Below are 57,671 nucleotides of genomic sequence, written 5' to 3'. Positions count from 1 at the left end.
CAACCGGAGTAACGGGAGTAACCGGGCTCACCGGCTCAACCGGAGCAACTGGGATAACGGGAGCCACTGGAGTAACCGGAGCAACAGGAGCAACCGGGGTAACGGGAGCCACCGGAGCAGGCGCGATCATTCCTTATGCTTCAGGTCTTCCCACTGCCGTGACGACCATTGCCGGCGGATTAATCGGAACGGTGAGCCTTGTCGGGTTCGGCAATTCTGTAACGGGCGTCAATGTCGGAGGGGGAGGTGCAATTGATCTCACCGGGGCCGGAGGAACTCTGCTGAACTTTGCTTTTTCTGCTCCGAGAAGCGGAACCATTACATCAATTGCCGCTTATTTCAGTACAACCGCAGCATTGTCGCTTGTCGGCTCGACTGTTACGATAACCGCACAATTATACAGTTCCACAGTGCCGAACAATACGTTCACGCCGATCCCCGGAGCATCCGTCACTTTAGCTCCTCCCCTCACCGGCATATTGTCAATCGGCAGCATCAGCAACGGAATCACGACAGGGCTGAACATTGCGGTAACTCCTCAAACCCGGCTGTTAATGGTATTCTCCGCCACTGCAACAGGCCTTTCGCTTATTAATACAGTGGCGGGATATGCAAGTGCGGGAGTTACGATTTCTTAAGTGAAAACGGCCAGACTGGTGCGGATCATCTAAGCTTGGAGAAGATATCACTTTTTCTTCAAGCTTTTTTGTTTTTACGTCTTTTTGGGTAAATAAAGGCTGACGGGAATTCCCCGACAGCCGGCAGAAGTATTTACAAGCCTTCTGAAGTTAATCAGTATCTTAATGAAGACGTCTTTAGTGAGTTCGAATCATCCGTTGTGCCGGGAGTGTGAATCATCATCGAAACAGCGGTGCCCTCATCCGGGGTGCTGGTGATCGTCAATTCACTTCCGCAAAAATGCTTCAGCCGCCGATTGATATTTTTCAGGCCGACACTGCGATTAACGTCAGAAGACAAAATATCTTTCTGTATGTCCGGCATGATGCCGGTTCCATTATCCTCCACTTTGATAAAATACGTGTTTTCGCCTTGTTTTTTCGCTGTCAGCTTTATCCGTCCGCCGCCTCTTTTCTTACTGATCCCGTGATGAACGGCGTTTTCCACCAATGGCTGTATCATTAAAGGCGGAAGGGGGAAGTCAATGCCCTGTTCAATATCAAAAAGGATATCAATCCGTTTGCCGAAGCGTGTTTTTTCTATAGAAAGATATGACGTAATGATAGAAAGTTCGTTTCTGAATGAGCTGATGTCCGAAGTGTTTTGAAAATCAAAACTCATCCTTAAATAGTTTGTAAATGCAGCAGTCGTTTCCCGTGCTTTTTCAATATCCAAATGGCTGAGCGCGATGATCGTATTTAATACATTGTAAAGAAAATGAGGCTTAATCTGCGACTGAAGAAATGCCATTTCCAAATTTGTGGCTTGGTGAGCCGTATGCTTCATCAAAATTAAATTTTTAATACGCGCGGTGAATTCAGAGTAATGATAAGGCTTTTGTAAGATGTCGTTTGCTCCGGCATGAAACGCCTTGTATTTGTCATGGCTGATAATGGCTGCCGTAACGATAAGAACCGGCAGATCGACCATGCTGAATCTTTCGCGGATGTTTGTGCAGACTTCAAAACCCGTCATGTCGGGCATCATCAAGTCTAATATGACCAGGTCAAGCCTCGAGGAAGAGACAGCTTGAAGCGCCTCTTTTCCGCTTTTTACTGCGATTACGTTATAAGGAACACCTTCCAGCATATCAGTTAAAATTTTCAAACTCTCGATGTTATCGTCGACGATCAGAATCGTCGGAGCATCGATTTTTTCTGAGTGATAAGGCGTGACCAGCGAAATATCCGACATTCTCTGTCCGGGCTGTGATTCAGGAGGTTCGGTCTTTGCTTCCGGTAAAGAATCAATTTGAGCGGCGGGTAATGTAAAATGAAAGGCTGATCCTTGCGCCGCCGCTGACTCCGCCCAGATGTCCCCGTTTTGGAGCTTGACGAGCTGTTTCACAATACTTAAACCTAAACCCGTTCCATCTTCTTCTGTCCCTCCCGCTTGCTGAAAAGAATCAAAAATGGTTTCAAGATCAGCCTCAGGAATGCCGCTGCCGGTATCGGCCACCGTGATTTGAATCATTTTGTCATTCAGGCTTTCAGCAGAAAGAATAATGTTCCCTTCGGATGTGTACTTGATTGCGTTTTCAACAAGATTGGTTAAGATTTGCCGGAATCGGTTTTCATCTGCAAGCACCAAAGGGAGGCCGTCCGGCACATGATTAAGAATGGCAAGTTTTTTATGTTTGGATAAGAGCCGGTAGAAGTTCATCTCACTGCATATGACGGCATGCACATCGACGGGAACCGGACGAATCTGCAGCATACCCTGCTTCATTTTTTCCAAATCAAGAATATCATTTACGAGATCGGAAAGTCTGTAGCCCATACGGATGATCAGCTGCATATTTTCTTTCTCTTCCTCTATCGTCTTCTTTTTTCTGCCGGCTACAAGGGTTTGGCATATATTAATAATGCTGTTCAGCGGCGTCTTGAATTCGTGTGAAGTTTTGGCGATAAATTCATCTTTCAGTTGGTCGATTTTGACTAATTTCCGTGAGAGGACTTCATTGTCCCGGAAAGCTCCGGCGAATTGCTGCGCCATCAGAAGAACCACCGCCAATAAAGCGATGACTGTCGGCAATGAATAGAGCGAATTAAAAGAAAAAGCCGTTTTGCCGCTGTAAGCTGAAATGGTCGTAAGAATCACAAAAGCGCTCATCGAGACGGATGCGAGTGTAAGGTACGTGCTTCCTTTTATTTTTCTTATGGCGGCAATCGTAAAAATATATGTAATATAAAACAGAGTCGTAACGGCAAGCACAGAATGTAAAATGTATGAGAGATGGTCAATGAAACTTCCGGACATAAAATCAGTGATCAAGATGGTCCCGGATAAAGCGGTTAAAATGGTGATCGTCGTTTTTGAAACAATTTCTCTGTATGCATAAAAGAGATAAAGAAAAACCGCCATGCTGACAAGCACGGTTGAGATGATACGCAAGGAATTCAGCAATGAAAATGAAATAGACGGAAAGAGGAGAAAGATAATTCTTTCTTTCCCGATCATAAGAATAATGGCTGAAAAAAGCAGACACATCACGGAAAAGAACAATAAATGTTTATCCTTTGTCCGTTGCAGAAAAAAGCCGAGAAAATATAAACCGGTAATGAAAAAAGCCGTAATCATAATGGAATCATTGAAAAAGGAAATTTGATTCTCACGTATAATTTGTTCTTGAGTCCCAAACGTTATTGGTTTTGCGATCCCCCAGCCGGGAACTTTTCCGAAATTCGAAAAATGCAGGACAAGTTCATTGTCACCCTTGTGAAGCCTGAAAAAGCTGCTGTACGGTTTGTTCTGCGCCTTAAAATCAGCTTTTTCTGAAGGATTGCCGCTCTGTCCGATTAACTTTCCATTAAGGTAAAGTCGGTTTGAACTGTAGATAAAAGATGTGCTGATCCCCAAAACCTGATTGTCTTCATTTGATCGGATTGTCAGTTTGTACGTCCCGTAATCCACATCGGCCGTTTTGCCGAACAGCTTCACATTGACAGGGACATCAACGAGTACGGGATTTTTTCCTTTTGCTGAATGAAGCGCCTGCGGTGACAGCATCTGATTTGGATATAGAATCCATTTCCCGTTCAGCTGGACATTTCCATCCTTTTGAAAATCCCACTTTTCCAGATTGATCACGCCCTGTTCCGCTTGAGGGAAGGGGGATCCTGAAAAATGATTCAGGACCATAAAAATCATAAAGAAAGCAGCGTAGCCGCAAATAATCGAAATGGAAATAAATTTTTCTTTCACATCATTACTCCTTTATCCCATTCAGGGGCATTCTATTATCTTATGTAATGTATAAATATTGTAATCACAAACGTTATAATACAACAAGAGAAAGAAAAAGAATCCAACTATATAGGGCATTGGACATGGTATAATTGAAATTATTTTCAGATATATCTATATTTACGGGTGGGATGCGGTTTGAAAGCGTTAATTGTGGATGATGAGGAACTGGCATTGCTTCATTTTAATCGTATGCTTGAGCGGACAAACGCCTTTCAATCTATTATAACGTTTCAAGATCCGGCAGAAGTTCTGGAGCATTCGGAGCTTTCAGCAGCTGATGCGGTGTTTCTTGACATTGAAATGCCCGGGATAAACGGTATTGAGCTTGCTGAATCGATTCAGGAGGTCAATGAAAATATCCAAGTTATTTTTATCACCGCTTATAATGAATTCGCGATCAAAGCGTTTGAATTAAATGCTGTCGATTATCTTTTAAAACCGGTTGACAATGCCCGGCTGCTGACAACTGTTGAGCGGATCCGAATGAATAAAAAACTCAGGACGGCAGAAGAGAATACCGGGACGGATTATGTTATACAATGTTTTGGGAACCTGGACTTTTATCAATCGGTAAATGGTGTCAAAACATACATAACAGTCAAGTGGAGAACATCCAAAGCCCGTGAACTGTATGCATTTTTACTTCTTAATCAAGGGCGCACGGTCAGTAAAGACATGCTGATGGAGATGTTTTGGCCTGCTTATGATGTATCAAAAGCAAGCACCCAGCTTTACTCGACAATATATCAGATACGGAAATTAATCGGTCAGCTGCCCTTCAGCCAATCAGTAGAAAATAACGATATAGGATACATTCTCCGGCTTTCCGGAGTAAAGGTTGATACAGTTGAATGGGAAAAAACATTAAAAGAGGCTCCTCCGCTCAGCGCAGCTGCACTAACCCGGCATATGGACATTGTCATGTCATATGAAAACCATTATCTCATGGAGAATGGCTATCTGTGGGCAGAGCCGGAAAAAGCGCGTCTGGCCCATTTGTGGCTCAGCAAAGCGTACGAACTGATTGGTTTTCTCATCCAAGAGAAGAACGATCATCAAGCGATGGACATTTGCCTGCAGGTTGAGAAAATAGAGCCCGGTGACGATAAAATTATACAATACAGACTGCAGTTATTTAATAAACTGGGAAAGGTAGAAGAGGCGATAAAGGAATACGAACGCTATAAACAATTAAAAGATAAAATCAATTGACGATTGAATGACCGGACCGGCTGATGCCGGTCTTTTTTTGTTCGCTATTTCTGAAATGATCCCATGTACAGAATTTGTATAGGCTGATTTCATACAATGTAGTTTGGTTCGGATAAGGAGAATCCCATACTTACCGGCTTGTTCGAACGTAAGTCTATATAAAAGGGGAGGAATAAGACATTGGGAGTGAGGAACTTTTCGTTCAGCCCGAAAAAAAGCAAAAGGCTGAGGGCGGCATTAATTTCATGCTTCACGCTGTTTTTCATCTTCAGCCAAGTTGTCAGCTTTACTCCGATCGCAGCCGCTTCCGGATCACAACAAAGCGTGAGCGGGTTTTTTGATTCAGTTGCAGTCAAAGACGGCAGACAGCAGACTGTTGACGGGTCAAAAGGGAGTGAGCCCGCTTTAGCACCGGGAGATAAAGTGACACTGACATACGAATGGTCACTAAAAAACAAGGAAGATGCAAGTGACCGGAATATCACCTTAAAGATTCCGGAAAGTTTTACATTAGATAACGAGGCCGAAGGTGAGCTGACATCAGCTGATCGGGTGATCGGTATATATAAAGCTGAAGCAGACAGCAGCACGCTGGAAGTGAAAGTGAACGATGCTGAAGCAGATGCCGGGGATGCCAAAGGCTCCATTACACTGTCGGCGAAGTTTACTCCCGACATAACAGATGAGACGAAAATGGCAAAAGCTCTTTTTCAACTGGATGCCGGCAAGACCCAGCAGGTGTTAATACCTGTGAAGAAAGACGGAACAACGGATTCCGAAACAGAAAAAAACACCTCTTCAACACCTGCTGAACCTCAGCAAAAGACAGAGAAAAAATCAGTATCTGCAGACGGCGGGGAGAAAGCAGAACAGACAACGAAACCAAAACCTTCTGCTAAACGCAGTCAATCAAAAATGGCGGTTTCAAGCAAATCTGCCGCTAAAAGCCTTCAATCAGGCGGAAGCCGGATTACGCAAAATATTTTAACTGATGTGAAATTGACGGATGAAAAAGGAAAACCATATGACAAAAACAACCCTGCGAATACGAACTCTCCGGCAAATATCACCATTCAATGGGCGATTCCGAATGAGCTTGGAAAAACAATAAACGACGGGGATCGATATGAATTTGATCTGCCTAAAGAATTTATCATGCATAATGACATTACGAACCAGCCATTGACCGACGGCGATAGTACGTACGGAACTTTTTCCATTAATACGAGCGGCCATGTCATCATGACGTTTAACGGCGAGGTAAAAGAAGATACTAACGTCAAGGGGTCATTGTATGTAAACACCCAATTCAATCAGAAAGAAATAAAAGGATCAACCACGCAAAAGATTAAGTTTCCGGTTAACTCTGATACGCCGGACGTAACGGTTTATTTTAAACCGAATGTCAATAAAACCATTGAGAAATCAGGGTCATTGGATAAAGGTATTAATCCCGGAAAGGTAACGTGGACGGTTGATCTTAATAAAAAGGAAGAAGAAGTTAAACATGCGAAATTGACTGAAAGCCTTCCGGACGAATTGATTTTCCGCTCTGTGAAAGTGTATGAACTTGATGTGAATATTGACGGCTCGGTGAGTCAGGGAAATGAGATAACTTCAGGTTATACCGTTGGCGAAAACGGTAATGTCACCTTCGCCGGGACGATCGATTCAGCCTACCGGCTCATATATGACACGGAAATTAAAGATGAGGCAAAGCCGGGTAAAGGCGGAAACATCACGCTGACAAACAAGGCGGCATTCAGCGGAGACAATGCGGAGCCAATTTCTGCGGAAGCTTCCGTAACAGCGGGTTACGGAAAAATGATAGAAAAATCTTCGACAGGTTATAAAGGAGAATCCCAAACGTTCAGCTGGGCTGTTATGTACAACTACGGTGAGAAAAAGATTGATCAATCCAAAGCCGGCATCAAGGATACGTTCGGATCAGACGATCTGCATCTTGTTCCCGGTTCATTGAAAGTCCTTCCGATTACATTCAGCCAGAACGGCAGCGAACAAGAGGGCGCCCCATTAAAAGAGGGTGAGGATTATACGCTGACTGATAACGGGAACGGTTTTGAAATAAAATTCAAGCAAAGTGTCACAGGAGCATATAAGATCATTTATCAATCTCAAGTCAACGATGGGGTCATTATTGACAGTCCTGTCAAATACACCAACACAGTAGTGACAGATACGGGGGACTCGAAGGAAACTCCGGGAACCGCCATTCAGCAGAATCTGATCAAAAATTATTCAAATGCAGACTATGAGAAGAAGACGGTTGATTGGACAATCACAGTTAACAAAAACGGTTACACAATGAAAGACTGGACGCTGGATGATCAATTCACCAGCGGAGGCCTGACGCTCATTGACGATTCATTTCACATGCAAGACACGACTGATAACAAAACGCTGAAAGAAGGAACAGACTATACATTAACAAAAAAACCCGGAAATCAAGGCTTTACAATAGCATTGATCGGGGACTACGCAGAAACAAACAGTCAGTTTAAGATCACGTATACGACAAAATTCAACGCTGACTTTTCAAACGAACCCATTAAGAATACGGCGGAGTCGACATGGACGGATAAAAACGGCGGCAAACGCACAAATAAGGAATCGAGCGGTTTCACACCGAACAATCAGACGTCCCATAACGGATTCAAAAACGGCTCATACAATGCCGTTTCAAAAGAAATCACATGGAAAGTCGGCATCAATTACAATGGCGAACCTTCAAAAAATCCTTATATAAAAGATACGATCACAGATGGTCAGCAATTTTTGCATGGGTCGGTTGCTGTTAAAACGTATACCATCAGCAAAAACGGTTCCATCACTGAAGGAGAGGCGCTGGATTCTTCAAAATATGAAATAGAAGAGCCGTCAGACGGCAACAAAAATACGTTAATCGTACGTCTCAAAACTGATGACGCCTTACCATACCTGATTGAATTTAAAACGTCATTAAAAGGCCAGGTCATCAAACAGAATCAATACACAAACAAAGCAGAGTACTTTAATAATGACCATGCAGACCGAACGCTGACGGGTTCAGTTTCCATCGCAAACGGAGGAAACCTGATTTCGAAAGGCGGCAAGCAGAACGGAAACAATATCGATTGGAACATTAATGTCAATGCCAGCCAATCGACACTGGATGACGTAAAAGTCAAAGACACCCCGGATGAGAATCAAATAATAGATGAAGATTCTTTTAAAGTATATCAAGCAAAATATAATGAGAACGGCGTTATGAAAGACAGCAGCGGAAATCTTATTCCGGGTGATGTGAAGCTTGAAAAAGATAAGGACTATAAACTAGATATAAAAACTGACAATGCCACCGGTGAACAATCATTTGTCCTCACCTTTACAGGCAGCTATAAACAAATCGACCGCGCGTATGTCATACAATATCGTTCTCTCATTAATATTTCCGGCAGCAGCGGTCAGGTCAGCAACAAAGTGTCGATATCAGGGACAAATGTTGAGGAGCAGACCCAAGAGAACAACAGCTCAGTATTTGTCGCCATTTCAAGCGGCGGCGGCTCAGGATCAGGAGAGAAGGGAAGCCTGACGATATCTAAAACAGGATCAGACGGAACATCTCTTTCAGGAGCCGGCTTTCAATTATGGTCTAAAGACGGCAAGCAGCTGCTGCGTACGGGCACAACAGACGATGCCGGTAAACTTACGTTTGGGAATATCCGTTACGGAACCTATGTACTGAAAGAAATAAAAGCTCCGGACGGCTACACCATCAGCAGCATCGATTTAGACCTTCCGATTTTAAAAGGCACAACCAATGAAAACCTGCTGATCGGCGCGGCAACTATGCGTCCGGATCAGAAAATGGGCGAGGGAAACTACCCGTTGGCAGGCCACCATCTGAAGCAGGAGAACCTATTGTTCGGCCCTCTTTTACACATAAAAAAAGGCGCGCAAATCGTGATGACCGACTTTAGAAAAGACTATATTTATTCTGTAACATCAAAAACCATGATTTCAGAAATAGAAGCAAACGCAATTCATGAGACAAAAGATAAAGAGATTACATTAATCACATGCGACAAAGCGGTAAGAACCGAAGGACGCCTGGCCGTCAAAGGAAAATTGATTGATATTTCCGGTCATTCAAATGTATCTCGGCCATCATAGAGAAACACTTTTTCAACTGAATATACGTCCGCTGTTAAACATCCCGAGACTGGCTTCTGTCAGTCTTTTTTTGCGCAGCGATTATAAAAAGTTCATCCTTCTTATCTCTTTTGAGGGAAATTATACCAGACTGCACTTTTTGAAAGAAATGACAAGAGAAAAAGATCACGAAAATTCTCAAAAATGAGAAACAAAGATTTAAAAAGTGGTATGATTTTAGGAGGAAAGGACGGCTGGTGCTGTGTTGGAAGCGAAGCGGTTTTATGTCTCTCTGCAAATGAAAATCGCCGGATTAATCACGGCTTTATTAATACTTGTCATCGGAACGCTCACAGTTATATTTGCCTTTCAGCAATTAAAAGAAGGCCAGAAGCAGGCTGAACAGCTGGCGGTGCAAACGGCAAAAACCATTTCATACATGCCTCCTGTAAAAGAGGCGTTCCGGCTTGCGGATCAAGAGGCTTTTACAAAGTTAGATGTCATTGAACAAATGAAAGAACAGGCAGGCGCGCACGCCGTCTACATCACTGATCAAAAAGGGCATGTTGCATTTCATTCGGCCCGCAGCAGCATTCCGAAAGAAAATCAAAATCTGCAAAATAAAACCGTCATGTTCGGCGGGTCACCGGTTTCCGACGGAATGAAGGCTGTCCGGGGGAGCGCCCCGGTTATTTTGGAGGAAAAAAATCATAACGAAGTCGTCGGAACGGTGACAGTCGAGTTTTTACAAGATGAGATAGAAAAAGATATGAAAGCGCATCTGCGGCATTTAGGCTATTTTGCATGTTTGGTGTTTCTTATCGGCATCGGGGGAGCGGCGGCGCTCGCAAAAAGCATCCGTAAAGATACACTCGGCCTTGAACCGCATGAAATTGCAGCGCTGTACAGGGAACGCAATGCGATGCTCCTTGCGATTAAAGAAGGGATTATCGCCGTAAACAAAGAAGGCGCGGTAACCATGATGAATTTATCTGCGGCTGATATGCTGAATCTTCCGGAACCGATGATCGGAAGGCATATAAAAGAAATCATGCCGGGCGCAAAGCTCATGCCGGTGTTGGCAGGGGGAGAAATACCGCCGAACGTGGAGGTGCGTGCCGGAGATAAAGTATTTATCTTAAATGTGAAAGAAATGAAGCAGACCGGACAAGTATACGGAGCGGTGATCAGCTTCCGCGAAAAAACGGAGCTCAAGAAACTGATCAACAAGCTGACTGAAATGAAAAAATACTCTGAGGATCTCCGGGCGCAAACGCATGAATTCTCGAATAAGCTTTACGCGATACTCGGTCTGTTAGAGCTGGGAGAATATAATGAAGCCATTGAACTGATAAAAGAAGAGTACGCCATCCAGAATGAACAGCATGAAATCCTCTTTCAAAACATTCATTCACAGCGGGTTCAGGCCATACTATTAGGAAAAATGGGAAAGGCGTCTGAGAAGAAAGTGAAGCTTTCAATAGATGAAAACAGCTTTTTAGAATCGCTGCCGGAGCATGTGGGTTCATCCCAGCTCATTACGATCATCGGAAATCTTATTGATAACGCTTTCGAAGCCGTCGCCGAAAAAGAGAAAAAAGAGGTATCCTTTTTCATGACCGATATCGGCAGGGATATCGTCATCGAAGTGGCGGACTCAGGAGACGGCGTGCCTCAGGAAAAAACAGAAACGATATTTGAAAAGGGCTACTCTTCAAAGGGGACTAGGAGAGGATACGGCTTAGCCAATCTGAAAGAAGCCGTCAGTGAATTGCAGGGATCGATAGAGATTTCGCAGCAAAAGAGCGGCGGTGCCGTATTTACGGTGTTTATACCGAAAGAAACGCCAAAGGGGGAATCGGTGTGATTAACATCGCGATTGCAGAGGACGACTTTCGAATAGCGCAAATTCACGAAAAATTTATCGAACATCTTGATGGATTCAATGTCATCGGCAAAGCAATCAATGCCAAAGACACCATATCGCTGCTTGAGAAACGGCAGCCTGATCTGCTGCTTTTGGATATTTATATGCCGGATGAGCTGGGAACAGATCTGCTTCCCCTTATCCGCGGCCGTTTTCCTTCCGTTGATATCATCATTATTACGGCTTCTGCCGAAACAAGACTGCTGCAGGAAGCGCTCAGATCAGGCGTTTCCCACTATGTCATAAAGCCGGTGTCGGCACATAAATTTACAGAAGTGCTTTTGCAGTACCGTGAAAAAAGAGAATGGCTGCACTCACAGCCGGAGCTGAGCCAGTCCGTTATCGACATGTTTTTCGGAAGCGGTCAGAAAGAACAAAAACAGCTCAATGATCTGCCGACCGGGATTAATTCGATTACACTTCAAAAAATCAAAAACGCGCTCAGGGCAGCCCAAAAAGGGATGACGGCTGAAGAACTGGGCGAAAAAATGGGCGCCTCCAGAACAACGGCGCGGCGCTACGCCGAGTTTCTCGTTTCTCGGGAAGAAGCGCTCGCTGAATTAGAGTACGGCATTATCGGCAGGCCGGAACGGAAATATTATTTAGCACATGAATAAGGGATGGGAGAAATGAAGCGGTTGGGAGTGCTTCTTGTCATGCTGGCGGCGCTGGTTTCTTTTGACGGACGGCAGATGGCGGGCATCCGTTCAGCCGAAGGGCCGGTTGAAATTGTCGTCCCGGCAGCGCCTCAAGGGGGCTGGGACGTAACGGCAAAAGCTTTGCAATCGGTAATAGAGCGGAAGCAAATATTAGGCCGGCCCGTAAAGATCGTCTATAAACCCGGCGGAGGCGGAGACAGCGGCTGGAAATATGTAAACGAACGAAAAACGGATGTCATCAGTATGAATTCAAGCCTGCTGTTAAGCAATGAAATTTTGGGACAAAGCCGGCTGAAGGCAGCTGATTTTACGCCTTTGGCCATTATCGCAAAAGAGTGGCAGACCGTCGCTCTTCCGAAGGATTCAAAGATAAAAAGCGGAAAGCGGCTGCTCGGCGATATTAAAGCACATCCGGGCGGCATAAAAATCGGATTTGCGCCCGGCCTCGGAAATGATGACCAGCTCTCCTTTGCGAGAGCGGCGGAAATGGCCGGAATTTCTCCGTTTGATATCCGCTTTTTTCAATACGGGAGCAGCAATGAAGTCATTGAAGCTCTTATCAGCCACGAGATAGACGCCGCCTCAATGACCATTTCAGAAGCGAGAGACGCCTATCGGAAAGGGAAAATCACATTGGCGGCCGTTACGTCGGACAAAAGGCTCTCCGGCTTCAGCGATGTGCCGACATGGAAAGAGCAGGGGGTGCCGTTTGTCTTTGCGCACTGGAGAGGCATCATGGGGCCGAAAGACATGACCGAAGGCGAGATCGCCTATTGGGATCAGGCTTTGAAACAGATTACCTCATCCGCGGAGTGGAAGCAAATGTTGAAAAAACGGGATTGGGAGAGCTTTTATAAAAACAGCAGCGGCGCAAAACGCTTTTTAGAAGAGCAGACCGAGTTTTATAAAGAGATGATGAGCAGCGAAAAATAAGCCTTCCGCATATTTGCGGGAGGCTTTTTATTTATAAATGAACAAAATGAACGAAAAGGTTATAAAAAATTAAAAATCTTTAAAATCCAAAATATTTACTTCAATATCCAATTCTCATAAGATAGCAAAAAGGCGGATAAAGGGGATCGGGCCTTTAAAATGTAAGCGTATTCATGATGAGGGGGACATACTGTGTTAGCAATCTTAGGCTTTCTTATGATGCTTGTTTTTATGGTGCTGATTATGACAAAACGGCTTTCAGTGTTAACGGCGCTCGTATTAACGCCGATCGTGTTTGCGCTGTTTGCCGGGTTTTCTTTTAACCGGGTCGGCGAGATGATGATTTCCGGGATTGAACAGGTGGCGCCGATTGCAGTCATGATTATGTTTGCGATTCTTTATTTCGGCATTATGATTGATACCGGTTTATTTGATCCGATGGTGTCGCGCATTTTAAAGCTGGTTAAAGGCGACCCGCTCAAAATTGTAGTCGGAACAGCCGTTTTAACCATGCTTGTCGCACTGGACGGAGACGGCTCGACGACGTATATGATTACGACAAGCGCAATGCTGCCTTTGTATATCATGCTCGGAATCCGTCCGATTATTTTAGCGGGAATCGCCGGTGTCGGCATGGGTATCATGAACACGATACCATGGGGCGGCGCGACGCCGCGTGCGGCGAGTGCGCTCGGCGTTGACCCGGCAGAGCTGACGGGGCCGATGCTGCCTGTCATTGCCAGCGGAATGGTGTGTATGATTGTGGTCGCTTATGTACTCGGAAGGATGGAAAGGAAACGGCTCGGGGTGATCGAATTAAAGCAGCCGTCCCATACAAATGAAACAGCTGCGGCTGCGGAAGATGAATGGAGGCGGCCGAAACTGTGGTGGTTCAATTTACTGTTAACGCTTTCTTTAGTGGGATTTTTAGTGTCAGGAAAAGTGAATTTAACCGTGCTGTTCATCATTGCGTTTTGTATCGCGCTGATTGTCAACTATCCGAAGCTTAACGATCAAAGGGAGCGTATTTCAGCCCATTCGAGCAATGTGCTTGCGATCGGTTCGATGATTTTTGCCGCAGGCGTGTTTACCGGAATTTTAACGGGAACGAAGATGGTTGATGAGATGGCCATTTCCCTCGTATCGCTTATTCCGGAACAGATGGGGGGATTTATTCCGGCGATTGTTGCCTTAACGAGCGGTATCTTTACGTTTCTGATGCCCAATGACGCCTATTTTTACGGCGTGCTGCCCATTTTATCCGAGACCGCCGTGGCGTACGGTGTCGATAAGGTGGAAATCGCCCGCGCTTCGATCATCGGCCAGCCGATTCATATGTTAAGCCCGCTCGTGCCGTCGACGCATTTATTAGTCGGGCTTGCCGGGGTCACCATTGATGAACACCAGAAGTTTGCGATGAAATGGGCGGTTCTTGCCGTTATCGTCATGACGGCCTTTGCGCTCATCATCGGCGCAATCACGATTTTTTAACATAAAACACCCGGTTCGTCGCACACTAAAGGCATCAGAGGAGGTGCCATGATGAGTGATCCGTTTATGCCGCTTTTTTCAGTGAGAAGCGGAGCCGGTTTTAAAGCGGCGGACGGCGTTTACGGACTGACCGTGCAGATTGCGAATGTTTACTTTATCGAAAATCCCTCAGCTCCGCGGGAAATCATTCTGGTTGACGCGGGAATGCCGCAATCGGCGGAGATGATAACAGAAGAAATGAAACGCCGATTCAAAGAGGGGTATCAGCTGAAGGCGGTCATTTTGACACACGGTCATTTTGATCATGTCGGTGCGATTGAAGAGCTGCTTGAGCTTTGGGATGTGCCGGTTTACATTCATGAAAAGGAGCTCCCGTACGTCACGGGGAAAGCGGATTATCCGCCTGCCAGGCCCGATGCGAAAAAAGGGCTTGTCGCAAAGCTGTCACCGCTGTTTCCGCGCCATTCGATCCGCATTCCGTCCGTTCAGGCACTGCCTTCAGACGGTACCGTTCCGTTTCTTGAAGAATGGAAATGGGTGCATACGCCCGGTCACACCCCCGGCCATATTTCATTATTCCGGGATAAAGACCGCGTTCTGCTTGCCGGTGATGCCGTGATCACTGTTGAACAGGAATCGCTTGCGGACGTTGTCATTCAAAAGCAAGAGCTTCACGGGCCGCCCGCTTATTTTACAGCGGATACGCAGACGGCGGCTGCATCCGTTCAGAAACTGGCCGAACTGGAGCCGGAAGCGCTTTTGACGGGTCACGGAATTCCGATGACGGGAAAAAACTACCGTGAGGATTTGCTTACACTGGCTGAAAAACTGCATTCCGTTTTGTAAAACACCTGCGAACATCACAGGTGTTTTTTCTTTGCAGTTTCCAGTATGATACAAAAAAACCATTGTGTTCACTCCTAAAAACGATACAATGGGAAACAGATGTAAATTGAAGGAGAGAGTTTTTTGAAACATACGGAAATACTTTGGGATGAGGCGAAGGATTTTATTGATGTCTGCTATCAGGAACTCGGAATGGAATCGCAAATCAACGCGCGTCTGCACGCGATAAAAGATGAGATAGATCGGACGGGAAGTTACGTCCATACGGCGGAAGAGCTTGAACACGGGGCGAAAATGGCGTGGCGCAACAGCAACCGCTGTATCGGGCGTCTGTTCTGGCAATCGCTGAACGTCATTGACCGGCGCGGTGTGAAAACGAAAGAAGAGGTGCGCGACGCATTATTTGAACATATTGAAATCGCCACGAACGGCGGAAAAATTAAACCGACGATTACGATTTTCCCCCCTGAGAAGAATGGGGAGAAGCAAGTGGAAATCTGGAATCACCAGCTCATCCGCTACGCGGGATATGAGACTGAAAAAGGAAGAGTCGGTGATCCGGCATCATATGAGCTGACGGCTGTCTGCGAAAAACTCGGCTGGCGCGGGAAGCGGACCGATTTTGATATTCTGCCGCTGCTTTTCCGGATGAAAGGGGACGGGCAGCCGGTCTGGTATGACCTGCCTCAGACGCTCGTGAAAGAAGTGCCGATCACCCATCCGGATATTGAAGAGTTTGCCGATTTAAATCTCAGATGGTACGGGGTTCCGATTATCGCCGATATGAGGCTTGAAATCGGCGGGCTGTCGTACAACGCGGCGCCTTTTAACGGATGGTATATGGGAACCGAAATCGGCGCAAGGAACCTTGCTGACGAAAAACGGTATGATATGCTCAAAAAAGCCGCTGCGGTCATGGGGATTTCCGCCAGCCTGAATACCGACCTGTGGAAGGATCAGGTGCTGGTGGAACTGAATAAGGCAGTGCTCTATTCATACAAAAAACACGGTGTCAGCATTGTCGATCACCATACGGCGGCGAATCAATTTAAACGCTTTGAAGAACAGGAACAAGACGCGGGCAGAAAGCTGACGGGCGACTGGACCTGGCTGATTCCGCCGATCTCGCCGGCTTCCACCCACATTTTCCATAAATCATATGACAATACAATTGTGAAGCCGAATTATTATTATCAGGACAAGCCTTATCAGTAACTGATGGTAAAAGTGCGGTACCCTTTCAGACGGTGTGATTCTTCGATGGTTATGCCGGTGACATTTGAGAAGGGGCTGCCTTTTCTGACTGCTTCGGCAAATTGTTTTAACGACTCTTCAGGACCTTCGGCAAGGATTTCCACCCGGCCGTCATCACGGTTTTTTACCCAGCCGGCTACCTTATGTCTGTCGGCTTCCATCTGGACGAAGTAGCGAAAACCTACGCCCTGAACCCGGCCGTCTGCAATCATATGATATTGAAGCATGGAAAAACCACCTTTTTCTTACTATGATAAAGGAAAGATATGAGATTTCGCAAAGGATGTGAACGAGGTGACGCAAGACTATTCTGTCTTATCTATCAATCTCGGAAAGCCCGCAATTCATGAATTTGCCGGCAGACAAATCAATTCCGGCATCATAAAGCGGCCCGCAGATTCTCCCGTCATGCTGTATAAAACCCATTTTGACGGGGACGGGCAAGCCGACTTGAAGCATCACGGAGGCCCCGATAAAGCGGTGTGCGTGTATCCCGCCGAGCATTATTCATATTGGGAAACAACGCTCGCAAGAAAACTTCCCGCCGCCGCGTTCGGGGAGAATGTAACGGTCAAAGGACTTGCCGAACAAGACGTGTGGATCGGAGACGTCTTTCAGCTGGGGGAAGCCGTCGTTCAAGTAAGCCAGCCGCGCCAGCCCTGCGTCAAACTCGCGCTCAAATATGGCATCAAAGATATGGTGCTCCGTGTACAGCAGACGGGATTTACCGGCTTTTATTTCAGGGTGCTTGAAGAAGGATATGTCGATCCGCGTCCCGTCCTCAAGCGTCTGTCGAGAGGAAAAGAAAGCATTTCCGTCTGGTATGCGAATGAAGTGAAATATCGTGATTCCGGCAATCTGTCAGCGATTGAAGAAATACTGCGGGAAGAAGCGCTGTCAGAAAGCTGGAGGGAGTCCTTCCTTAAAAAAAGAGACAGGCTCACTAATGTATAGAAAAAAGCCGTGCTGCACTGACAGCACGGCTGATTTACGTTATGCTTGTTTTTTTGTTTCCAGCAGATTGGCAAGGAAGTACTTTTTGAAGCTTTGAAGCTTTCTTCCTTCATAGTGGGTAATTCCTTTTTTCTTTAACTCTTCTACATACCAGCCTTTACTGCCATAATGCATGTCAGAAAACTCCTTTCTCCGTTCTCCCGCTGGGGAGGTTTCTTCAGTTTTTGCCAAACTTTTGGCATTGTAACATCTATAAAAAGACGCTGAAAAGGGATAACGCAAAAACTGAGACTTTCGATTCAGAGATGTAAAGCTTTCTTACATATATATGTAAAGGGCGGTCTTTTCATGCTTAATGGCCGGTTAATTTTAACAGCACCGTTCCGAGTGTCATGATTCCGAAAACGACGCCGAAATAAATCAGCATCCCCTTCTTTTTCTTCACTCCGTAAACGGTGAGAATGATGCTTTCAATAAAGAAAATAAACCCGAAGATAATAAACCACATGTTGAAAAATGGCTCCTTTCACAGACATATGTCCAGTGTAGCACAACTCTTATAACGGAGCATAAAAAAGCCGGGCACTGTATCAGTGTCCGGCAAGTTTGACGAGAAGCTGGGCCAAATGCTGTTTTTCATTGTCATCCGCAATGTCCCACAGTTCTTGTAAGAGTTTTTCTTCCGCATTGCAGGGCTCCTCGTGTTTGGCGAGATAGTCCCCGAGGATGGCGGCGCTTTTGATGATTTTGCTGTCATCCAGACCCAGTTTTTTTCCGGCGGAAATTTTCTGATGAAGGTACGCCTTAAATTCCTCGAAATCCTCTAAAATCTGCTGTTTCGTTACGCCGTGCATGGCGTGTATTTCGTTTTCGATTTTGATTTTTTCTTTATCTTTTTTCATGCGTCTCCCTCCTTCGGGTTAGTTGTTGTATACCTGTTTGGGAGGGAGATGAAACATTACAATGCAGTTAAAATAATCGGTTTGTCTTTTGTGATCACGATGGTGTGTTCCACTTGGGCGACAAGGCTTTTATCCGGCGTTTTATACGTCCAGCCGTCTCCCGTTTCAACAATCGTTTCCGCTTTCGTGGAAATAAACGGCTCAAGCGCGATCACGGTTCCGTTTTTAAGAAGCGCGTTATCAAACGGATCGTAGTAATTCATGATGTGGTTCGGCGCTTCATGGAGGTTTCTGCCGATTCCGTGGCCCGTCAGCGTTTTAATGACGGTAAATCCGTTGGAGCGGGCTTCATGGTAGACGGCTCTGCCGATCTGATTTTGGCGTTTGCCGGCTTTTGCCTGATCCAATCCTTTCTGAAATGCGGATGCTGCGCAGTTACAAAGCTTTTGCAGACGTTCATCGCCTTCTCCGAGCACAAATGAAATGCCCGTATCTGAATAAAAACCGCCGAACTCCGCCGAAATATCGATATTTACAAGATCTCCGGCTTTTAAGATTTTAGAGGCGCTCGGAATGCCGTGAGCGACTTCGTCATTTACGCTGATGCATGTCACGCCCGGGAAATCGTATTCCTTCTCCGGAGCGGAAGCGGCTCCGTGCTCGTCAAGCACCGCCTTTCCGATCAGGTCAAGATCTTTCGTGCTCATGCCGGGCTCGGCTTTTTTCTTCATTTCTTCACGCGCCAGCGCGACGATTCTGCCGATTTTTTTAAGCCCTTCTAATTCTTGATCGTTCGTTACAATCATTGTCATTCCCGCTTTCTATTTTTAATCATCTGATTCAAGCTTACCACAACTGGTTTATAAATAGAAAACCAACAAGCCTTATGTGAATAAATGAAGGAAAATTGGTATAGATCACTAGATAACTTATGTGGTATATTTAAGAAAAAAGAAGGGGGATGGGTAAAATGCTTCAATTTTTTCAAAAACTCGGAAAATCATTTATGCTTCCGATTGCCGTTCTGCCCGCCGTTGGTATTATTTTGGCCATCGGCAGAGAGGACTTATTAATTATTCCGTTCATTTACGCGGCGGGGACCGCGGTATTTGATCATCTGCCGCTGATTTTCGCGATCGGAATCGCGATCGGGATTTCGAAAGACAGCAACGGGGCCGCCGCTCTGTCGGGAGCAATTTCTTATATCATGCTGGACGCGGCTGTAAAATCAATCAATTCGACAAATAATATGGCCGTTTTCGGAGGGATTATCGCGGGGTTAATTGCGGGATACACGTATAATCGCTTTAAGGATACGAAGCTGCCCGAATATCTCGGGTTTTTCAGCGGGCGCAGGCTCGTTCCGATTGTAACGGCGCTGGTTACCATTATTTTGGCGGGGATCTTCGGATTTGTATGGCCGCCGATTCAGTCGGTGATTACGTCTTTCGGGGAATGGATGATCGGGCTTGGCGGAATCGGCGCCGGGATTTACGGGATTTTTAACCGGCTTTTGATTCCATTCGGTCTTCATCATGTGCTGAATAATATTTTTTGGTTCCAGTTTGGCGATTTTCACGGAAAAACGGGAGATCTGGCCCGCTTCTTTGCGAAGGATCCGACGGCGGGAACTTATATGACGGGATTCTTCCCGATTATGATGTTCGGGCTTCCGGCCGCATGTCTGGCAATGATTGCCGCGGCTAAGCCAAGTAAGCGCAAAGCGACGGCCGGAATGATGATCGGTCTCGCGCTGACGGCATTTATTACCGGAATTACAGAGCCGATTGAATTTGCATTTATGTTTTTATCACCGCTTTTGTACGGGGTTCATGCTATATTAACCGGGTTCTCTTTATTTATCGTGAATGTTCTCGGAATCAGGTCAGGTTTTTCATTCTCGGCGGGGGCGATCGATTATCTCCTCAGCTACGGCATTGCCGAAAAACCGCTTTTGCTGCTCGTTGTCGGGCTTTGTTATGCAGTGATCTATTTTGTCGTCTTCTATATGCTCATCAAAACGTTAAACTTGAAAACGCCGGGACGGGAAGATGATGAGGAAGAGGAAGAAGTGCTTAGTGAAGATACGGCCGGTTCCGTCGAAGAACATGCCATGCTCAAGGGGCTCGGCGGCAGGCAAAACCTCGAAACGATTGATCACTGTGCGACCCGCCTCAGGCTGACCGTGCAGGATACGTCTCTCATTAATGAGGCGGCGCTTAAAAAAGCGGGAGCAAAAGGGGTTATCAAAACGGGGAATAAAACGGCACAGGTCATTATCGGGCCGAACGTCGAATTTGTCGCGGAAGAGCTGAGAGAAGCCGTCCGCCGTGACGACCAGAAGCAGACTTAGAAAAATCCGGATCACCTATGTGATCCGGATTTTTTTGAACATATATCAAGTTTCACATAATGTACAAAAAACAACGTTTTCTTCTATGTTAAGATTCATGTAGAACAAGTAAGGAGATGATGTAAGGTGACATGGATTGCAGTTGTTTCAATTGTTGTCATAAGCCTGATTAAGATTGTGCTGACATGCCTTCCTACCGGAGCGGTGGAATGGATCCTCCGCAAGTTTGAAACCCATTCAAAGCTCAGTGACGCGTCCGCTGCCGTTTCCCTCGGCGGAAAACGTCTGGAAGGCGAAGACAAACGCCGGGTGATTGATGATTTTAACGAAGCCGTGTTTATCGAACGGCATTATATATACCCAGGGGATGAAGAGCGTTATCTTCATCCGCAAAACGGAGCTGATCCGCTTGTCATTAAGACGAGAAAAGGAAAAAAAGATGTGACGGTGTTTGTATACAGCTACGAAGATCATGTAGATGTCGTCAAACAGCAGAAAAAGAAAGTCGTCGCTTATTCAGTTCTTTCCGACAGCCTGCAAAAGCGCTCTATGGCCGCCGCCGGGAGCTGAACATAAAAAAGCCAGATCATTGATATGATCTGGCTTTTGTTTATTCTTTTTGATCATCTGCTGAGGAATCTTCACGCTTCGTATAATCGAATTGTGAAGGATCCACTTTCTTAAAGCCTTTCGGCTGATAGAAACGAAGCAGATCGCCGTTGATGATCTTATCAGACATTTCAAGCTCAGTCTTGACGAGAGAGTCTTCTTTTTTGTCGACTTCTGAATCATCTAAAAGTCTTCCGGTTTTCGTATCGTAATACTTGCCGGACACTTTCGTATAGTTCGGTGAGATGAAGTCTCCGTTACGGAACGGAATGACTTCTCTGTGCTCTTTCGATAAGATATCTGAACCTGACATGAGATAATCTTTCGTATCGACGCCGAGCAGATGAAGAACGGTCGGCGCGACATCGACTTCACCGGCAAATTTGTGATTGCGGCCGCCTTTCACGCCGGGAGCGTGGATAAAGAGCGGCACCCGCTGAAGCTGGGCATTGTCGTATTCAGTGATCTCATCTTTGCCGAGCACTTTCGCCATCGCTTTATTATGGTTTTCGGAGATGCCGTAGTGGTCTCCGTACATCACAATAATCGACTTATCGTACAGGCCGTCTTTTTTCAGGTCATGAAAGAACTGTTCAATTGATTCATCCAGATAGTTCGCGGACTGGAAGTAGTTATTGACGACTGAATCGCCAAAGTCTCCCGCCGGAAAGTCCGTGTCTTCTTTATCCATTCCGAACGGGAAGTGGTTGGACAGCGTAATGAACTTCGTATAGAACGGCTGCGGCAGGCTCTTTAAGAGCGGCATGGATTCTTTGAAATACGGTTTGTCTTTCATGCCGTAGTTTTTCGTGTTTTCTTCGCTCATGTCATAATAAGCGGAATCGAAAAACTTATCGATGCCTTCCGCTTTGTACATTTCGTTACGGTTCCAGAAAGTCTGCGTATTTCCGTGGAAAGCGGCAGACGTGTACTTTTTGCCTTTTAAGATCGCAGGAACGGACTGCAGCGTGTTTTGCGCTTTATTGACGAAAACCGAACCTTGCGAAAGCGGGTACAGAGAGTTCTCCATCATAAATTCCGCATCAGATGTTTTACCTTGTCCCGTTTGGTGGAAAAAGTTATCAAAGTAGAATGTTTGATTATCGTGCGCCAGCTTATTTAAAAACGGCGTCACTTCCTTGCCGTTAATTTTATAGTCAATGATAAAGGATTGCAGAGACTCTAATGAGACGTAGATGACGTTTTTTCCTTCGGCTTTTCCGAAGTAGACGTTATTCGGCACGTCATAGTTGGCCTTCATATAGTTTTCCACATCCGTTACATCGCTTGAATCGGCAAGCGCGCGCTGGCTGTTTGATTTCACATTCTGCACGGCATCGTAAATCGTAAAGTTGTACGTGCCCAAGTATTTCACCAGATAGTTTCGGTCAAATGAGCGTGTCAAAAGCTCAGGACGGTCGGATTCCGCGACGGCGAGGTTGATCAGGAACATAAGCACGGCGGAAGCCAAAACGATTCTGAATGATTTCTTCGCCGGTTTTTCAGCCGGTTTTCTCATCTTAAGGGCCAAAATAATCAAAATGACGGTATCCAGGAAGTAGAAGGCGTCTGTCCATCTCATTAACGAGAACGCGCTGTCTCCGAGCTGGCCGCCGTTTGTCTTTGCCTGCATCATGACCGGGATGGTAATGAAATCATTAAAGAATCTATAATAGACGATGTTTGCAAAAAGCAAAAAAGACAATAAAAAATGAATCACAATAATGGCTGTCTGCTGTAATTTTTTCTTGAAAAGAAGCCCAAATCCAAGAAAGAACAAGCTGGAGCTCAGCGGATTCACAAAAAGCAATATTTTCTGGATCGTGTTGTCTATGCCGAGGTTAAAGTTTAAAATATAAGCGACATATGTTTTTACCCACAATAACACGACCGCTATCAAGAAGAAGGCAAGTCCTCTTTCTTTTATAAATGTTTTCATTGTTACACTCCTTTTTTCCGATCACGGTTTACACGGAACGATAGAAAAAACGAACGTAATCAATATACCATGAAACCAGCAAATAGAAAAGGTGGAAAAGGCTCATCGGAAAAAGGGCGAAAAACGCTGTCGCAACGGGGGTTGATCTGTTGAATGACAGCTTTAAAAATCACAAATGGCACAAACTGGGATTTGTGTTTCCGCATGATCACACCCGGTTCTATTGAAAAAAGAGGTGAACAGTGATGGATATTGCCCATATCGTGGCTGAAGATAAAATCAAGCGCGCCATTAAGGATGGAGAGTTCGCCGGCATCAAAGGAATGGGAAAGCCCCTGCCCAAAGACGATGCCGCACATCTTCCGGAATCGCTCAGAATGGGCTACCGCATATTAAAAAACGCCGGGATCGCCGAGGATGAGGGCGCGCTGAAGAAAGAGCTGATGACGCTCGATTATTTGATCGCCAAGTGCCGCAATGAACAGGAACGGGATCACTTGCGGAACAAACGGACGGAAAAACAAGTCAGACTCGACAAACTGACGGAGGAGAAAGCCATGTTCTCAAAACCCGCATCTTCTCATTATAAGGAGAAAGTGTACAGACGGCTGGGCCGCCCGTAAGCCGGCTCTTTAGATTTTTTTCTGAAAAGGAATGTGCTCCATAAGGCGCGGGTAGGAAATGTGGAGCAGGCCGTTTACGCACTGCGCCTGTAACAGGTGGGGCTCAGCCGGTTCAGGAAGCTCAATCGTCTCATCGATTTCCCCGTAATACCGGTTTTGGCAGACGCCCATGTTCTTTGGAAAAAGGGGTGTGATGTTTCCTCTTATATGCAGCCGTGTTCTTGACAGCAGCCTCAATGTCAATTCTTCTTCGTAAACGCCGGGCATTTCCACAATGAGGAATGTGTGCTGTTCATCCTGATAAATATCATAAGTCAGGGTGTTTTTTTGTAAGGAGAAAAAATCTTCGGGAGATTTCCGTTTCAGGACATTGGTCCAAAAGTCGCTGGGCTTGTGCTCGTTCGTAATCTCAAGCCACTTTCTCATTTTTTCGATATCCACTTCGGCAGAACCTCCCTATATTTGATTTGCGATCGGCATTGACGGGTTGGCGATCTGATCCTGGTCGCTCACGTCAGGGTCAAGATGGCCCGAATTCAAACATCCGGCGGCCGGCGAAAAATCCCCTAAAGAAAAGTTCGCGCCGACAAATTTGCTGTTGGCGGTGTGGCTGTTTTGTACGGTCTGACCGATATCGACGTTTCCGTTTTGCGTTGCTCCGTTTACTTTTATATTGACGACGTTAATTTGGTAAGGCATTCATAAAAACCCCTTTAATCTATAATGGGCGGCACCGGCGTAATATTTGCGGTATCTGCGGTTCCGATGGCTGTCTGGTCGTTGACATCAGGATCATTTAACAAGTTCTCCATCATCGATTCTATAGGTGACGTATCGCCGAATGAAGAGTTCAGTCCTTGTGATTTGTTATTTGTGGTGGGACTGTTGTATGCCGCTTCCCCAATCGTAATAGATCCGTTGCCAGAAATACTGTTAATCTTCAAATAGTACAGGTTGATAACAGTGGATGGCATCTCTTCACACCTCTTTAACTTAGTTGTACAGTACTGTATGCTTTTTGTGCTCCTGTTGTGAATTCCGCCCGGACATGTTCCCGATAAAACAAGAAGTCAAGGCCCGGTTCCGGCGGGGCTTTTTTTGTTTCAGGGTCTTTCGCAGTATATATGTGATGAAAGCGCTATAAAAATAGATTGACGACATGTATATACATCATTACAATAGAGTCATAAACATGTATATACAAGTTTGTAAGACAAAATGAAAACGGTTACGGAGGGGTTGGCATGGGTGAGTTTAACCGGGCTGCGCGGCAGATCGCTGAAGCTGTCGGCGGAATCGAAAATATTGAGGCGGCGACTCATTGTGTGACGCGTTTGCGGTTTGCATTAATAGATGAAACCAAAGTAAACCAAAAAATGCTGGATGCAATAGACATTGTCAAAGGATCTTTTGCGGTAAACGGGCAGTTTCAAGTCGTGATCGGGCAGGGAACGGTCAACAAAGTATATGCGGAATTAGTGAAGGAAACGGGGATCGGTGAAGCGTCCAAGGATGACGTGAAGAAGGCGGCAGCGCAAAAAATGAATCCTTTACAGCGTGCTGTGAAAACGCTTGCGGACATCTTTATTCCGATCTTGCCGGCGATCGTCACGGCCGGGCTGTTAATGGGTCTGAACAATATATTAACGGCGGAAGGCATTTTCTACAGCGCCAAATCGATTGTCCAAGTGTATCCGCAATGGGCGGATCTCGCCAATATGATTAATCTGATCGCAGGGACGGCCTTCGCTTTTCTGCCGGCTTTAATCGGCTGGTCAGCAGTGAAGCGGTTCGGAGGAAGCCCGCTCTTGGGTATCGTGCTCGGGCTGATGCTGGTTCATCCTGATCTGTTAAACGCATGGGGCTACGGGGCTGCCGAGCAGAGCGGCGATATTCCGGTGTGGAACCTGTTCGGCCTTGAGGTGCAGAAAGTCGGGTATCAAGGTCAGGTGCTCCCAATTCTGCTGGCGTCTTATTTACTTGCCAGGCTTGAGCTCTTTTTGACGAAACGGACGCCGGAGGGCATTCAGCTGTTGGTCGTCGCGCCGGTGACGCTTTTGGTCATCGGTTTTCTATCCTTTGTCATCATCGGTCCGATTACCTTTGCGATCGGTAACGCGCTGACGGCGGGATTGATTGCCGTTTTCGGCCAATTCTCCGCCATCGGAGGCCTGCTGTACGGAGGGCTGTATTCGGCGCTTGTAATCACGGGGATGCATCATACGTTTCTGGCGGTCGATCTTCAATTAATCGGATCAAAGCTCGGCGGCACATTTTTATGGCCGATGCTCGCATTGTCAAATATCGCTCAAGGATCGGCGGCTTTGGCCATGATGCTGATTACAAAAGATAAAAAACAGCGGGGGCTTTCACTGACGGCCGGCATTTCCGCATATTTGGGCATTACCGAGCCGGCGATTTTCGGCGTGAATCTGCGTTACAAATTTCCGTTTGTGATCGCCATGATCAGCTCAGGAATCGCGGGGATGTTCATCTCCGTCAAAGGCGTTCTCGCAAGCTCGGTCGGAGTCGGCGGCGTGCCGGGGATCTTCTCCATTATGAGCCGGTACTGGGGTCCGTTTGCGATCGGAATGCTGATCGTGCTGATTCTCCCGTTTGCGGGAACATATGGGTATGCGCGGCTGAAACGGCAAAAATAAAAAACCTGCGGGGCGCCTTCTATCAGGCTGTCCCTTTTCCCTTTCAATTCAAAACATTACAGGCGGTGAAGAAAAATGAAAACAGACAGCACACCATGGTGGAAAAAGGCAGCGGTATATCAAATTTATCCGAAGAGCTTTAAAGATACGACGGGAAACGGGATCGGTGATCTGAACGGTATTATCGAGAAGCTTGATTATTTGCAGAAACTTTTGATTGATGTCATTTGGCTTACGCCGATTTACGATTCGCCGCAGAATGACAACGGTTATGACATTCGCGATTACTGCACCATTTATGAAGAATACGGAACGATGAAGGATTTTGAACGCCTTCTCGATGAAGCGCACAAAAGAGGAATCAAGGTCGTTATGGATCTTGTCGTCAACCATACATCAGTCGAGCATCGGTGGTTCAAAGAAGCGGTCTCGTCACCCGACAGTCCGTATCGGGATTTTTACATTTGGAAAGACGGAAAGGAAGACGGCCGGGCGCCGAACAATTGGGAATCAAAATTCGGCGGTTCCGCTTGGAAGCTCGACCCGGCGTCAGGCCAGCACTATCTGCATTTATTTGATGTGTCGCAGGCCGATTTGAACTGGGAAAATGAAGAGATGAGAAAACAGGTTTACGACATGATGCATTTTTGGTTCCGAAAAGGAATCGACGGTTTCCGGCTGGATGTGATCAACCTCATTTCTAAAGACCAATCGTTTCCTGATGCCGAGGATGGGCGTGACGGGCGCCCTTATTATACGGACGGGCCGCGCGTGCACGAATTTCTCCATGAGATGAACCGGGAAGTGTTTTCGAAATATGACAGTATGACGGTCGGTGAAATGTCCTCGACAACGGCTGACCACTGCATCCGGTACACAAACCCTGAGAATAAAGAACTCGATATGACTTTTAACTTTCACCATTTAAAAGTGGATTATCCGAATGGTGAAAAATGGGCGCTCGCTCCGTTTGATTTTCTGAAGCTGAAACGGATTTTAGCGTTTTGGCAGACGGAGATGCAAAAAGGCGGAGGCTGGAACGCATTATTCTGGTGCAACCATGACCAGCCGCGGGCCGTATCCAGATACGGAGACGACGGCGTATACCGGACGAAATCAGCCAAAATGCTGGCGGCGGCCATTCATATGATGCAGGGCACGCCTTACATTTATCAAGGTGAAGAGATCGGCATGGGCAATCCGAAATTCGATGACATCGGCTCATACCGCGATGTCGAATCATTGAATATTTACAAAAAGATGAAGGAAGAAGGCGTGCCCGAAAAAGACATTATCGCCATTTTAAAAGAGAAATCAAGAGATAATGCAAGAACCCCCATTCAGTGGAACAGCGGGCTGCACGGCGGTTTCACGACGGGCACGCCTTGGATTCCGGCGGCGGATGATTATCGGGACGTTAACGCGGAAGCGGCTTTGCGGGACCCGGATTCAATTTTCTATCATTATCAGAAGCTCATCATGCTCAGAAAGGAATATGACATCGTGACTGAAGGAACGTTTGAGCTGCTTGCTGAAGACGATCCGGCGGTTCTGGCGTACGTCAGACACGGCAAGGACGAAAAACTGCTGTGCATCAACAACTTCTACGGGAAAGAAGCGGACTTTACGGTTCCGCTTGAGGACACGGACGGCTGGCGGTTTACGGTGCTGCTGACGAATGATGAACCGAGGGAAGGGCGGCCGGAACGATTGACGCTCCGTCCGTATGAATCGATCGTTTATCATCTGACAAAAGCGTGATACACTAATCTGGGTGGTCAAATGAAAGTGAATAAATACATCACAATCTATAAAGATATGGTGCGGCAGATCGAAAGCGGCCAGCGGAAGGCTGAAGACGTTCTTCCGTCTGAAAATGATTTGTGCGATCAATACGGCACATCACGAGAAACCGTCCGCAAAGCGCTCAATATGCTGGCGCAAAACGGCTACATCCAGAAAATCAAAGGCAAAGGCTCCGTCATATTAGACAGAGAAAAAATGCGTTTTCCCGTCTCAGGCCTGATCAGCTTCAAAGAGCTTTCGGAAACGCTCGGAAAAGAGACGAGAACGACGGTTCACCGTCTCGGGCTGATCCTGCCTCCCTCAGAAGCCGCAAAAGAGCTTGGTACAGAAGCGGATGAAAAGGTGTGGGAAGTCGTCAGATCAAGACGGATTGACGGAGAACATATTATTTTGGACAAGGATTACTTTGTGAAAAAACATGTGCCTCTATTGACGAAGGCGATTTGTGAAGATTCGATCTATGAGTATCTTGAAGGAGAGCTCGGCTTGTCCATCAGCTACGCGCAAAAGGAAATTGTCGTGGAGCCGGCGGGGGAAGAGGACCGGAAGTATTTGGATCTCGGCGGATTCAGTCATATGGCGGTCGTGAAAAACCGCGTCTTTTTGGAGGATACCAGCCTCTTTCAGTACACGGAAAGCCGGCACAGGCTTGATAAATTCCGTTTCGTCGACTTTGCGAGAAGAGAAAAATAAAAACGGACTGCCGCGGCAGCCCGTTTTTTTGTCAGTATCAAAATGAATACTATCCAACAAAAATGTGCGTACTGGTACTTTCAAAAATAATGGCTACAATAGTACATAACGATTGAAAAGGAGAGATCATGAATGTCAGATAAAAAACAGCAGATCATCGAAGCGTATCAATTCAGACACGCCACAAAGGAATTTGATCCTGAGAAAAAAATTTCAGAAAGCGATTTTGAATTCATTTTAGAAACGGGAAGATTATCCCCAAGCTCACTCGGTTTGGAGCCTTGGAAATTTGTCGTCGTTCAAAATCCGGAGCTTCGTGAAAAACTCCGCGAGTTCACATGGGGCGCGCAAAAGCAGCTGCCGACCGCAAGCCATTTCGTACTTCTGCTTGCCCGGACGGCAAAGGATATCCGTTTTGACGCCGACTATGTCAAAAACCACTTGCGGGAAGTCAAAAAAATGCCGGAAGATATGTATGAAGGCTATATCAGCAAAACGGAAGACTTTCAGAAAAATGATTTCAATCTGCTAGAATCAGATCGCACGCTGTTTGACTGGGCATCCAAACAGACATACATCGCCCTCGGCAATATGATGACAGCCGCTGCGCAGATCGGAATCGACTCCTGCCCTGTAGAAGGCTTCAACTACAAAGAAATTCACCGGATTCTTGAAGAAGAAGGGCTTCTGGAAAACGGAAGTTTCGACATCTCTGTTATGGCCGCATTCGGCTACCGTGTCAGAGAACCGCGCCCGAAAACAAGATCTGCCTCAAAAGACGTTGTAAAGTGGGTATAAGATAAAAAAAGCTGCCGGGCGTGTCCCGGCAGCTTTTAACGTTTATTTGGTTTTACTAAAAAACAGGCGGTGATCCAGGATGTAACGGGAATGATGATGCCGATCCCGATTCCGGCACAAAGAATGGTGACGGCTTCCGCACTGAATACTTTTGAGTTCACTATTTTTTCAGCTGAGTATGATAAGTCTTTAAACCAGATAATTAAAGCCAAATAGCTGCCGAAAAAAGCAAAGAATAACGTATTCGTATTCGTTCCTAAAATATCTCTCCCGATGCTTAATCCGAATGTGTACAGATCTTTTCTGCTCATGGACGGATTATGACTGTAAATTTCCCGCATGGGTGAAGTAATGGAAATCGCGACATCGGTAATCGCCCCTATCGTGCCCATGATGATCATGGCTGCGGTAACCTTCACAAAATCCACCCCGACAAACAGTGTGAATATGCCGATATCACCCAATTCTTCTTCACCGAATCCCTGAATTGAAGTATGTTTTGTTACAGACATAATAAAAAACAGCAGCAGTACAATCGTCAGCATTGCAGAAATAAAGGCGGTTACGGTTTTGACGTTTCCTCCATTAATATAAAAAAGAGTAATGCTGCAAATCACGGCGGAAGAGAGCAATGTTAAAACAATCGGATTGATATGCGGGTCTGTCATGAAAATGATGGTGAGAAAGAGAACACCGAAATTTAAGAATAACGCAATAAAAGACCTCGCTCCTTTTTTTCCGCCGATGATGACCATCAATAGAAATAAAATCGCCGCTAGAATTACGATGACATTCATGAGCTTGCCTTCTTTCGTTTAATGAAAAAGATAGAAGCATACAGACTGGCGGGTATGGCTAATACGATTCCGATCCCTCCAGCCAATGCTCTGGCTATTTCCAAGGAAATGTTCATAGAAAGAGTGAATCCTATCGGGGAATCATTTTTCAAATACAAAAGCATCATCGGAATAGAGCCGCTTATATAAGCAAAAAACAGAATGTTGGTCATCGCCCCCATGATGTCTTTTCCGATCTCCATCCCGGAACGTCTGAGAGCTTGTAATGAGATACCCTTGTTTTCTTCATATAATCCGAAGACAGATGACGTCATGGTAATGGCTACATCCATGACCGCTCCCAGTGATCCGATAAATACCCCGGCCATGAACACCGTGTGATAAGGGCGGGTTAAATACTGCATTTCCTCATATCTGAGACCTTTCTCACCGGTTGCCAGCATCACCAGATACGTAATCAGCAGGGAAACGAAAGTGCCTGCGAGCGTCGCGGCAATGGCTGCATATGTTTTCGCGTGAAAACCGCTGACAAGCAGCAATGAGATGACAGTAAAGATGAGAATACAGATACCGCAGATGAAAATTAACCCTATATTAGGATGCTTCCTGTACAAATCTAATGCAAACGACAGTAAAACGGCGTTAAACATCAGGCTGACGATCGAAAAGAAGCCTTGTTTTTTGCCGACGATAAGCAAGGTGAAGATGAAAACCCAAGCGATCAGCAAAAGCTGTTTATCCCGTTTTTTATCTATAATGCTTCCCGATATATTCTTGTTTGATGGTTTCCCTTTATCAATAGAAACGAATACTTCATCTCCAATCGAATATTTCTGATCATTCGCTCCGGATGATGAATACTGATTGGACAAATGAATGAGCTGTCCTTTCTGACTGCCGTTTTCAAGTCTGGCAGTGATCGTCTGATTGAAAATCTTATCTTTGTTTTTATGCATGTCCTGTACGTCAGACTGATGTTCCAATGTTGTTTTCGTCACTTTGGCAATCGGCCGCTCATAAAAAGAAGCGTTGTGAGTGACGAAAATGAGCGAGCTGATAAAACAGAGCGCTGTTATCACGTAAAACAGCTTTTTCTTGTAAGACATGCGGTTTCGTTTGTGTCCTGTTATCTTCAAAAAAAGTCCTCCAAACAGGCGGCGCCGTATGAAAGAGAGGCCCTGCCGTGAAGTGTTAAACGATGCGGATGTATGTCTCTCGCGAATAACGTTCATATTTTATCACTCGGCCGTACGGCTGTCGACTCAGAGGGGGACCGAGAGAAAAAGCTCCCCTGATATCAGATCAGGAGAGCTTTTGGATGAACCGCCCGATAAAAGCGGTCTTTTTATGCTTCGTTCACTTTTTTTGTTTTTCTTCTTTGATGCAGATACAGTGCCGTTCCGAGCGCGCTGATGAGTAACCCGGCAAGAAGGATGGAATACATCGTTGTGGCCGTATCAGGAAGCAGGCCGCCCGGCGATACTCCGTCCTGTGCAGGGCCGGATGACGGTTTTTGTCCGCTTGGCTGCTTTCCGGAGCCTTGGTCTCCGCTTGGCGGCGGCGCGCTCTTCGTGTTTGCGTTTAATATGGTGTATTCACTGAAATGATTTGTATAGCCCGTGACGAGATCGTGTGAAACCGAACCGTTGTCTGTTTTTGTATAGACGTTCTTTTTCCGGTCTACATGGTAAATGCCCGGCTGTTTCGCCTTTTTCGTATTCTCAATGCGCAGGGTGAGCTTTACCGGCGCTTTGAATGTTTTGATGTCTTTGTTTTTCTGCTTCATTGTAAAGTCGTATACATTTGAAAGCGCCCCGCTTACTTTTCCTTTCGGCGTCACGCCGAATCGTGTATCAGCTGAAGCAGCGTTTGCCATCGGCATTTTCATGCTGAACTTGTCATGCAGGATCGTAAGGGAAGAATCCGATGTTCTGTCCTTTAACAGGCCGATTTGTTTTTTGGTCACGCTGAGATCAATCGGCTTTTTGGCGCCGTCATTCTTATCGTAATACACGATCGGCGTGTTTGCGTTTTTGGCATAGGCGGCAAATGCGCTGTCACCTTCAAGCGTCCACGAACCGTTTTTTTGTTTCGTCGGCAGGTACACTTCCTGCGCACGGCCGTCAACTTTCGGTTCCACCGCTTTTCCCGCTTTTTCAAGCTGCTCGGTGAAGACCTCATAGTCGACAAAGCCAAGGTCTTCTTTATGGGACGCTTCGTTAAAGACGGAATATCCGTCTCCGCCTTCACCGACAAAGTTACTGGTGGCGACTCTGTATGTCTTCTTATCAGAAATCGGCTTTACGCTGCCGTCATCCTGTACGGCCGCAGCTTGAAGAACGCGGTGTCCCGGCTTTTTATTCAGTGTAAACGTGTATGTTAAACCGGCAACTTGAGGGAAGGCGCCGCCTTGAGCCTCAATTCCGCTTAACCCTTGTTCCAGGGCTTGTTTGATCTGTTTTCCGGTTAAATCCGCGACGTAAAGCGTGTTGCCGAACGGCATCACATTCAGCACATCGCCGAGTGTGATGTCTCCTTTATCAATGCCCGCGCGGATGCCGCCCCCGTTTGTGATCGCGATTTGGGCGCCGGCCGCTTCCTTCGCTTTTTGCAGCATGCCGTCCGCGATGAAGTTTCCGAGATTGGTTTCTTTGGAGCGGACATGCTCGCGCTGGCCGTCAAGTGCGACCTTCGTTGAGCCGACTTTTTCATTTTTGACTGAGACGAGCTCTTTTTTAAACGGATCAAGCTCTTTTTTCAGATCCGGGTCTTCTTTCGTCTGCTCGTTCACCGGAATCGCCTGAAGAGAGGATTGTTCCGGCAGGACGACGCCGTTTTTGTCAAAGGCGACATCTGCCCGGCCTAAATATTCGCCGTATTCTTTTGCCTGGGCGACGATGGTCGGCTCTTCGTTTTTGACAACTTCCATTTTATCTACAAGCGTATGCGTATGTCCGCCGACGATCAAGTCGATGCCTTTTACCTTTTTGGCAAGATCGAGATCACGCTGATGCCCGATATGGGTCAGGGCGATAATTTTATTGACATGTTCCTTATTCTGTATTTCTTTTACTGTATCTTGTGCGGATTGGAAGGCATCATGAAAGACAATGCTTTTTCCCGGGCTTGATGTGACGGACGTATCTTCTGTCGTTAAGCCGAATACGGCGACTTTTTCTCCGTTTACATCAAGCAGAATGTATGGATAGATGCCTGCTTTTTTCTTTTTCCCTGCCGTAAATGTGTCTGCTTTTTTCATGAATGGTCTGAGTTTTGACTCTTTGGACACATCGACATTTGAGCTGACGAGCGGAAAGTCAGGCGCTTGAAAATTGTATTTTCCGGACGGATCAGCCGCGCTTCCGTTCCCGCTCAGGAAGCTGGCGAGAGCACCCGGTCCTTTATCAAACTCATGGTTTCCGAAGGTCATTGCGTCGTAGCCCATACTGTTCATCAATTTTAAATCAGCCAGCCCCTGCCACTTTGTGAAATAGAGATCGCCTGAGAAAACGTCTCCCGCATCCAGCAAAATGCTGCGGTCGGTTTCGCTTCTGATTTCTTTGATTTTCGTCATCCGCCTCGCCGCGTTATCAAGGTGGGCGTGCGTGTCGTTTGTATGCATAACGGTGAGTTTCCATGCGTCATCTTTCGGCGGCTCTGTGCCCGGTTCATCATCTTTGAATTGGAGCTTGTACTGTCCGTAGCCCGCGTTTTGTGATTCACCGATATAGGCGACGTCATCTGCGCGGTCGGCAAACGGCTTTGCGGCCAAGGAAGATTCAAATGTCAGGTTTGTCCCTTTGACCGGAAGGATGGACCAGTTATGATCAGCCTGCGGATTAATCGTTTTCTGCTGGATGATGTAATCCATTAAGACCTGCCTGTTCTCATCGGCAGAAGAGTATACGATTTTATCATTGCTTAAGTGAGGGAATCCTCCGCCGCCTGAAGCGCGGTAATTATTTGTGACGATCAGAAATTCCTGCTTGGCGCTGACGGGCTTTCCTTGATAAGAAAGGTTGACGATCCGGCTTGCATCGGGATGAATGACTGTTCCGTTTTCGTTGTATTTCGCCGGTTTTGTGACATCGACCTGATAGGTGACACCGTCAATGACATCAAAATTGTATGAGCGGTAGGCGTCATTTAAAAGCGCTTGGCTGCCGCCTTTTGCCTGATCGATCTGATTAAACTGCCCTGCGGACATTTCGAGCCAGTCCTTCACTTCGCTTCCGTTCAGCTTGACGATCTGAACCGTGTTGTCATACAGGTACAAATCGCCGATATTTTTGATGGCGAGGTCGCCAGCGGAAATGTTTGTATAGTAGTTTGAGCCGTTCCGCCCGCCGGCTTTAAACGGGGCGCCCGCCGAGAGGATAGGCAGATCTTTGTATTCCGTATCCTTCATCTTATTTTCGGCGTACCATTTTTGCGCATCCGTTACGATTTGAATGGACGGATCATCTTTGACTTGGGCGAAGAAACTGTTGATATCGGCTTTTGTCTGGCCGACGGGTTCTCTGATGTATTTCAATGTGCCTTCGTGCGCTTTTTTGACGGTATTGACGACGGTTTCGTTTTCCGACGTCACATTGCCGGCAATCGGCTCGATGCTGCCTTTTGCATCTTCCACATGCCACGCGCTGTCTGTTTTTTCAAGCCGGAGGTCGATGACGCCCGCATATTTGCCCCAGCTGCTTGACATAACAACGGGGATTCCGTTAATCGTGCCTTTATCGACGTCGAATTGATCAGCGCCTTTGTATTCGGCATCAGGGAAAAGCCCGTGCTGATGGCCGGATACGATCGCATCAATTCCGCCGACTTTCGTTGCCAGGTCAAAAACGGCGTTTTCCGCTCCGGAAGACTGCGCTTTTTTTTCGATGCCGCTGTGGGCGAGGGCGATGACGATATCGGCTCCTTCAGCTTTCATTTTCGGAACGGTTTTCTTTGCGGATTCGACAATGTCTTCGACCTGAACGCGGCCTTCGAGATTTTTCTTATCCCACGTCATGATCTGGGGAGGAACAAAGCCGATGTAGCCGACTTTTATCTGATGCTTGCCGCCGTTTTCATCCGTGACGGTTTTGTCTTTTATGACATAAGGCGTATAACGGTTTTCGCCGCTTAATGTTTTCACATTGGCGTTAACGATCGGATAATCAGCGCCTTTGATTGTCCCGTCCAGAAATTCAAGCCCGTAATTAAATTCATGATTGCCGAGTGTTCCTGCGTCATAATGCAGACTGTTCATCACTTCAATGATCGGATGGGTCTTTGCGCCTGAAATGATATCATTTTTCTCATATTTTACGGCGTATTCTCCGAGGGGATTCCCCTGAATCAGGTCTCCGTTATCGACAAGCAGCGTATTCGGGTTTTCGCGCCTGTGCTTCTCAATAAGCTGAGCCGTTCGGGCCAGCCCGAATTCCGTTGTCGGTTTGTCGCTGTAGTAATCGTAGTCCATCATGTTAGCGTGAACGTCAGTTGTGGCTAGAATGCTGAGATTCACACTGGGGGATTTGTTTTCTTCTGCTTTAATGGGTGATGTTGGGAGGATTAGACTAAGTATCATAACTAGGGGCAGCAGAATACGGAGTGTCATATTGACGCTGCATCGTCTTTTCTGTATTCTCACCTGTTCTCCACCTTTCAACAAATTTTGTCATGCAGTACCATTGTAAGAATATTTTGTGAAAGTTTATATAGATTTCATGATGATTCTTGTAAAAAGATAAAAAATGAGGATAATGACCTATGTAAAACAGGCGGGCGGTAAACGCGTTACCTATGTTTGATGTTAGTGTGGCTGGGGTACATGGATTTATGTAGACTTCATCAAGCAGGAGGTAGTAACTATGGGTAAAAAAATTGCAGTTGTATTAACGGATTACTTTGAGGATGTCGAGTATACTGAACCTGCGAAAGCTTTTAAAGATGCGGGTCATGAATTAACCGTAATTGAACAGGAGAAAGGAAAAACAGTCAAAGGCAAACAAGGGGAAGCGGAAGTGAAAGTGGACGCGTCCATCGATGATGTGAATCCGAAAGACTTTGACGCATTGCTGATCCCGGGCGGATTCTCTCCTGACATGCTGCGTGCGGATGACCGTTTCGTCCAATTTGCCAAAGCGTTTATGGATGATAAAAAACCGGTGTTCGCTATCTGCCACGGACCGCAGCTTCTCATCAACGCGAGAGCATTGGACGGGCGCAAAGCGACAGGGTTTACATCAATCCGAATCGACATGGAAAACGCGGGCGCGAATGTTGTGGATGAAGAAGTCGTCGTCTGCCAGAACCAGCTGGTCACAAGCCGCACACCGGATGACATTCCGGCATTCAACCGCGAATCATTAAAACTGCTTGCGTAATATAAAAGCGGAGCGCCGTATCAGGCGTTCCGCTTTTTTTGTGAAGATTCCCGGATGACCAGCTCAGGCGCCAGAATAATGCGTTGTTTTTTGTGCTGGGCATTGGTGATTTTATGATGCAGCAATTGAGCCGCTTCTTTTCCCGACTGCCGCGGAAAGGAAGAAACGGTTGTAAGCGGGGGATAAGAAATTTCAGCTTCCGGCACGTTATCAAAGCCGACAATGTCAATATCTTCGCCCGGAACGAGCCCGGCTTTTCTGATCCCTTGCATGACGCCGAACGCGACCAAATCACTGAAGCAGAAAATCGCGGTCGGGCGCTCAGACCGGCGGAGGAGCTCCGTCACGGCCTCACAGCCTGCTTCGCGGGTCGGCACGCTGTCAATGACATATTCATTTTTCACTTCCAGATCCGCTTCACGGAGCGCTTTTTTAAACCCTTTCATACGCTTCGTCCATGTTGATGAGTGCTTCACGCCGCCCAGAAACGCAATCTCCTGATGGCCTTTCTCAATGAAATGACGCACTGCCTTATAAGTGCCTTCTTCATAATCGGCTCCGACAAAATCACAGTCTGCATCGGCAATCTCCCTGACGGCGAGCACGACCGGAATGTCAAGCTGCTCAAGACGGGAAAGGGTTTCCTCAGCTGCACCTGAAACCGGACACAAAATCAATCCGCCGACCCTGTGCTCCAGCATGGTCGAAATCAGCTGCTCCTGTTTGGCGACGGAATCAAATGTCGTGCCTAACAGCACCGTTAATCCGACTTCCTCAAGCGTATTCTGAACGCCGATCAGAAACTCTGAGAAAAATGTATTGGAAATGTCAGTGATAATCAATCCTACCGTTGTGGACGTCTGTGATCGTAAATTCGCGGCGACCCGATCATATACGTACCCCAGCTCCCGCATGGATTGCAGCACTTTCTCACGGGTCGCTTCGGAAATTCGGGGATTGTTGCGGACAATTAATGAAGCGGTGGATGTTGAGACGCCGGCATGTTCGGCGACCTGCTGCAATGTCACCCGGCGTTTTTTTTGCTGTTTCATACGTCGCATTCCTCACTTGGTTTTTATTCGTTACATCCATTATAAGCGTTTTGGCGCATGAGAAGAAAGAGAGAGGAGGGGGGAAAAAGATAAAGCGCCGGAAGACGGATTGTCCTTCGGCGCTTCTGTCACAATAGGTTATTCAAACATTTGCTCTTTAATATACTGAACCGGCATTTCACGGCCTGTCCAATATTCAAACGCCATGGCGCCCTGCCAAAGCATCATGCCGAGACCGTTAATGGTTTTGCATCCGGCCGCTTGAGCTTGTTCAAGCAATTTTGACGTAACGGGGTTGTAAACGACATCTGTCACAATCAAATCCGGACGGAGCATGGATGTATCTTCAATAACACTCAAGCCTTCAAGCGGTTTCATGCCGACACCTGTTCCGTTTGTGAAAATATCGCTTGAAGCGATTTCAGCACGCAGCGCATCTTGATCTTCGAGCGGGAAGACTTTCGCTTTACAAGAAGATCCCTTCATTTCTTCATTGATGATGCGGACATTTTCTTCCGCTTTTTCGAAAAACGCGTCATTGCGGGCGAAAATAGAGATTTCTCCGAGGCCTTCCAATGCGGATTGAATCGCTATCGGAGTGGCGGCCCCGCCGGAACCGACCAGCGTCATTTTTTTCCCTGTGATATCGATGCCGTGTTCTTTTAAGTTGCGGACGTATCCCATACCGTCAGTGGAGTGTCCGATCAGTCTGCCGTTTTCATTAACGACTGTATTCACCGCGCCGGTGAATTTCGCTGAATCCGCGAGTTCATCGAGGTAAGGGAGAATGTTCATCTTGTTCGGCATCGAGACATTGAAGCCTCTGACGTTTAAGGCGCGCATTCCCGTTACCACATCTTCCAGCTGTTCATTGCCGACTTCAAACGCGAGGTAAGCGTAGTTCAATCCTAATTTTTTAAACGCCAGGTTGTGCATCGCCGGAGATAAAGAGTGTCCGATCGGTGTCGCGAATAATCCGATAAGCTGAGTTTTTCCGTTAATCCGTCCTAAATCTTTCTTCATGATGTATTCCTCCGTTAGTCCATTCATTTGTTTTTCATCCCGCTTTGAGGGCAAAAAACGCTGATTACATATGTTTATTTAAAATGCTGAGTACGCTGCGCAATTCTTCAACGGGAATCTGTCCGGGCGCTGATGCTTCTTTGCCCGCTCCGAACGTGCACGCTGAGCCGAAGACTTCGCCGGCCAGGCGGCTGATCAGACCTGTTCCCGCCATTGACATCGTGATGATCGGCCGGTCTGCGTATTGTGTTTTCATCGTGTGAGTGGCATCCAATAAGACGAAAACATCTTCAGTGCTTTGCGGCATCACCGCGATTTTCGGAATGTGCGCGCCGTACGCCTGCATGTTCCGCAGCCGGGAAATGATTTCTTCTTTTTTCGGTGTCTGATGAAAATCATGATTGGACATGACGACATATACGCCGTTGTCTTCAGCAGTTTTCACAATTGATTTGACTTCCGCTTCTCCCGTAAACAACTCAACGTCTGCAAGGTCAATGTGTTTTGTTTCGATGGCGGTTTTAAGCAATTCAATGTAAAAGCGGTCATCAATAACTTTATTTCCGCCTTCTTTATGAGTTCTGAATGTGAAAAGCAGCGGTGTTGCGCCTGCGGCTTTCCGCAGCTTTTCAAGCATGCCTTTTACGGCGTCCAGGCTGTCAACGTGCTCGTACACATCCGCCCGCCACTCAATGATATCCGGGCGAAGCCTGTTGACGGCTTCAATTTCTTCGAGCAGTTCTTTCTCTCCGGCCGCCATCAGCGGCACAATGATCTTCGGAAGCCCTTCGCCGATGACCGTGTTTCTGATCGTGATAGATTGCATGATAAATCCTCTCCCTTAAAAAATAGTCAGGCTTTCATCACTTGCTTAAAGCGGATTCCGATAAACAATGCGAGAAGGGCGCTGACGGCCGCAATTCCGATATCAAGCAGAAAAACAGGCGTCAGGCCGGCCGCTTTGGATATCGCTCCCGTTACAAGCGGAATGACAATAAAAGATAAGCTTGATGCTATATTAACAAAAGATGTGATCGTACCTTTATTTTTAGGGAATAAAACAGCCATAACCGTCATCGCCAATTGCAGAATGCCCGCAGTTGAAAGTCCGATGACAAAGGAGCTGATGACTGATACGGCCGGCTGATGAATGAAAATCAGAGCAAGCAGCGCGATTGCCGCGATCACAGGGTACAGCACCATTACCGTAATCGGCTGAATCACTCTGTTTAACAGCACGGCCAGCAATAATACGGACACAAGCGCACCGATGCTGTAATAGCTCAGCAATTTGACAGCCTGCACCTCAGGCATGCCCAAAACGGATTGCCCGAACTTAGGAAGCCATACTTGAACGAGCATAAACAGCGCCGTAGATGAAAAGCCTAACAGAATGATCGCAAGGCCTTCACGCCATATCGACGGCTGTGATGTGAACGCGTCATCAGACGGAGAGGCTTCCGTCCGGCCGCCGCCTTCTTTTTGCTTATGATTCGGAAACGGAACTTTTAACAGGAAAAAGCCGTTCAGGAAGAAAATAATGCCCGGTACGAAAAACGTCCAGCCGTAAAACAAATGCCTGTCCGCAATCAACGCGATGAAAAACGGAAGCACCGTCGCGCCGATGGATACAAACGCTTTGATTAACACGGTTGCAGAGCTTGCGTTTTTCGGAAATCCTTCAATAAGCGCCGGATATGTCCCGGAATCCAAAAAGGAATTGGCGATCCCGGCGAAAATGGCGAAGATAAACGCGGCCGTATAGTTTGTCGAAAGCGGAATTCCGATTAGGAAAATCAGATACAGAAAGGCGCCCGACACGATAAACGGCCTTCTCCCGAATGTATCCGAAAGCTTCCCGGCAAACAGAAGCGAAATCAGCTTCCCGATCCCGATGGCGGAGACCAAATAGCTGACCCCGGCTGCGGATGTATGAAGCTGTTTTGATAATGCCTCCATATTGGATGCGATAATAATATTGATCATGCCCAGCAGGAAATAATTAATATAAAGACCCGCTGCCATTTTGGTGTATATGTTTTTCATGATGACATCCCCTAATGCGGTTAATAAAGAATTAAATTAATTTTTAAATTAACAAAAGCGCAGAACCATTCCCCTTTATTGAACCACTGCCTTTCTTTGAAAACTTGTTTGATAAAACGGTTGCAGAGACAAACTTGAATAACGCTGATATCACAACGAGTATATCGTTCTACTAAATAAAAAAAGATAAGCGGCCCGCTCATTTAGTATATCGTTCTACCAAGTTCACAGTTACTATACTCCTTCTTTTTATATGTGTCAAACCGATGAACTTTTATTTTTTACTTTTTTAAATCGAAAAAAGACCCGCCGTTTTTCGGCAGGTCTGACATGGGGTTTATTTTCTGAGAGAGGCGAGCTCCTCGGCAATGGCCTGCATTTCACTCGGGCTGAATGATGCTTTTTTCATGACCATTTGATGAAGGTATGTAAGATCTTCTATTTTTTCATCACTGAAATCTTCCGCTCTGATGACGCCGACATTGAGCATGTTGAGCTTTTGCGAAATGTCTTCAATCATTTTGTTTAACGTTTCTGTTTGTTGGCTCGGCAAATTCATGCATCCTTTCATGACCGTTTTCGTCCCCTTTATTCTAACAGAATTCATTTAGAATAAAAGCTTATTTCCACAGCCGCAGAAAAGTTGCTAAGATGATGATAAGGTTTTTGATCCTCAAAATGTGGGGAAAGAATAGGGAGGTTATCGATATGATACATGTGCTGTTTGTCTGTCTGGGAAATATTTGCCGGTCGCCTATGGCAGAGGCGGTATTTTCTGATATGGTGAAGAAAAACGGGCTGAACGGGCAGATTAACATTGATTCAGCGGGAATCGGCGCCTGGCATGCGGGAAATCCGCCGCATGAAGGGACAAAGGAGATCCTGAAGAAGAAAGGGATCAGCGCAAGCGGCATCACGGCGAGGCAGGTGCGTGAGTCTGATCTGACCGATTTTGATTACGTCATTGCGATGGATGCAGAAAATATCGGACATCTGCGCAGCATGGCCGGTTATAAAAAAGCGGCGCCGCGTATTGCAAGGCTGCTTGATTATGTACCGGAGTCGGACCTTGCGGACGTGCCCGATCCGTATTATACCGGGAATTTCAGCGAGGTGTACGCTTTGGTCGAGTCCGGGTGCCGTCATTTGCTGGAGACAATAAAGAAAGATCATCATTTATAAGGGGGATTGACCGATGAAGCAGACACGCATCATGGCAAAAGCGATTCTGATCGGCGCTGCCGCCGGCGGAGCACTGTCCTTATTACATAAGCCGACAAGAGAGGCATGTTTCCGGAACATGGACGCGTGCAGGCAGCGTGCGGCATTCTACCGAAAACATCCTGAAGTGCTGAAACAGCAGGCATCTGCAAAACTTGATCAAGTGAAAACCATCGCCAATACCGTATCGGATGATCTGAGTTTTTTAAACGGCCAGATCACTAAGCTGAAGCAGACGACACCGCAGGTCATTGACCTGTTAAAAGAAACGAAGGAGCATTTTTCGAAAAACGATCATTGAGGTGGGATGTCATGAGTTTTATAAAGGAGCTGTTTGCAAGGTTTTCTCTCCATGAAGGACAAAGTAAATCGGCGGAGCTGGCTTATTTTTTCCTGCTGTCATTGTTTCCGTTGATGATTTTCATGCTGACGCTCACCGCCTATCTTCCCATATCGGCAGAAGACGTGCTCGGGGCGGTCGATCAATACGCGCCCGACAGCGCCATGTCTATGGTGAAATCCATAACGGAGCAAACGCTGAACAAGCGCAGCGGCGGACTTTTGTCATTCGGGATTATCGCCGTCATCTGGTCGGCTTCGAATGGTATGAACGCGATTGTCAGAGCATTTAACCATGCCTACGAAGTCAAGGAAAACCGCTCATTTATCATCATTCGCCTGACCTCAATTTTTTTAACCATCGCGATGGTGGTCACGATTTTAATCGCATTGCTTCTGCCGGTGTTCGGCAGAGAAATCGGAATGCTGGCCGCAGATTTCATCGGCGCCTCCGGCCTGTTTTTGCAGGTGTGGTCGGTTGTCCGCTGGGGGATCAGTCCGCTTATCCTTTTAATCGTGTTTACCGCGCTTTACATTTTCGCGCCGAATAAAAGGCTTTCCCTCCGTTTTGTGCTGCCGGGAGCCGTATTTGCGGCAGCCGGCTGGATTATCGTCAGTATGCTGTTCTCATTTTACGTCGGCACCTTTGCCAACTACAGCGCCACATACGGGAGCATCGGGGGAATTATCGTCCTTATGATCTGGTTTTACCTTACGGGAACACTGCTGATTTTAGGAGGAGAAATCAACGCGCTTTTACATAAACGTAAAAAGCTTCCTGATGAAAATCCGTACCGCGGGAGCAAGCTATAGAGGAACGGATGACGTTCAAGCTGAAAAACGGAGGGGAATCGATTATGACCAAACATACGAAAAAAGGCGGAAGCCATAATAAACAAAACTCCAAAAACGGCCCGAAGAATAAAACAAGCGGAAGCGCTAACGGGCAGAACGGATACCACTAGAAAGAAGCCGCCTGACTTAGATCAGGCGGCTTTTTTATGAGGCCGGAAAAGAATGGGATTCGGATGCGGGACTGTGCTTTGTTTTCCCGAAGACGAGCGCAAGCCAAATACAGACCAGAATCACCGTAATAAAGTAAAACAAATTGGCGCTTTCAAACCGCTGCATATACCAGCCGCCCGCCACCGGGCCGATCATGCTGCCGAGGCTGAAGGAAATGCCGCAGAGCAGATTGCCCGCCGGCAGCAGATGGGACGGCAGCAGGTCGCTCATATAGCTGATGCCGAGGGAAAACATACTGCCGACCGCCATTCCCGCCGTAAAAAAGCAGCAGCCGATGACAGAAGGCGACGGAAACAGTCCGGCCGTCAAAAAGCAAAGGGCACCCGTTAATAAGATGACGAGCAGGACACGTTTTCTCCCGAATCGATCGCTTAATAAACCGAGAGGGAACTGGAATACAATACTTCCGATGGCAAAAGCGGGCAATATCAGCGCGACGGCATCGACGGATATGCCTAAGCGCAGGGCGTACACGGGAAAGCTTCCGTTCAGCGCCGTTTCTAAAAAACCGTACCCGAAAGCCGGGAGAAAAGCGACCCAGCCGAAAAGAAGGGCGCGGTAAAACCGTTTTGCGCTGTTATCCCCGGATGTTTCATCCGGACCTTGCGCCGGGTACTCGTTACGTAAGACAAATACAAACAGCCAGGCGGCAAGACTGATACAGCCGGATACGATAAACGGAAGGGACGGACTTGTTTTCACAAGAGGGACCATGAACGGGCCGACAGCGAATCCGAGCCCGAAGGACAGCCCGTACAGCGAAATGTTTCTTCCTCTGTTTCGGGGCGTTGACTTTGACGTCACCCACGTTTGGGTTGAAAAATGCAGCATATGATCCCCGATTCCGATAAGCAGCCGAAGAAAAAACCATAACCATATGGATTGAAGCCAAATAAAACTGAATAAGCTGATGATAACAAGAAATCCACCCATGACCATCAGAGGTTTGAATCCGAGCTTGCGCAGCGGGGCCTCCATAAACGGCGACGCCAGAAGCACGCCGATATAAAGGCCGGTTGCGTGAAGTCCGTTTATAGCGGCTGATTCCCCGTTCGTTTCAAAAATGACGGAGATCACCGGCAGAAGCATGCCTTGGGAAAATCCGGAGATGGAAACAAGCAGAACCAAAATAAAGAAGTACAGTCGTGACATCGCGTATTTTCTCCTTCTTCAGTATCTTTCTTGATCGTACACGGATTTGTCGCGTCCGGCAACCTGAAAATGCCAATTCGGGCTGCCGCGGAAGTGTAATTGAGGGAGTTTTTGAGAAGGATATAAAAAGACTCATTCGAAAAAAGGAGCCAGGCAGATATGAATCGGATTTTTTTCTTTACGGCTGCGGCGGGAGTGCCGCTTTCAGTCATCGGCGGCCTGATGCACTGGCCGTCAGCGGTTTTGTTTATTATTTATTGCTTGACGATTATTGCGCTTGCAAGTTATATGGGGAGAGCGACTGAATCTCTTGCCATTATCGCGGGACCGCGGATCGGCGGTCTGCTGAATGCCACGTTCGGCAATGCGGTAGAGCTGATTATATCGCTTTTCGCCTTAAAAGAAGGGCTGACGGGCATCGTGCTTGCTTCACTGACCGGTTCGGTGCTCGGCAATCTTCTGCTCGTCGCGGGACTGTCGTTTTTTATCGGCGGTTTGAAATACAAGCGGCAGGAATTCAATATTCATGATGCACGGCATAATTCTGGCCTGCTGATTTTTGCCATTATCGTTGCTTTTGTCATTCCCGAAGTGTTTTCCATGGATATGGGGGAAAAAAACAAGCTTGATTTGAGTGTCGGCATCAGCATCATCATGATCCTTTTGTACGTGGCAGCTCTTTATTTCAAGCTCGTCACCCACCGCGGTGTTTATCAGCCGAATCAGCCGGAGGCAAAGGAAGAAGAGGAGCAGCCTGAGTGGTCGGGGAAAAGAGCGACAGCCGTCTTATTTATTTCAACCATTATCGTCGCCTACATATCTGAAAACCTTGTCCATACGTTTCATGCGGTGGCTGAACAGTTCGGCTGGAGCGAGCTGTTTATCGGAGTGATTATCGTCGCAATCGTCGGAAATGCCGCAGAGCATGCGTCGGCGATTATTATGGCGTACAAAGACAAGATGGATGTTGCCGTTGAAATCGCGGTAGGCTCGACTTTGCAGATCGCCATGTTTGTGGCTCCGGTTCTTGTGATCTGTTCCATCTTTTTTCCGGTCAATATGCCGCTTGTATTCACATTGCCCGAGCTTGTCGCGATGATCTCATCCGTCCTTTTGATGACAATGATTTCAAATGACGGTGATTCGAACTGGTTTGAAGGGGCTACGCTCCTTGCCGCTTATGTCATTATGGCGATCGGTTTTTTCCTGCTTTAACCTGTAAAAAATGCGGATAACAACGATTGCGGAGGAAAAGACTAAAGGAAAATGCTATAGAAAGAGTGATATGATGAGAAAGCTGTTTCATGCCACACTGATTCTGCTGTTATCCTTTAGTTTTTTCGCAACGCCGTCTGCCGGTGCAAAAAAACCGTTTAAAGTTCCCAACTCTGTCGTAAGCATTTCAAAGGAAAATACGTATCCGAATGCTTCACAGGACCAGCCGATGCTTCAGCCGAGCAAACTGGCGAAGGAATTGTTAGACACATCAGAGATCAATATCGAAAATCCGCATCTGATAAAGATGCTGAATGAATCCTCGGTTTCCGGTTCCCCGCTTGCCATCGGATACCGGGCGACAATATTTCTCGGGAAATGGGCGCTTGGCTATCAATCGAACGAAACGGTCGCCAACTGGGAATATAAAAAAATCAACACAAACAGAGCGGATAACCGGGGCGGACAGCAAACCGCGGTTATCTCATACGCCCAAGAACAGCAATACAAAATCAAAGGCGGGCTCACAGCGAAGGTGCCGAACGCAGAAGACGTAAAAAGCATGATGATGCAAAAAGCGATGAAGAAAACAAAACTGCCGCTCGCATTTGAAACGGTTATCGGCGCAGGCACAAAACGCGATCAAACCTACAAAATTTCTCCGCAGCGGCTCGGCTACCTGCATGCCTACGCTCCGGCCGTTAATGAAAAAGGAAAAGTAACATACGGTGAAGTGTATTTGGTGCTGAAAGGCAGCAAGCGGAAACTTGTCGTCAAAAATGTGACTTCGCAAGGAATCGGGGCTTGGATTCCGGTGCAGGATCACGTCACATTCGGTTTTCAAATGACAGCGCAGCCGAGATAAATAAAAAAAGCTGATTCCGGTTCGGGAATCAGCTTTTTTGTGTGTGATACATTTCCTCGAGCAATTGCACATTGTTGTTGTACAGCTCCCGGGCAAGAACGCGTCTCACCGCAAGGCTCGCTGAGAAGTATTCTGTGTCTTGAACCATGCCTTTTACTGTAAATTCAATGCCTCTGGTTAATTTGTTCAGACTCATAATTCCATGCACTTGAAACGGCTCCGTCGCATTGAGAAATTCATCCCGCTTCAGTGAATCGCGAAGCTCATCATTGAGCATGTCGCAGGCTTTTTCTAAGACGGCATATACCCGCTCGGGATCTTCCTTGTAACTGATCACGACGGACTCGGTAATCCGCATAAAATCAATGTTATAGTTTTGAAGCTGTCTGACCTCACCGTTAGATATGGTAAGCAGCTTGCCGGTCCACTCACGGATCTGGAGGGAACGGAGTCCGATTTCTTCGACTGTGCCGTTGAACAGATTGTTAATCGTCACATAATCACCTTTATGAAGCTGGCGTTCGTATATTAAAAAGACACCGGCCAATATGTCCTTGATTAACGACTGGGCGCCGAAACCGATGACGATACCGGCAACACCCGCCCCGGCTAAAATTCGGCCGAAATCATGAACGAATAAAGAAATGACGTAAAAGATAAAACCGATCGTCGCCGTATACTGGGTGATGGATCGGACGAGGCTTTCAATCGTTTTCCCTTTCCGTTCCTCCAAGAAATCCGTGCGTTTAAATAACATCTGGACAAAGCGGTTGATCAGAAAAACACCGGCGTAAAGCACGAGAGCGACAATGATGATCTCAACCACTTTGCTTTTCAAAATGTCCGTAATTGTCGTTTCCATCTTTTGTTAACCTCTGGCTTTTCGTAATGAAAAATCTGTGTCCTGATAATAACTGTTTTTGACAAGGACGTTCGGGCCGAGGCACCGGACGTTTGTGCAGCGGCAGTTCAGCTCTTTGCTCAGCTTCGTCTGTCTCCACTTGTCATATGCTTCGGGAAGGCTGTCTGTTTTAATATTGCCGAGCGGCGGTGTATCGCCGAAATCCGTGACAATGATATTTCCGTCAAAAATGTTGACATTCAGGCGGGAGCGGCCGTCAGGGTCGTTTCGCACCGTAACGTTTTTCGCTTCCCGCAGGCGGCGGAGGAGCTTCTGGTCTTCTTCATCAGGGCTGCATGCGTAAAACGGGAGCGTACCGAACAGCATCCATGTCTCTTCATCGCGAATGTCGAGCAGATGATGAATGGCCTGTCTCATGTCCTTCAGACTGAGTGATTCAAGCGCGCTGGCGAAATCACTCGGATACATCGGATGGACTTCGTGCCGCTGGCATTTCATTTCTTCGGTAATTTGCCGATGAATATGTTCAATATGCGGCAGCGTCCGTTTGTTCAGCATCGTTTCCGCTGAAACCATTACGCCTGCTTCGACCAGCGTGCGGCTGTTTTCAATCATTTTGTCAAAATAGCGCGCCCGCTGTTCAAATGTCGGTTTCTTCTCCATCATCGCAAATCCGATGTCGGCAAAGTCCTCGACCGTTCCCCAGTTGTGAGAAATGTGAAGGACGTCCAAATAAGGAATAATCCGTTCGTAGCGCCCGATATCAAGCGTCAGGTTTGAATTGATCTGTGTGCGCACGCCGCGTTCATGGGCATATTTCAAAAGCGGGACGACGTATTCCTTTACCGATTTCAGCGAAAGCATCGGTTCGCCGCCCGTAATGCTGATAGAGCGTAACAGAGGAATTTCATCAAGCCGCTTTAATAAAAGGTCGATCGGCAGCGCATTCGGGTCTTTCGGCTGGAGCGTGTACCCGACGGCGCAGTGCTCGCATCTCATATTGCACAAAGTCGTCGTTGTGAATTCAACGTTCGTCAGTTTCATATCTCCATACTGGTCGACATCCATGTACGCTTCCCAAGGATCGTACTCCGGTGTGATCGGACGCAGTGTTGTGTTTTGTGTCATGACTATCTAACTCCTTTATAAATGGGGCATACTAACGTCTGCCAACTGTTAATTTTAGACCTGATCTGCCAAGATCGCAAGTAGCGGAACCATTGAAAAACGGCAAAAAATACGCTACCATTATAAAAAATGAATGGAGTGGAAGTATGGGGAATGCAGTAAACAGCAAAGATCAGCAGCTCGATTACCTGAAGAACAGACTCGATATGTTTATGAATGTCATTGATTCATTAGACCCTGAATCAACGGACGTTGAAGATATAGACCGGCTCATCGGCATGCTTGATGATCTGGAAGCAAAATACGAACGCTTTAAAAAGGATTGGGAATAAACCCCGGCGGATGCCGGGGTTTTTCTTTTTCCATAATGCGGCTGTATAAAAGGGCAGGGCCTACTGCAAAATAAGGAAAAATGCAGAAGGAGTGCTGGTCATGAAATGGTTTTGTTCAATTTGCTGCATGGCCGTTTTACTTGCGGGGGGCATCAACAGCGCAGAAGCCGTGCCGAATGAACGGATAAACTGGGGATTTAAACGCAGCGTCAATCATCAGCCGCCGGATGCCGGCAGACAGCTGGACAATCTGGTCAAAAAATATGATGCCTTTTATTTGGGCAATACGAAAGAAAAGACCATCTATTTAACATTTGATAACGGATATGAAAATGGGTACACCCCGAAAGTGCTTGATGTGTTAAAAAAACATCACGTCACGGGCACTTTTTTTGTCACGGGTCATTTTGTGAAAGAGCAGCCTGATTTGATTAAACGGATGTCAAAGGAAGGCCATATCATCGGCAATCATTCTTTTCATCATCCTGATCTGACGACAAAAACGGGCGATCAGATTCAAGACGAACTCGATTCCGTCACGGAAGCTGTGTACAACATTACCGGAAAGCGGGACAACCTGTATCTCCGTCCGCCGCGCGGCGTATTCAGCGAATATGTCCTGAAAGAAACGAAGCGCCTCGGCTACCAAACCGTTTTCTGGTCCGTCGCATTTGTCGACTGGAAGGTTAACGAGCAAAAAGGGAAACAATACGCCTATGATCACATGATAAAGCAGGCTCATCCCGGCGCGATCTACCTTCTCCACACCGTTTCAAAGGACAATTCAGAAGCTCTGGACGATGCCATTACCGATTTGAAAAAAGAAGGCTACACGTTTAAAAGCATTGATGACCTGATGTTTGAGAAAGAAATGAAGCTGCCGCGCCTGTAGAAAACACCTCTCCTGGTAATGGAGAGGTGTTTTGTTATTTCAGGCATTTAATCAAAGCGGCCCAATCCAGATCCCCGAAGCCTTGTGCGATCCCGCTTTCAAAATGGCTCTTGGCCAGTTCGGCAAGAGGGAGTTTTGCAGAAACCTGTTCTGCGGCGGCGAGCGCCAGATTGGTATCCTTCAGCCCTAAAGACATTTTGAAACCGGCCGGCTCAAATTTCTCCTCAGCCATAATCGTGCCGTAATTTTGATAGACGGGAGAGCCAAAGAGCGCGCCGGCGATTTCTAAATATTGTTTTTGTTCTAACCCGTACTTCTCCATCATTAAGAATGATTCAGATAACGCCTCAAGCATGGACACGAGCAAGAAATTGATGCTGATTTTCGCGGCATTGGCCGTTTTTGTTTCTTCACCAGTGTCAAATACTTGCTGACTCAGGATGTTAAGCAGCGGTTCGGCCTTTTTCTTCGCTTCCGCCGGTCCGGCTGTGATGATGCGAAGCTCGGCCTTCTCGGCGGCATCGGGGCGGCCGAGGACGGGAGCGGCAATAAAGGACTGCCCTCTGCCCGAATGTGCGGCGGAAAGCTGTTCTGACAGCGCCGTACTGATCGTGCTCATTGAAATATGAATGCCGTTTTCAGATAACCCGGCAATAATGCCGCAAGCTCCGAAAGTCACGTCTGTTACGGCGTCATCGTCTGACAGCATGGACAGCACGATGTCCGCATGTTCAGCTGCCTGTCGGGGCGTTTCGGCATATTCTGCCCCTTTATCCAGCAGGTCAGCCGCTTTTTCTTTCGTCCGGTTATATACAGTCAGGCTGTATCCGGCTTTCATGATATTTTCGGCGATGGGGCGGCCCATATTGCCGAGTCCGACGATGGCGATCTTCATTTCACAGTCCCTCCAATGAAAAGTTTTCCACCATTATACATGCAAAATGGTTAATCTGCTGTGTACAGGATTGCCACTTTCAGTTCAGGTTCTGAAGACCATCCGGAGTCTGAGGCGGCTTTCCCCTTATAAAATCCGGTAAATCGGGTTTTGATGATTGTTTTTGAACGGGGTTTTACAATGAATGTTTTTGATTTGAATGTGACGTCCTTTATGTTTTCTGATAAATCCGGGGTGACAGAAATGGTTTGTTCCCCTTTTCCGTAATGATTGATATAAAGCGTGCAGCTCATGCCCGCTCTTTTTCGCTCAACCAGATGACTGCATTCGCTGCGGTGCTTCAAATATTCGACAGCCTCTTTTTCGGGCGCGAACTGTTTTAAGGAAAAAGCGGCATATTCGGTGGCAGGACTGATACCGGAAGCGGCCCCCATACTGAGAAAGATCAGAAACAGCCCCGCCGCGGGAAGCGTCCGCCTGAACGCGGCGGCACACCAGATTAACGCCGCAAAGTAAAGGACGACCCCGGGAATGACGGAGATATGGGCTCCGTCTTCCGACCAAGAGGAAAAGCCGAGTAACTCAAAGATGTAATCAGACACCGTACGGCCGTTATACAGCGGGGCAATGGACATAACACTGAATAGCAGGAGGACAGAAGAAATGATTTTGTGAGAAAAGATGGTAACGGCGCACACCTCTTTACGTTTTTTTCCAACATATCATGTTTTCTCAAAAAAAAGAACAGCCGGCAGCCGTTCTTACTTGAAAATATTAAACCAGCCTTTGCGGGCGAACCAAAACAGCATGGCGGCCACAAGAACGGCCATGACGCCCAAAACGATAAAATACCCGTATTTCCAATGAAGCTCAGGCATGTTATCGAAATTCATGCCGTAAACCCCCGCGATGAACGTCAGCGGGATAAAAATGGTCGAGACGATGGTTAATGTCATCATAATGGCGTTCATCCGGTTTGAATTCAGCGTCACATAGCTGTCCCGCAAATCTGACGTCATATCACGGTTTGACTCGATCAGCTCGGCCAGTTTTAACAGGTGGTCATAAATATCGCTGAAATACGCCTTCGTTTCACGGCTTTCTTTTACATGGTCAAGGCTCAAAATCCGGTACATTAAATCGCGCATCGGAATGATCGTCCGTCTCAGGTTCAAAAGATCAGTCCGCAATTCAAACACTTCATTCATTAAAGTGCCGTAAGATTTATGTGTTCTGCTGTCTTCAATTTCATTCAGCCGGTCTTCTATTTTGTACAGTACGGGGAAATATTCATCGACAAGCTGATCCATAATCATATAAGCGATGTGCCCCGGCCCTTTTTTGGCTAACCCCGGAGAAGCGAAAAACCGTTCTCTCACCCTTGAGACGCCGGGCGATTCGTGCAAATGGAAGCTGACGATGAAACGGTCGGACTGAAAAATGTCCACCTCTTCCATTTCCAGTGTATCCGGGTTCAAGGCGTGGAGCACATAAAAACGGTAGCCGTCATAATGGTCGATTTTCGGCCGCTGCATGTGCTGAAAGCAATCCTCGATCGCAAGCGGATGAAAGTGAAAATAATCCCGCAGCAGCTCGGTTTCATGCATCTCAGCGCCGAAAAAATCAATCCAGTACCATGCGATGTCCGGTTGTTCTGTACGTGATAGGGGGATATTATCTAATATCTCATTATGTGTTGTGATTGCGGTTATATGTATCATAAACAACCCTCCGCCTGCCATTATATCATGCGGCGTTATGAAGAAAAGTATACGAATTGCCGCCCGCCCGCTTCATGATATACTTGGACAAAAAGGGGTGGAGCATATGTGGAAGGAAACGGTTTCGGTCACGCCGCCGTATCATTTTGATAAAGTCCTTGAGAGGCTGTCGCTCGATCCGCTGAATGCGGTCGATCTTCATGCAAGATCAATCAAAGTGCCGCTCAGAACACGGGACGGCAAACTGTCCGTCATCACGGTTCAAGCGGAAGGCACCGCCGCAGACCCGGTCTTCCTCGTCAGCGGAGAAACGGACCGCGAGGAGATGATTGAACGGATCAAACACATTTTTCAGTGGGAACAGCCGCTTCAGCCGGTGCTTGATCATTTCTCAAAAACAAATCTGTCGGCGCTTTTTGAGGAGCATGCGGGAACCCCGCTTGTCTTGGAATATGACGTCTACAACTGTCTCATGAAATGCATCATCCACCAGCAGCTCAACCTGTCTTTCGCATTTACCTTAACGGAACGGTTCGTCCATGCCTTCGGTGAACAAAAAGACGGCGTCTGGTGCTATCCCGAACCGAAAACGATCGCGGCGCTTGATTATCAGGACTTGCGGGAGCTCCAGTTCAGCATGAGAAAAGCGGAATATGCGATTGACATTTCACGGATGATTGCAGACGGAGCGCTCAATCTGGCGGAACTTACCCATTTATCGGATGAAGACATTATGAAAAAGCTGATCACCATCAGAGGCATCGGCCCGTGGACCGTCCAAAACGTGCTCATGTTCGGCCTCGGCCGCCCGAATCTGTTTCCTTTGGCGGATATCGGCCTGCAAAATGCCATCAAACGCCGCTTCGCCCTTGAGGATAAACCGTCAAAAGACGTGATGCTTCAGGTAAGCAGCGAATGGGCGCCGTATTTAAGCTATGCGTCCTTGTATTTGTGGAGAAGTATTGAATGAAAAACCGCTTTGAGGATTTTTGGAAACTTCCAGTGAAAAACATGAAGGAACAGCCGGCTGCATGTTATACTGAAAAGATGTGATATTTCAAATCAGCCGTTTTCCCAGGAGAAAGGCTTTATATAGAAACGGAGAGAAAAAAACGTGAATCAACATCAAAAAAAGGCGCCTGCCGAATTGAAAATCGGGCAGACATTTCCGCTGACCATCAAACGTCTCGGCATTAACGGAGAGGGCGTCGGCTATTTTAAGAAAAAAGTTGTCTTCGTTCCCGGCGCTCTGCCCGGGGAAGAAGTCGTTGCCGAAGCGACAAATGTGCAGCCGAAATTTTCAGAAGCACGCGTCAAAAAAATCCGCAAGCCGTCTGAACACCGCGTCACGCCGCCATGCCCGGTCTACGACCAGTGCGGCGGCTGTCAGCTTCAGCATCTGGCATACACCCAGCAGCTTCGCGAAAAACGCGACATTGTCATTCAGTCTCTGGAACGTCATACGAGATTCAATGTCGAAGAAATGAACATTAAAGATACGATCGGAATGGACAACCCTTGGAATTACCGGAACAAAAGCCAGTTCCAAGTCGGACGCTCGCAAAGCGGCAGCATCATTGCCGGCTTATACGGACTTGATTCTCATAAAATCGTCCCGATTAAGGAATGCATTGTCCAGCATCCGGCGACAAACAAAACAACGGGTATCGTCCGCCGTATTTTGGAAAAACACAACGTATCCGTTTATAACGAACGGACCAAAAAAGGCGATGTCCGCACCATCGTGACGAGAGTCGGTTTTGAAACAGGCGAAGTGCAGGTCGTGCTTGTCACTGCGAAAGAGACACTGCCGAATAAAGATGAGATCGTCAAAGCCATTCAGAACCGGCTGCCGGAAGTGAAATCGATTATTCAAAACGTCAATGGCGCGCGCACATCCGTCATTTTCGGTGACAAAACAAAAGCGCTGGCCGGAAGCCATGCCATTCAAGAAGTGCTCGGTGACGTGTCATTTGAACTGAGCGCCCGCGCCTTCTTCCAGCTCAACCCTGAGCAGACGGTCAAGCTGTATGACGAAGTGAAACAAGCGGCTCAGCTGACAGGAAAAGAAAAAGTCGTAGACGCGTATTGCGGCGTCGGTACGATCGGCATGTGGGTCTCAAGCGGCGCAAAAGAGATCCGCGGCATGGACGTCATTAAAGAATCAATTGACGATGCGAAGAAAAACGCCAAAAAACACGGCATCAAAAACGCGGCATATGTCACAGGAACAGCCGAACACTGGCTCCCGAAATGGACGAAAGAAGGCTTCCGCCCTGACGTGGTCATCGTCGACCCGCCGAGAACCGGCTGTGACAGAACATTTTTAGATACCATCAAAAAAGTAAAACCGAAACGCTTCGTCTACGTATCCTGCAATCCTTCCACACTGGCGAAAGACTTGCAGACGCTGTCGAAGGACTATCGCGTCGAATATATTCAGCCTGTTGATATGTTTCCGCAGACGGCTCATGTGGAAGCTGTGGCGAAGCTTGTGTTGAAATCGTCTCACTAAAAATAAACAATTCGTAATCAGACCTGGATTTCGGTAAATTAAACAATTCCGATTTCCGGGTTTTTTTCATGTTTTGCCCTTATCCTATCTGTCTTTTGTCTTTATTTAACTGATAAAAAGAGTTAAAAAAACGTATGGAAAAGAAAGTGAAAAACAGCCAAGTAGGCTGCTTCACTTTCTTTTTTTCGTTTGGAAACGGCATTACAGACAAAATATGAAGATCTTGTTGTGAACCAGAAGCAATAACAAGTCGTTCAAGTTCCGTGGATACTTGTAATTTTAGTCAATATTTTGTAAACTTCTTTCTTAAAGAATAAAGTCCCGACACTCATCGGCACATCTACTATTGGCGATAGTTGTAATAAATGATAAAAAGGAGGTGAAACCGAATGAGAGATATTGGAACCTCACCACTGAACGAAGGTTCTGAAGTAGAAGCTGTAAAAGGCAAGGTTGCTTACTTACACTAATCACAACGGCAGTTGGCACATCTACTATTAGCAACAACTGTGGATAAAAGATCAAACACACTAAAAAAGCATGTTTGGTCGTTATACATGATATGAAAGCCTAAACAGGAAAAAAGGACCCCGATTATTTTCCTTATTCCCAAAGAAGAAATAAATCCGAGGCAGAAACGCAAGTGATAACAACTATTACAGTAATACCTGCGATGGTTATATCCTTAATAAGTAATTATCGCGACAATCATGCTTCATCATATAATGATGTTAGATTGACACTTGGCTAAAAAGTATTGCAGAAAAGGAAATGGATAATGAAATGGATAAAGTAAACAAAAAACGACCGTTGTATAAAAAAAGTTGGTTTCTCACGGTTTTGGCATTTTTAGTTTCACAGCTTTATTTTAATTTTGTAGAATTAACGGGATGGGGTCCTAATTATAGAGAAATGAATGGATTCCCAGCAAACATAGTTGAACTGGATTTCTTTCAAACATATCTTTCATTCTATGATAATCCATGGTTTAATATTGTCACTGTTTTCTTGGGGGTTTTCACTGTTATACAAATCATCACAGGTATAACAAAGGATATTCGAAATGAAAGCAATAACTTCTGATGCCTTATTTAATGATGAAAGAAAATGAACACTTTCTTATTAATCTTATGAATGAGACTGCGACACTTAGTCAGCAGTCTATTTTATTGGTTTTGGATCAGGATTACCGAATTGTAACCTTATACAAACATATATAGGTGATTGTATAAAGATATTAACATACGGGGTTTGAAAGCCAATCGACTCTTAGTATATATACTGTATAGAGACAGAAGCCACTTGTTGCGTTGGTTATTTCTAAACCATGAGCAAATCCCAAAAGATCCAGATTGAAGTTTTTGAATTCTGTTAAGTTCGAGTTTATTTTCTCTTCCCATCCCATCCCATCCCATCCTCTTTACTTCATGTGGTCCACAAGCAGCAAGTTAAGGCTTTTTCTTTTTACATTCTCTTGAGTACTCAGATATACCGCCCCAACCCCATTTGCTTAATCAAATTATATATGGTGCAGCGTTAAATATTTTCTCTTCGATAACAGGCCAATTATTTTGCATTGGTAATAGGGAGAACTCATATGATATTCTATTTAGGTTGGAATCCTTTTTGTCCAAAAAGAGCAAAAGTAAGGCCGCCTAAGAAAAATGAAGGTCAGCGCTACTATTAATAAACCACAATATAAATAAAAAATAGGTGTAGATAATCATCACACTTTTCTCTCTCAAACCCTTTTAAAGGTTAAGGAGTTGGCTGAGTTGATCAGAAATGAGCGATATGGGGTTAACTATAGCGATAGTCTATTACGTTAACTCAATTAAGGCGTTCTGCTTCAGTTTGCTTTTTCACTTTTTCACTTTTTCACGTGTAAAAAGTGAAATGTTCAAAATTTACTATCGTTTGATAAGAAGTGCTGACACATGCTATAAGTGTAAAAGAAGCATGGTCAGTTTTTAATTTTGGGATCAAGGTTTGGCTGTATCCCATCATGAAAGGATTTGGATTTGTTATGACAGATAATTTCTGGCGTGAATTACCACGGCCATTTTTTGTACTGGCACCAATGGAAGATGTGACGGATGTCGTTTTTCGCCATGTTGTGAGTGAAGCAGGCAGACCTGATGTGTTTTTCACAGAGTTTACAAACTCAGAAAGCTATTGTCACCCGGATGGGAAGGATAGTGTGCGCGGCCGTTTGACTTTCACGGAGGATGAACAGCCGATGGTTGCCCACATATGGGGAGATAAGCCTGAAAACTTTCGCCAAATGAGTATTGGGATGGCGGAATTAGGGTTTAAGGGCCTGGATATCAATATGGGCTGTCCTGTACCTAATGTGGCGGGGAATGGAAAGGGAAGCGGCCTGATTTGCCGTCCTGAAGTTGCAGCCGAATTAATACAGGCGGCGAAAGCAGGAGGTCTGCCGGTAAGTGTGAAGACAAGACTTGGCTACACGGATAT

The 57,671-nt window shown here is 46.6% G+C and carries 53 protein-coding genes and 1 pseudogene (2 of these 54 cut by a window edge); 29 read left to right on the top strand and 25 right to left on the bottom strand.

Annotated elements, in window-relative coordinates:
• A protein-coding gene (locus tag G9F50_RS14460) for an exosporium glycoprotein BclB-related protein (RefSeq protein WP_060562221.1) crosses the window boundary here: on the top strand, positions 1–638 show its end. Its footprint begins 1,507 nt before the window's first position; only the last 638 of its 2,145 coding nucleotides appear in the window; its start codon lies beyond the left edge, outside the window; its stop codon occupies positions 636–638.
• 154 nt (positions 639–792) lie between these two features.
• Here G9F50_RS14460 and G9F50_RS20605 read toward each other — a convergent pair whose 3' ends face one another.
• Together G9F50_RS20605 and G9F50_RS20600 are read right to left on the bottom strand one after the other, a co-directional pair.
• The gene (locus G9F50_RS20605; protein ID WP_258395817.1) at positions 793–1,872 is read right to left on the bottom strand and encodes a sensor histidine kinase; all 1,080 of its coding nucleotides are present in this window, start codon (positions 1,870–1,872) and stop codon (positions 793–795) included.
• A gap of 72 nt (positions 1,873–1,944) precedes the next feature.
• Positions 1,945–3,258, bottom strand: a pseudogene (locus tag G9F50_RS20600) (sensor histidine kinase); the annotation flags it as partial.
• An 804-nt stretch (positions 3,259–4,062) separates the two neighbouring features.
• Here G9F50_RS20600 and G9F50_RS14450 point away from each other — a divergent pair.
• From G9F50_RS14450 to nosA, 8 genes are all read left to right on the top strand, one after another.
• Positions 4,063–5,139: a response regulator gene (locus tag G9F50_RS14450; protein ID WP_060562223.1), complete on the top strand. Its 1,077-nt coding sequence runs from the start codon at positions 4,063–4,065 to the stop codon at positions 5,137–5,139.
• Between the two features lie 180 nt (positions 5,140–5,319).
• Positions 5,320–9,312, top strand: a complete 3,993-nt coding sequence (locus G9F50_RS14445) for a sortase (protein WP_157843567.1) — start codon at positions 5,320–5,322, stop codon at positions 9,310–9,312.
• A 241-nt stretch (positions 9,313–9,553) separates the two neighbouring features.
• Positions 9,554–11,158 carry a sensor histidine kinase gene (locus G9F50_RS14440; protein WP_060562225.1) on the top strand — a complete coding sequence of 535 codons (1,605 nt, stop codon included), beginning with the start codon at positions 9,554–9,556 and terminating at the stop codon, positions 11,156–11,158.
• Positions 11,155–11,835, top strand: a complete 681-nt coding sequence (locus tag G9F50_RS14435) for a response regulator (RefSeq protein WP_007610021.1) — start codon at positions 11,155–11,157, stop codon at positions 11,833–11,835. Before G9F50_RS14440 ends, G9F50_RS14435 begins: the two co-directional genes overlap by 4 nt.
• A 12-nt stretch (positions 11,836–11,847) precedes the next feature.
• A complete protein-coding gene (locus G9F50_RS14430; protein ID WP_012117061.1) occupies positions 11,848–12,810 on the top strand; it encodes a tripartite tricarboxylate transporter substrate binding protein in 963 nt (320 codons plus the stop codon).
• Positions 12,811–13,002: 192 nt separating this feature from the next.
• On the top strand, positions 13,003–14,301 hold the full coding sequence (citM, locus tag G9F50_RS14425; protein WP_007408485.1) for an Mg(2+)/citrate complex secondary transporter CitM: 1,299 nt from the start codon (positions 13,003–13,005) through the stop codon (positions 14,299–14,301).
• A 51-nt stretch (positions 14,302–14,352) separates the two neighbouring features.
• Positions 14,353–15,147, top strand: coding sequence for an MBL fold metallo-hydrolase (locus tag G9F50_RS14420; RefSeq protein ID WP_039062768.1), 795 nt, complete (start codon positions 14,353–14,355; stop codon positions 15,145–15,147).
• 123 nt (positions 15,148–15,270) lie between these two features.
• Positions 15,271–16,362 carry a nitric oxide synthase gene (gene nosA, locus G9F50_RS14415; protein WP_060562226.1) on the top strand — a complete coding sequence of 364 codons (1,092 nt, stop codon included), beginning with the start codon at positions 15,271–15,273 and terminating at the stop codon, positions 16,360–16,362.
• On the opposite strand, the gene G9F50_RS14410 is transcribed toward nosA, so the two are convergent.
• Positions 16,356–16,628, bottom strand: coding sequence for an acylphosphatase (locus G9F50_RS14410; RefSeq protein ID WP_025284412.1), 273 nt, complete (start codon positions 16,626–16,628; stop codon positions 16,356–16,358). The genes nosA and G9F50_RS14410 overlap by 7 nt on opposite strands.
• Before the next feature lie 67 nt (positions 16,629–16,695).
• Here G9F50_RS14410 and G9F50_RS14405 point away from each other — a divergent pair, with 67 nt between their 5' ends.
• Positions 16,696–17,355 carry an MOSC domain-containing protein gene (locus tag G9F50_RS14405; protein ID WP_015239385.1) on the top strand — a complete coding sequence of 220 codons (660 nt, stop codon included), beginning with the start codon at positions 16,696–16,698 and terminating at the stop codon, positions 17,353–17,355.
• A 39-nt stretch (positions 17,356–17,394) separates the two neighbouring features.
• On the opposite strand, the gene G9F50_RS14400 is transcribed toward G9F50_RS14405, so the two are convergent.
• From G9F50_RS14400 to map, 4 genes are all read right to left on the bottom strand, one after another.
• The gene (locus G9F50_RS14400; RefSeq protein ID WP_003155609.1) at positions 17,395–17,529 is read right to left on the bottom strand and encodes a YflJ family protein; all 135 of its coding nucleotides are present in this window, start codon (positions 17,527–17,529) and stop codon (positions 17,395–17,397) included.
• 178 nt (positions 17,530–17,707) lie between these two features.
• Complete coding sequence (locus G9F50_RS14395; protein WP_003155608.1) at positions 17,708–17,863, bottom strand: hypothetical protein; 156 nt, start codon at positions 17,861–17,863, stop codon at positions 17,708–17,710.
• A gap of 82 nt (positions 17,864–17,945) precedes the next feature.
• Positions 17,946–18,257, bottom strand: a complete 312-nt coding sequence (locus tag G9F50_RS14390; protein WP_025284413.1) for a DUF3243 domain-containing protein — start codon at positions 18,255–18,257, stop codon at positions 17,946–17,948.
• A 56-nt stretch (positions 18,258–18,313) separates the two neighbouring features.
• Positions 18,314–19,063, bottom strand: a complete 750-nt coding sequence (gene map / locus G9F50_RS14385; protein WP_014417181.1) for a type I methionyl aminopeptidase — start codon at positions 19,061–19,063, stop codon at positions 18,314–18,316.
• Positions 19,064–19,227: 164 nt separating this feature from the next.
• Here map and nagE point away from each other — a divergent pair, with 164 nt between their 5' ends.
• Both nagE and G9F50_RS14375 read left to right on the top strand, forming a co-directional pair.
• On the top strand, positions 19,228–20,610 hold the full coding sequence (nagE, locus tag G9F50_RS14380) for an N-acetylglucosamine-specific PTS transporter subunit IIBC (protein WP_165417775.1): 1,383 nt from the start codon (positions 19,228–19,230) through the stop codon (positions 20,608–20,610).
• Between the two features lie 126 nt (positions 20,611–20,736).
• Positions 20,737–21,180, top strand: a complete 444-nt coding sequence (locus G9F50_RS14375; RefSeq protein ID WP_007408492.1) for a YfmQ family protein — start codon at positions 20,737–20,739, stop codon at positions 21,178–21,180.
• A 40-nt stretch (positions 21,181–21,220) separates the two neighbouring features.
• Here G9F50_RS14375 and ltaS read toward each other — a convergent pair whose 3' ends face one another.
• Complete coding sequence (ltaS, locus tag G9F50_RS14370; RefSeq protein WP_007610031.1) at positions 21,221–23,158, bottom strand: lipoteichoic acid synthase; 1,938 nt, start codon at positions 23,156–23,158, stop codon at positions 21,221–21,223.
• A 245-nt stretch (positions 23,159–23,403) separates the two neighbouring features.
• Between ltaS and G9F50_RS14365 the strand changes: the two genes are divergently transcribed.
• On the top strand, positions 23,404–23,781 hold the full coding sequence (locus tag G9F50_RS14365; protein WP_007610033.1) for a DnaJ family domain-containing protein: 378 nt from the start codon (positions 23,404–23,406) through the stop codon (positions 23,779–23,781).
• Positions 23,782–23,790: 9 nt separating this feature from the next.
• On the opposite strand, the gene G9F50_RS14360 is transcribed toward G9F50_RS14365, so the two are convergent.
• The 3 genes from G9F50_RS14360 to G9F50_RS14350 are packed head-to-tail and all read right to left on the bottom strand — an operon-like array spanning position 23,791 to position 24,755.
• Complete coding sequence (locus tag G9F50_RS14360; RefSeq protein WP_060562228.1) at positions 23,791–24,222, bottom strand: Hsp20/alpha crystallin family protein; 432 nt, start codon at positions 24,220–24,222, stop codon at positions 23,791–23,793.
• 15 nt (positions 24,223–24,237) lie between these two features.
• Positions 24,238–24,480, bottom strand: a complete 243-nt coding sequence (locus G9F50_RS14355) for a spore germination protein (RefSeq protein ID WP_003155595.1) — start codon at positions 24,478–24,480, stop codon at positions 24,238–24,240.
• Positions 24,481–24,494: 14 nt separating this feature from the next.
• Positions 24,495–24,755 (bottom strand): spore germination protein, encoded by a 261-nt coding sequence (locus G9F50_RS14350; RefSeq protein WP_007408496.1) that lies wholly within the window; start codon positions 24,753–24,755, stop codon positions 24,495–24,497.
• A gap of 270 nt (positions 24,756–25,025) precedes the next feature.
• Between G9F50_RS14350 and treP the strand changes: the two genes are divergently transcribed.
• From treP to G9F50_RS14330, 4 genes are all read left to right on the top strand, one after another.
• Entirely contained in the window at positions 25,026–26,441 is a 1,416-nt protein-coding gene (treP, locus tag G9F50_RS14345) for a PTS system trehalose-specific EIIBC component (RefSeq protein WP_060562229.1), read from the top strand.
• A 75-nt stretch (positions 26,442–26,516) separates the two neighbouring features.
• Positions 26,517–28,202 carry an alpha,alpha-phosphotrehalase gene (treC, locus tag G9F50_RS14340; protein ID WP_060562230.1) on the top strand — a complete coding sequence of 562 codons (1,686 nt, stop codon included), beginning with the start codon at positions 26,517–26,519 and terminating at the stop codon, positions 28,200–28,202.
• Between the two features lie 21 nt (positions 28,203–28,223).
• Positions 28,224–28,940, top strand: coding sequence for a trehalose operon repressor (gene treR / locus G9F50_RS14335; RefSeq protein ID WP_012117069.1), 717 nt, complete (start codon positions 28,224–28,226; stop codon positions 28,938–28,940).
• A 132-nt stretch (positions 28,941–29,072) separates the two neighbouring features.
• A complete protein-coding gene (locus tag G9F50_RS14330; protein WP_060562231.1) occupies positions 29,073–29,738 on the top strand; it encodes an NAD(P)H-dependent oxidoreductase in 666 nt (221 codons plus the stop codon).
• A gap of 35 nt (positions 29,739–29,773) precedes the next feature.
• Here the strand turns inward: G9F50_RS14330 and G9F50_RS14325 are convergent, their stop codons facing one another.
• From G9F50_RS14325 to G9F50_RS14315, 3 genes are all read right to left on the bottom strand, one after another.
• Positions 29,774–30,535 carry a YibE/F family protein gene (locus G9F50_RS14325; RefSeq protein ID WP_060562232.1) on the bottom strand — a complete coding sequence of 254 codons (762 nt, stop codon included), beginning with the start codon at positions 30,533–30,535 and terminating at the stop codon, positions 29,774–29,776.
• A complete protein-coding gene (locus G9F50_RS14320) occupies positions 30,532–31,671 on the bottom strand; it encodes a YibE/F family protein (RefSeq protein ID WP_060562233.1) in 1,140 nt (379 codons plus the stop codon). Before G9F50_RS14320 ends, G9F50_RS14325 begins: the two co-directional genes overlap by 4 nt.
• A 209-nt stretch (positions 31,672–31,880) precedes the next feature.
• A complete protein-coding gene (locus G9F50_RS14315; RefSeq protein WP_101536290.1) occupies positions 31,881–36,173 on the bottom strand; it encodes a multifunctional 2',3'-cyclic-nucleotide 2'-phosphodiesterase/3'-nucleotidase/5'-nucleotidase in 4,293 nt (1,430 codons plus the stop codon).
• A gap of 220 nt (positions 36,174–36,393) precedes the next feature.
• Here G9F50_RS14315 and G9F50_RS14310 point away from each other — a divergent pair, with 220 nt between their 5' ends.
• Positions 36,394–36,909 carry a type 1 glutamine amidotransferase domain-containing protein gene (locus tag G9F50_RS14310; RefSeq protein WP_060562234.1) on the top strand — a complete coding sequence of 172 codons (516 nt, stop codon included), beginning with the start codon at positions 36,394–36,396 and terminating at the stop codon, positions 36,907–36,909.
• Between the two features lie 20 nt (positions 36,910–36,929).
• On the opposite strand, the gene G9F50_RS14305 is transcribed toward G9F50_RS14310, so the two are convergent.
• The 5 genes from G9F50_RS14305 to G9F50_RS14285 all read right to left on the bottom strand — a co-directional run bounded on the left by G9F50_RS14305 (position 36,930) and on the right by G9F50_RS14285 (position 41,583).
• The gene (locus G9F50_RS14305) at positions 36,930–37,961 is read right to left on the bottom strand and encodes a LacI family DNA-binding transcriptional regulator (RefSeq protein WP_060562235.1); all 1,032 of its coding nucleotides are present in this window, start codon (positions 37,959–37,961) and stop codon (positions 36,930–36,932) included.
• 138 nt (positions 37,962–38,099) lie between these two features.
• Entirely contained in the window at positions 38,100–38,984 is an 885-nt protein-coding gene (locus tag G9F50_RS14300; RefSeq protein ID WP_025284421.1) for a shikimate dehydrogenase, read from the bottom strand.
• 64 nt (positions 38,985–39,048) lie between these two features.
• Positions 39,049–39,810, bottom strand: a complete 762-nt coding sequence (gene aroD, locus G9F50_RS14295; RefSeq protein ID WP_024085013.1) for a type I 3-dehydroquinate dehydratase — start codon at positions 39,808–39,810, stop codon at positions 39,049–39,051.
• A 26-nt stretch (positions 39,811–39,836) separates the two neighbouring features.
• The gene (locus tag G9F50_RS14290) at positions 39,837–41,030 is read right to left on the bottom strand and encodes an MFS transporter (RefSeq protein ID WP_060562236.1); all 1,194 of its coding nucleotides are present in this window, start codon (positions 41,028–41,030) and stop codon (positions 39,837–39,839) included.
• Between the two features lie 337 nt (positions 41,031–41,367).
• Positions 41,368–41,583: a DUF1128 domain-containing protein gene (locus G9F50_RS14285; protein ID WP_003155571.1), complete on the bottom strand. Its 216-nt coding sequence runs from the start codon at positions 41,581–41,583 to the stop codon at positions 41,368–41,370.
• 155 nt (positions 41,584–41,738) lie between these two features.
• Between G9F50_RS14285 and G9F50_RS14280 the strand changes: the two genes are divergently transcribed.
• The 3 genes from G9F50_RS14280 to G9F50_RS14270 are packed head-to-tail and all read left to right on the top strand — an operon-like array spanning position 41,739 to position 43,403.
• Positions 41,739–42,212, top strand: coding sequence for a low molecular weight protein-tyrosine-phosphatase (locus G9F50_RS14280; protein ID WP_012117078.1), 474 nt, complete (start codon positions 41,739–41,741; stop codon positions 42,210–42,212).
• Positions 42,213–42,225: 13 nt separating this feature from the next.
• The gene (locus tag G9F50_RS14275; protein WP_015239397.1) at positions 42,226–42,552 is read left to right on the top strand and encodes a hypothetical protein; all 327 of its coding nucleotides are present in this window, start codon (positions 42,226–42,228) and stop codon (positions 42,550–42,552) included.
• Positions 42,553–42,563: 11 nt separating this feature from the next.
• Entirely contained in the window at positions 42,564–43,403 is an 840-nt protein-coding gene (locus G9F50_RS14270) for a YihY family inner membrane protein (RefSeq protein WP_165417774.1), read from the top strand.
• Between the two features lie 186 nt (positions 43,404–43,589).
• Here G9F50_RS14270 and G9F50_RS14265 read toward each other — a convergent pair whose 3' ends face one another.
• Positions 43,590–44,768, bottom strand: a complete 1,179-nt coding sequence (locus G9F50_RS14265; protein WP_025284425.1) for an MFS transporter — start codon at positions 44,766–44,768, stop codon at positions 43,590–43,592.
• Between the two features lie 159 nt (positions 44,769–44,927).
• On the opposite strand from G9F50_RS14265, the gene cax reads away from it, so the two are divergent.
• Complete coding sequence (gene cax, locus G9F50_RS14260; protein WP_007408511.1) at positions 44,928–45,983, top strand: calcium/proton exchanger; 1,056 nt, start codon at positions 44,928–44,930, stop codon at positions 45,981–45,983.
• Between the two features lie 70 nt (positions 45,984–46,053).
• Positions 46,054–46,848 (top strand): YfkD famly protein, encoded by a 795-nt coding sequence (locus G9F50_RS14255; RefSeq protein WP_094031586.1) that lies wholly within the window; start codon positions 46,054–46,056, stop codon positions 46,846–46,848.
• A gap of 28 nt (positions 46,849–46,876) precedes the next feature.
• Here G9F50_RS14255 and G9F50_RS14250 read toward each other — a convergent pair whose 3' ends face one another.
• Together G9F50_RS14250 and yfkAB are read right to left on the bottom strand one after the other, a co-directional pair.
• Entirely contained in the window at positions 46,877–47,710 is an 834-nt protein-coding gene (locus tag G9F50_RS14250) for a mechanosensitive ion channel family protein (RefSeq protein ID WP_015239400.1), read from the bottom strand.
• 6 nt (positions 47,711–47,716) lie between these two features.
• On the bottom strand, positions 47,717–48,838 hold the full coding sequence (gene yfkAB / locus G9F50_RS14245; protein WP_014417201.1) for a radical SAM/CxCxxxxC motif protein YfkAB: 1,122 nt from the start codon (positions 48,836–48,838) through the stop codon (positions 47,717–47,719).
• A 146-nt stretch (positions 48,839–48,984) separates the two neighbouring features.
• Here yfkAB and G9F50_RS14240 point away from each other — a divergent pair, with 146 nt between their 5' ends.
• Both G9F50_RS14240 and pdaA read left to right on the top strand, forming a co-directional pair.
• A complete protein-coding gene (locus tag G9F50_RS14240; RefSeq protein ID WP_003155558.1) occupies positions 48,985–49,170 on the top strand; it encodes an SE1561 family protein in 186 nt (61 codons plus the stop codon).
• Positions 49,171–49,270: 100 nt separating this feature from the next.
• On the top strand, positions 49,271–50,062 hold the full coding sequence (pdaA, locus tag G9F50_RS14235) for a delta-lactam-biosynthetic de-N-acetylase (protein ID WP_003155556.1): 792 nt from the start codon (positions 49,271–49,273) through the stop codon (positions 50,060–50,062).
• Positions 50,063–50,096: 34 nt separating this feature from the next.
• Here the strand turns inward: pdaA and G9F50_RS14230 are convergent, their stop codons facing one another.
• The 3 genes from G9F50_RS14230 to corA all read right to left on the bottom strand — a co-directional run bounded on the left by G9F50_RS14230 (position 50,097) and on the right by corA (position 52,678).
• Positions 50,097–50,957, bottom strand: a complete 861-nt coding sequence (locus G9F50_RS14230) for an NAD(P)-dependent oxidoreductase (protein WP_060562237.1) — start codon at positions 50,955–50,957, stop codon at positions 50,097–50,099.
• Positions 50,958–51,007: 50 nt separating this feature from the next.
• A complete protein-coding gene (locus tag G9F50_RS14225; RefSeq protein ID WP_060562238.1) occupies positions 51,008–51,655 on the bottom strand; it encodes a hypothetical protein in 648 nt (215 codons plus the stop codon).
• 63 nt (positions 51,656–51,718) lie between these two features.
• Positions 51,719–52,678 (bottom strand): magnesium/cobalt transporter CorA, encoded by a 960-nt coding sequence (gene corA, locus G9F50_RS14220; protein ID WP_060562239.1) that lies wholly within the window; start codon positions 52,676–52,678, stop codon positions 51,719–51,721.
• Positions 52,679–52,784: 106 nt separating this feature from the next.
• Between corA and G9F50_RS14215 the strand changes: the two genes are divergently transcribed.
• The 4 genes from G9F50_RS14215 to G9F50_RS14200 all read left to right on the top strand — a co-directional run.
• Positions 52,785–53,648, top strand: a complete 864-nt coding sequence (locus G9F50_RS14215) for a DNA-3-methyladenine glycosylase family protein (RefSeq protein ID WP_043866920.1) — start codon at positions 52,785–52,787, stop codon at positions 53,646–53,648.
• A 144-nt stretch (positions 53,649–53,792) separates the two neighbouring features.
• Positions 53,793–55,193, top strand: coding sequence for a 23S rRNA (uracil(1939)-C(5))-methyltransferase RlmD (gene rlmD / locus G9F50_RS14210; RefSeq protein WP_060562240.1), 1,401 nt, complete (start codon positions 53,793–53,795; stop codon positions 55,191–55,193).
• A gap of 783 nt (positions 55,194–55,976) precedes the next feature.
• Positions 55,977–56,276, top strand: a complete 300-nt coding sequence (locus G9F50_RS14205; protein ID WP_043020674.1) for a YfzA family protein — start codon at positions 55,977–55,979, stop codon at positions 56,274–56,276.
• 943 nt (positions 56,277–57,219) lie between these two features.
• Positions 57,220–57,671: the start of a tRNA dihydrouridine synthase gene (locus tag G9F50_RS14200; protein ID WP_060562266.1), read on the top strand. It continues 532 nt past the right edge of the window; only the first 452 of its 984 coding nucleotides appear in the window; it begins with the start codon at positions 57,220–57,222; the stop codon falls past the right edge of the window.

Source organism: Bacillus sp. EKM206B (genome assembly GCF_011066015.1).
GTDB classification, from domain to species: domain Bacteria; phylum Bacillota; class Bacilli; order Bacillales; family Bacillaceae; genus Bacillus; species Bacillus velezensis.
Note: the sequence above shows the minus strand (reverse complement) of the source record. Positions and strands in the feature narration are given on the sequence as shown.

Coding starts and splice junctions, on each gene's coding strand:
- G9F50_RS20605 (WP_258395817.1), bottom strand. CDS start 1,872: ATGTCGGATATTTCGCTGGTCACGCCTTATCACTCAGAAAAAATCGAT.
- G9F50_RS14430 (WP_012117061.1), top strand. CDS start 11,848: ATGAAGCGGTTGGGAGTGCTTCTTGTCATGCTGGCGGCGCTGGTTTCT.
- G9F50_RS14420 (WP_039062768.1), top strand. CDS start 14,353: ATGAGTGATCCGTTTATGCCGCTTTTTTCAGTGAGAAGCGGAGCCGGT.
- G9F50_RS14410 (WP_025284412.1), bottom strand. CDS start 16,628: ATGCTTCAATATCATATGATTGCAGACGGCCGGGTTCAGGGCGTAGGT.
- G9F50_RS14400 (WP_003155609.1), bottom strand. CDS start 17,529: ATGCATTATGGCAGTAAAGGCTGGTATGTAGAAGAGTTAAAGAAAAAA.
- G9F50_RS14395 (WP_003155608.1), bottom strand. CDS start 17,863: ATGTGGTTTATTATCTTCGGGTTTATTTTCTTTATTGAAAGCATCATT.
- G9F50_RS14390 (WP_025284413.1), bottom strand. CDS start 18,257: ATGAAAAAAGATAAAGAAAAAATCAAAATCGAAAACGAAATACACGCC.
- map (WP_014417181.1), bottom strand. CDS start 19,063: ATGATTGTAACGAACGATCAAGAATTAGAAGGGCTTAAAAAAATCGGC.
- nagE (WP_165417775.1), top strand. CDS start 19,228: ATGCTTCAATTTTTTCAAAAACTCGGAAAATCATTTATGCTTCCGATT.
- ltaS (WP_007610031.1), bottom strand. CDS start 23,158: ATGAAAACATTTATAAAAGAAAGAGGACTTGCCTTCTTCTTGATAGCG.
- G9F50_RS14365 (WP_007610033.1), top strand. CDS start 23,404: ATGGATATTGCCCATATCGTGGCTGAAGATAAAATCAAGCGCGCCATT.
- G9F50_RS14355 (WP_003155595.1), bottom strand. CDS start 24,480: ATGCCTTACCAAATTAACGTCGTCAATATAAAAGTAAACGGAGCAACG.
- G9F50_RS14350 (WP_007408496.1), bottom strand. CDS start 24,755: ATGCCATCCACTGTTATCAACCTGTACTATTTGAAGATTAACAGTATT.
- treP (WP_060562229.1), top strand. CDS start 25,026: ATGGGTGAGTTTAACCGGGCTGCGCGGCAGATCGCTGAAGCTGTCGGC.
- treC (WP_060562230.1), top strand. CDS start 26,517: ATGAAAACAGACAGCACACCATGGTGGAAAAAGGCAGCGGTATATCAA.
- treR (WP_012117069.1), top strand. CDS start 28,224: ATGAAAGTGAATAAATACATCACAATCTATAAAGATATGGTGCGGCAG.
- G9F50_RS14330 (WP_060562231.1), top strand. CDS start 29,073: ATGTCAGATAAAAAACAGCAGATCATCGAAGCGTATCAATTCAGACAC.
- G9F50_RS14325 (WP_060562232.1), bottom strand. CDS start 30,535: ATGAATGTCATCGTAATTCTAGCGGCGATTTTATTTCTATTGATGGTC.
- G9F50_RS14310 (WP_060562234.1), top strand. CDS start 36,394: ATGGGTAAAAAAATTGCAGTTGTATTAACGGATTACTTTGAGGATGTC.
- G9F50_RS14305 (WP_060562235.1), bottom strand. CDS start 37,961: ATGAAACAGCAAAAAAAACGCCGGGTGACATTGCAGCAGGTCGCCGAA.
- G9F50_RS14300 (WP_025284421.1), bottom strand. CDS start 38,984: ATGAAGAAAGATTTAGGACGGATTAACGGAAAAACTCAGCTTATCGGA.
- aroD (WP_024085013.1), bottom strand. CDS start 39,810: ATGCAATCTATCACGATCAGAAACACGGTCATCGGCGAAGGGCTTCCG.
- G9F50_RS14290 (WP_060562236.1), bottom strand. CDS start 41,030: ATGAAAAACATATACACCAAAATGGCAGCGGGTCTTTATATTAATTAT.
- G9F50_RS14280 (WP_012117078.1), top strand. CDS start 41,739: ATGATACATGTGCTGTTTGTCTGTCTGGGAAATATTTGCCGGTCGCCT.
- G9F50_RS14275 (WP_015239397.1), top strand. CDS start 42,226: ATGAAGCAGACACGCATCATGGCAAAAGCGATTCTGATCGGCGCTGCC.
- G9F50_RS14270 (WP_165417774.1), top strand. CDS start 42,564: ATGAGTTTTATAAAGGAGCTGTTTGCAAGGTTTTCTCTCCATGAAGGA.
- G9F50_RS14265 (WP_025284425.1), bottom strand. CDS start 44,768: ATGTCACGACTGTACTTCTTTATTTTGGTTCTGCTTGTTTCCATCTCC.
- cax (WP_007408511.1), top strand. CDS start 44,928: ATGAATCGGATTTTTTTCTTTACGGCTGCGGCGGGAGTGCCGCTTTCA.
- G9F50_RS14255 (WP_094031586.1), top strand. CDS start 46,054: ATGATGAGAAAGCTGTTTCATGCCACACTGATTCTGCTGTTATCCTTT.
- G9F50_RS14250 (WP_015239400.1), bottom strand. CDS start 47,710: ATGGAAACGACAATTACGGACATTTTGAAAAGCAAAGTGGTTGAGATC.
- yfkAB (WP_014417201.1), bottom strand. CDS start 48,838: ATGACACAAAACACAACACTGCGTCCGATCACACCGGAGTACGATCCT.
- G9F50_RS14240 (WP_003155558.1), top strand. CDS start 48,985: ATGGGGAATGCAGTAAACAGCAAAGATCAGCAGCTCGATTACCTGAAG.
- pdaA (WP_003155556.1), top strand. CDS start 49,271: ATGAAATGGTTTTGTTCAATTTGCTGCATGGCCGTTTTACTTGCGGGG.
- G9F50_RS14230 (WP_060562237.1), bottom strand. CDS start 50,957: ATGAAGATCGCCATCGTCGGACTCGGCAATATGGGCCGCCCCATCGCC.
- corA (WP_060562239.1), bottom strand. CDS start 52,678: ATGATACATATAACCGCAATCACAACACATAATGAGATATTAGATAAT.
- G9F50_RS14215 (WP_043866920.1), top strand. CDS start 52,785: ATGTGGAAGGAAACGGTTTCGGTCACGCCGCCGTATCATTTTGATAAA.
- G9F50_RS14205 (WP_043020674.1), top strand. CDS start 55,977: ATGGATAAAGTAAACAAAAAACGACCGTTGTATAAAAAAAGTTGGTTT.